The sequence below is a fragment of the Streptomyces sp. NRRL F-525 genome, from assembly GCF_000716605.1.
GTDB lineage: Bacteria > Actinomycetota > Actinomycetes > Streptomycetales > Streptomycetaceae > Streptomyces.
This window is the reverse complement of record NZ_JNXE01000047.1, coordinates 1-57,671: the sequence shown is the minus strand read 5'-3', so window position 1 is coordinate 57,671 and position 57,671 is coordinate 1. Positions and strand designations below refer to the sequence as shown.

Here is a 57,671-nt window from a genome sequence, read left to right as displayed (position 1 = left end):
CGGAAAAGCGGCCGGCCAGTGCGTGGGATTCACCGTGACCCGGGTGATCCGCCCCCACAACGGATCGAGTGCGGCGACCAGTTGGGGAAGTTCCGCCCCCAGGTCACGGGAGCGCGGCCACCAGGCCCCGTCCAGCAGAGCGGGCGCGGAACCGAGCGGAGCGAGCGACATACGGAGTGCGGGGGCGGACGGAACGGGGGCAACAGGTGCAACGGGCGCAGTCATGACGCGAACCCTGCTCTGGGCCGGTCACGACCGGCCCGGCGTAATCGATCACCGAAAACGACACGGGCATGGAGGCCGGTGCGCGGAATACCCTCGGTGACTTCGAGCGTACTCCTCAAGTACTCACCAGCTGTTTTCCCGTACTCGCCAGCTGGTTTCCCGCCGCCTTCCCTCGCGTACGACCGTCGGCCCGCCGAACGGCCCTCGTACTTCCGGCCGAGGTCCGGCTCCGGAACCGGCCGCCCGGCCGAGGTGGCGGGTACCCGTGCGGGAGGAAGCTCTGGGGACAGCAGCCGGTGAGGACCGGCCGCACCGCGAACCGAGGAGCTCCGCATGAAGCGCATCGTCATCGCCCTGGCCGCGGCCGCCGTACTGGCCGGCGGCGTCGTGGTGGCATGGAACGTGTTCGACAACTCGTCGGTCGCCACCGCGAGCGGCCCGGACCACACGGTGCCGCGCGCCGAGGTCGAGAAGCAGGCCAAGGAGAACTACGCCATCCCCTTCGTCCAGGACGGCCCGCAGTCCGTGAGCTGCCCGGGCGGGCTGCGCGCGAAGATGGACTACACCGTGGCGTGCACCGCCGTCTTCAAGGGCGAGACCAAGAAGATGCTGATCTCCGTCACCGGAGTGCACGGCGACCGCGTGAGCTTCGACTACGGCCTGACGAAGTAGGCGGTGCGGCACGGCAGTTGGTGCGGGCCACGGCGACCGGCCGGATCAGCGGTCGCCGACCACACCGCTCCGCCACGCCCAGGCGGCTATCTCCACCCGGTTCCGCAGCTTCAACTTGCCCTGGACACTGGCCATGTGCGTCTTGACGGTGGAGAGCGACACGAACAGCTCGGCGCAGATCTCCTGATTGGTCCGCCCTTCGGCGACCAGCCGCACCACGTCAAGTTCCCTTCCTGTCAGGGGACTTGAGGACACCTCGGCCCGCCGGGCGGTCTCCGCCGCGGGCCGCTGCTCACCGATCCGCTCCAACAGCCGTACGGTCACGGCGGGCGACACCAGCGCGTCGCCGCGCGAGGCCGCGCGCACGGCCTCCACCAGCAGCCCGGGTCCCGCGTCCTTCAGCAGGAACCCGCAGGCGCCGCCGTGCAACGCCCCGTAGACGTAGTCGTCCTGGTCGAAGGTCGTCACGACCACGACCCGCAGCGGATCGACGGCCTTCGGCCCCGCGAGCAGCCGGGTCACCTCCAGCCCGTCGAGCTTGGGCATCCGGATGTCGACGAGACACACGTCGGGCCGCAGCTTCCTGGCCAGCTCCACGCACTCCGCGCCGTCGGCCGCCTCGCCCACCACCTCGATGTCGGGCTGGAGTTGGAGGATGAGCCGGAATCCGGTGCGCACCATTTCCTGATCGTCGGCGATCAGAACGGTGATACGTCTTCCCGAACCACTCGTGCCGGCACCGGCATTGGCCTCGGTCATGCGGGCGATCCTGCCACAGCCCCGCGCAACGGAAACTCCGCCGTCAGCCGCCACCCCCCGTCCTCCGCCCGGCTCGCGTGCAGCGTGCCCCCGACGGCCTCGGCGCGCTCGGCCAGCCCGACGAGGCCCAACCCGCCCCGCCCGCCGAGCGGTTCGGCGTTCGGCGCGGCCCGCCGCGAGGACGGCGCGTTGTGCACCTCGACCCGAAGCCGCCGCCCGTCCCCGTCGCCCTCCCCCGCCAGCGCGACCCGCACGGACACGGACGGCGATCCCGAGGCATGCCGTCGTACGTTCGTCAGCCCCTCCCGCACCACGTTCCGCACGGACGTCTCCACCTCGGGATCGGGCCGCGCCTGCCGCACCTCGGCCGCGACCTGGAGGGTGGCGGGGGCGTCACGCTCGGCGAATGCGGCGACCAGTTCCCCGAGTTCGGCGAAGAGGTCTCCCGGCCGCACCGCCCGCCCGTCGTCCTCGCGCAGCACCCGCACCAACTTCCGCATGGACTGCAGGGTTTCGGACCCGGCCCGCTCGATGTGCCCCAGCAGCACGTCCACCTGCTCGGGCGCGCTCTCCCGGATCGCCCGCGCGGCCTGCGCCTGCACGACGATCCCGGTGACGTGGTGAGCGACGAAGTCATGCAGTTCCCGGGCGAGTTCGAGCCGCTCGCTCTGCCGCACATCGGCGACGGCACGCCTTCTGCGGTCGTCGAGGCTCCGCAGATAGCAGCCGAGCCCGACGGCGGCACCCGTGGGGAAGGTCAGCAAGAAGGAGAAGACGACCCCGTTCGCGTCCAGGCGCATCGGCGCCGCGATCACGGCAACACCCAGCGCGGTGCCCAGAGTTGCGGCCGCCCAGGGCGACGACACGTCCTTCGCCGTACGCACCAGCAGGAGCAGCAGACACAGCGTCTCCAGCAGCCCCCATCCGGCGAAGGACGGCGTCACCGACGTCAGCAACCCCAGGGTGACCGCCCAGGAGACGACCACGGCGACCCACGCGCCCCAGGTAAGCGAGGGCGCCCTGCCGGGCAGCAGCAGGGCCGCCGCGGCCACGACACCGGGCACCACCCGCCACCAGACCCCGTTCCCTTCGAGCCCGGCGGTGGGGACGACGGAGGCCACGTCGAGCACCCACAACAACGCCATGACCAGGGCCAGCGCGGTGAGCGCGGTACGGCGGGACAGCCGGGAGAGGGCCGTCTGGTCGTCGCCCAGATTCTGATCGTCCAGTTCTCGCACAACTCGCAGCGTAGGGGCGCCCGTTGTCACCCGGCCTCGGCCGAAAGGACGATGCGAGGAGCGCGAACCGGTCGCCCGGCCGAGGCGAAGTGCCGTGGCGGCCCGGCATGTTGGGCGCATGAATCCCACCTCACCTCCTGTTCCTCCGCCGGTGTTGCAGGGCATCGCACTGTCCAAGTCCTTCGGGTCGACGCAGGCGCTCGACGCGGTGGACATCGCGGTGCGCGCCGGTGAGTCCGTGGCCGTGATGGGCCCTTCGGGTTCGGGCAAGTCGACGCTGCTGCACTGCCTGGCGAACATCGAACGCCCGGACAGCGGACAGGTGTTGCTGGACGGCGAACGCATCGACCAGCTGCGCGAGCCGCACCGCAGCGAGTTGCGCCGGGTCCGCTTCGGATTCGTCTTCCAGTTCGGCCAGTTGCTGCCCGAACTCCCGGCCGTGGAGAACGTGGCCCTCCCTCTGATGCTCGGCGGCACACCCCGCCGCGAGGCGGAACGCCAGGCCCGCACCTGGTTCGCACCCCTGGGCCTGGACGGCAAGGAGGACAGCCGCCCCGGCCAGCTCTCCGGCGGCCAGGCCCAACGGGTCGCCCTGGCAAGGGCGTTGGTCGCCGGCGCCCAGGTCGTCTTCGCCGACGAACCGACCGGCGCCCTCGACCAGACGACGGGCCAGGAGGTGATCAGCCTGCTGGTGCGGGTCACCAGGGAGCAGAACGCGGCACTGGTGGTGGTCACCCACGACGAGTCGGTCGCCCGCTGGTGCGACCGTACGGTGCGGGTGCGGGACGGACGGATCGTAGGAGAGACGGCGGCCTCGCGGGGCGCCGTAGCGAACACAGGAGCGGGCCGATGAAGGCCAACCACACCACCTGGACGCTGACTTGGCGCCTGTTGCGCGGCGGCGGCCGCCACGGCAACCTCGGCGTGGCCCTCTCCGTGGCCGCCTCCGCCCTCTGCACCGCGCTCCTGTTCCTGTGCGTGGCCGCCAACCTGGGCTTCGGCGCCCGCGCCGCCCACACGGACTGGCGCACCCCCGCGAAGTCCAACTCCGCGCGGGCGGTGGCGATCCAGGCCGTGGCGACCACGTTCGTCGACGGCAACCCGGTGACGGTCGTAGACGTAGCGGCGCTCCCGGGCGGCCGGACGAGTCCCCCCGCACCACCGGGCATGCCCCGCTTTCCCGAGCCGGGCGAGGTATGGACTTCACCGGCTCTGGCGGAACTCCCGGGTGTACGAGGGCTGTTGGGACTCTCGGGGTCGCCGGGGTCGCCGTCCGAACCCCCCACAGGCATCCTGGGCCGAGCCGCGCTAGCGAGGCCGGGCGAGCTGGTGGCGGTGGTCGGCTACGAGGCCAACTCCCCCACGATGACGACGAAACGCGGCACGGACCCGCGCCGCCCCGGCGACATAGTGACCCCCACTCCCATAGCGAACTTCGAGGGAGCACGCCCGGCGGACGGCATGACCGCCCAGTACCAGGACCTGACGAAGCTCGCGACAGCCCTGGTGATCATCCCCCTCCTGCTCCTCGGCGCCTCCTCCGCCCGCCTGTCCGTCTCCCGCCGGGACAGCCGACTGGCCCTGCTACGCCTGCTCGGCGCGGCACCGAGCCGCATAGCGGGAATGGCGGCGGCGGAGGCGGCACTGACGGCCACGGCGGGAGCGGTGACGGGCGCGCTGGGCTACGCGGCACTGCTCCCCCTGGCGTCCAACGTCCCGGTGGCGGGCGGTAGTTGGTACGTCGCCGACCTCTGGGTGGGCGTGCCGGTCCTCCTCGCCGTCCTCACCGGCGTGGTCCTGATGGTGACGGTCAGCGCGTTGGCGGGGCTGCGCCAGGTGGTCGTAGGCCCGTTGGGAGTCGTACGGCGTTCCCGCACCCCCCGCCTGAACGCCGTGCGCGCCCTGCTGTTCGTCGCCGTACTCGTCGGCTACTGGCAGCTCTCCAAGGGCAGGCCGATGGACATCAACGCGGTGGTGTACTGCTGCGCGGCCGTCTTCGCCGCGCTGTCGGTCATCGGCCCTTGGGTGGTAGGCACGTTGGGCTCCCTGGTGACGGACCTGGCCCGCCGCCCAACGACCCTCCTGGCCGGCCGCCGCCTGCTGGACGACCCCAAGTCGGTCTGGCGCGCGGTCTCGGGCCTCACCCTGGCAGGCTTCGTAGCCGGCTTCTTCGCCCTGTTCAGCATCGCGGCGGGCTCCCCGTGGGACACCCCCGGCCAACTGTCCCTCGCCGTACCGAGCGGGCGGGTCGCGGCGGTGCGGGAGTCGGCGGAGGGGCGGTTGAGGGAGGCGGGGATCAGGGCGACGGTTGGTGTGACGACGACTTGGGTGGCTACGGGCACTGGGGCAAGTGGCGCTGGTGGCAGGGGGGTTGAGGGTGACGGTGGGGCAGGCAACGCCGGTGGCGAACGGCAGCTCACGGCGACCATCACCGACCCGAGCCGCATGGACGCGGCACGCGCCGCGCTGACCGGTCTCATCCCCGGCCAGTACCCCCTCACCGGCACGGACATCGACTGGCAGTCACGGGAGTTCGACCACGACTTCCACCTCTCGACCCTGACCGTCCTGGCCGCGAGTTTCACCATCGCCATCGCCTCGACCGGCATCACGGCGGCCTCCTCGGTCCTGGACCGCCGCCGCACCTACGGCCTGCTCCACCTCGCCGGCACGCCCCTCCGCGTCCTGGACACGGCGAGGCGCACGGAGTCGGTACTGCCGGGCGCGGTACTGACGACCGGCGCGGTTCTGACGGGCCTGTTCTGCGCGGCCCCGCTGACCTTCGGCGGCGGCACACCACACCTGGACGCCGGGGGTCTCACCCTCCTGGCCGGCTGCCTGGCGCTGGGCTTCGCGGGGTTGGCGGGGGCGAGCGCGGCGAGCCGGCCGTTGCTGCGGGAGGTGGCGCGGGGGGCGGGGCCGCGCCCGGACTGATCGATGCGGTGACTGACGCCCGATCCACCGATCTCCGGCGACCCACGCCTCCGCCGAACGCCGAACGCCGAGTCCACCATGTCCCGTTGACCGACTCGCCAGGGCACCTGCTTCTCTGCCTCTACGGCGTGCGGGCTACTCCGCCCCGGCTGCTGCGAGGTGGCTGCGCATCATGGCCTCGATCGCGGCGGCGTCGCCTGTCGCCGGCAAGGGCCACGGGACCTCGTCGCCGTTCTCCATGACGAAGCTGCTCAGGAAACGCACGCTGGTGGGAGAGGGGACGTACGCGTCGCGGAGCCACTGGGCGAACAGGGCCGCCGCGTCCACCGTCACGTCGATGATGCTGACGTGGGCGTAGTCCGGAGCGGGCATGGCGGCCGTGCCCGCCACCCACACCTCCGGCGCCACCTCGATCTCGAAGTCCAGGACGGGAACGTCCCGCAGAGAGGACGTGTTCGTCTCCAGGAACGCGTCGGGAAACGCTCGTTCCAACGCGTCCCTGAACGTCTCCAGACTCGCCTGCCAAGCGCCCCCGTTGTCCTCAGGCGGAGCGAAGACGAAGTTCGATCGCGGGTTGTACTCGGCTGCCACAGAATTCCCTCAATCTCAGGGCACGTACCGTGCGGAGCCGGTGACACCGTTCATGGCCATCATCGACTCCCAGTAGGGTGCGCTGTCCTTGCCGTTGGTCACGATCTCAAGCCCTCGGACCTCGGAGTTCGCCGGGTTGGCCATCGCGCTCTTGTACCGCCTGAGTTCTGATTCGTCACTGCGGTACATGCCGTCGACGAGCGGATCCCACTTCGGACTGCCGTTGGCGTCCACCTTCACCGGCTTGGCGAGCGTCTCGTTGACCCGCTCGATACTGCGGAAGCTCCGCTTGGCGCAGTCCGGGTCGCGGACATGCTTCGCCTCGACCAGGTAGCCGTCGGTGGGGCGTATCCCGTCCACCATGAGTCCCTGCCTACGGCCGACCAGGGGTACCTCGCGCTCCGGATAGCCGGCCATCCGGAGCTGGTAGGCGTTGTCTGGGTTGCCCGGGCCACCGCCTCCGGCGAAACCGCCCGTGTTGAGCGAGTCCATGTCACGCACCAGCGTCGATTCCCTTGCCAACTCCGCTAGTTGACCGATGCTTTGCATGTTGTTGATCCGGCGGACATTGCCTGCATCAGTCCGCGCATGTGAACATGACAATTTTTTCACTGGGCGAAAGCATCCGGAGTCGCACAAGACATCTCCGGCGAGGGGAAGACGCTGTGGGCGGCGGGGAGCCGACGGAATCGGCAGGAACGACGGACGAAACCGAGCCCCATCCGCCCAGGTCGGCGCTAGCGGACATCGCGGAACAGACCCTTTTGCGCGCGGCCCACGCGTCGACGCCTCCCGACGAAGCCTTCTCTGCACCGCAACCGACCTCGAACACCGGCAGGTTTGCCACCGCGAAGTCGACCGTAGCGGCAACAGTCACGACCGTAACGACGACCGGCCCTGCACCAGCCGCTCCGGAATCCGCAGACGCAGGTGCACAGCCGGCTGCCAGGGCAGAGGTGCCGCCCTCTCCGGAACAGGCCACTCAACTCCGCGCACACCAACGCGAAGTCATGGCGAGAATCGGCGAGTTCCGTCGCCGCCGCGTCCTCGTTCCGTATGGAGAGAACGGCGCCGCCCTGACGGTGGAGATGCACGGGGCGCGGTGGCTGCTCGCGTTCAGCGACGAGGCCGCACTCGCACGGTATGCGAGGGCGCGCGGGGAGAGCGACCGGTCCTGGCGGTACCGGGCGGTGTGGGGCGCCGCGGTGCTGGACGCCGGTGTTCCGGCGATGGCCGCGGAGGCCGGGTTGCCGTGCGGGGTGCTGGTGGATGCCGGCGACGGCGAGCGGGGACTGGTGCTGCCGCCGGTGGTGGGGATCGTGCCGGAGGCGGTCGCCGTGGACCGGCCGGACATCGACGGTGCAGCGCCGGAAGCGGAACCGGAACGCGTGTGAGCAGCGTGTGGGACACGGACTCGGGTGCCGAGGCCGGACGACCGACGGAGAGACGGTAGTGACGACGCCGGATGGGGGCGAACAGCCGGATCTGCGGGTGCAGGGGCTGGAGTTGATCGCGGAGGGCATCACAACAAGGCGCTGAGCGAGCTGGATTCGCTGGGGACGATGAAGGGGTGGGCCGGTGCGGGCCGCGGCTTCACCAGCCTGGAGATGGACGGCAAGGACGCCGGCGACGACCAACTGGGCGCGATGCTGCACACCTTCTGCGAGCGGTGGCAGTGGGGAGTTCGCGGGCTGATGGACGAGGGCAACGCCTTCGCGGAGGCGATGGGGCTCTCGGCCGGCACCTTCCACCAGACGGACGAGTATGTGAAGGGATCACTGAAGGTCGCCTACAACTCCGTCGCCGGAGATCCCTTTGCCGCCAACGACAAGGTGGCGCAGGAAAGCCTGGACCAGATCAACCATTCCGTGCTGACGACTGGTTACGGCGAGAAGGACCGCGACAACACACGACGCCGCCGGCCGGGAACTCGCCCGCGTCTTCGGCGACGCGATCGCCATGACCTCGGCCTGGGACGAAGCCGGACGGCTCGCCACGCAGCAGATCACCGCCGGGGGCCGCGACGTCAACAGCCGCGCCTACTCCTACCGCGCCGACGGCCACTTGACCTCTGTCGTGGACCGGTTGTCGGGCTCCCGCACCTTCGATCTCGACCGCGTGGGCCGGGTCACCGCAGTCCACGCCCAGGGCTGGACGGAGCGGTACGCCTACGACGACGCCGGCAACCAGACCTCGGCGTCCTGGCCCTCCGGCCACCCCGGCCGCGAGGCCACCGGAGCGCGTGCCTACACCGGCACCACTCTCACCCGCGCCGGAGACGTCCGCTTCGAGCACGACGCCCTCGGCCGGGTCGTCCTGCGGCAGAGGACCCGGCTCTCCCGCAAGCCGGACACCTGGCGCTACACATGGGACGCGGAGAACCGCCTCACCTCCGTGACCACCCCCGACGGGACCAGGTGGAGGTACCGCTACGACCCGCTCGGCCGCCGCACCGCGAAACAGCGCCTGGCGGCCGGCAGCGAGGACGTGGTCGAGGAGGTCCGGTTCGCCTGGGACGGCCTGACCCTCTGTGAACAGACCAGCCACCAGCCGGATGTCCCGCACACGGTCGCCCTGACCTGGGACCACCGTGACGTCGTCCCCCTGGCCCAGACCGAACGCATCCTCACGGCCGACGACCGCCAGGAGGAGATCGACCGGCGGTTCTTCGCCATCGCCACGGACCTCGTCGGCACCCCGACCGAACTCATCGACGAGACGGGCGACATCGCCTGGCGCACCCGGAGCACACTCTGGGGCACCACGGCCTGGTCCCGTGACGCCGGGGCGTACACCCCACTGCGTTTCCCCGGCCAGTACTACGACCCCGAGACCGGCCTCCACTACAACTGCTTCCGCCACTACGACCCCGAGACCGGCCGCTACATCTCGCCGGATCCTCTCGGCCTGGCTCCCGCCCCGAATCCCCTCGCGTACGTGGACAACCCGCACAGCGGGTGCGACCCGCTGGGGCTCATGCCCAAATACACGAGGGAGGAGCGGGCCCAGAAGCGGATCGACAAGATCGTGGACGGCATCATCGACAGGGCGAACAACGGGGAGTTCAAGAAGCGTTTCGACTACCACGGGGACACCCGACACGCCTTCACTGACGATCGGGTCATCGAGATCCTGAAAAACCCGGACGCCGTCTACCACTCGACGGGCATGGCCGGGACATTCACCTTCAGACAGGGCGACGACATCGTGGTGATCGACGGCCCCGGCAACACCCAGGGCCAGGCCATCACGGCGTACGGACCATCGGGCGTCAAGGGCCACTCCGGGGCCAACGTGCTCGGCGGCAAGCCCACGGACCCCGGTGCGCCGGTGACTGACGAGGCCATCGTGAAGGGCACGATTCCCGCCAAGGACGGCGGCTTCCAGCCTCCGGCAGTGCGGATCAGATGAGGCAGTGATGACGACGAAACTGAAGTTCGACGGCGGCTGGTGGGCGACCGTGACGGACGAACCACTCCACCTCGTTCCCCGACTCTTGGGTACTTTCATGATCGTTTCCCCTTATGGGGACAGGGTCGAACGAGAGAAGTTCCTCGCGGACACGTTCGGCAGCCAGGACTTGCTCTGGGACCTCCCTGACGTTTTCCGCTTCGATCCGAGCGGCCGACAGCTGGTCGGGGCCGAATTCCGGATGCCGGAAGAGTCCGCCTCGGCCGAGGACTCCGCCCGCCTTCCCGCCATGCCCGCGGTACGCCCGGGCGGGCTCCGTGCGGACGAGGTCAAGAACTTCCGGCATGAGATGTGCACGGTTCTGTGCCGTGCCCCCGGCGACGCCGTGCTGACCTGTCTGCGCGACCTCGACGTCCTCGACGAGCCGCTGGAGGCCCGCATCGGCATCGCCCCAGACGTAGCGCTCCTTGTCCAGCAGGGCGCAGTCGTCGGCTGGAGCCTGACCGACCCCGCCCGGTACTTGACCCCCGGGCTAGCCGACCCCGATCCCCACCTGCCGTCCGACACCACCCGTCGGCTGCTCACCGAGTGCCTGGACCTGGTCACCACGCCGTTGGTCGATGACCTGGTGGACGGCGAACCGGCAGCCCTGGCCCGGCTCCGCGCCGCCGACGAGTCCCTGCGCAACCAGCGCGAGGACCGCCACCGGGCCGACGCGCTGCTCGCGCTGATCACCCAACTGGTCGAGGACTACGGAAACTGGTGACGGCCGGGTGCGCATCGCGAAGTACGCGACCGTGGAGGAACGCCGGCGGCGGTTCCTGCGGGACACCTTCGGCAGCGAGCCGTGGCTGTGGGACACCCCTGACGAGCTCAGTTCGACCAGCGCAGTCGTGAACTGAGCTGCGCCGAGCTCCAGTTGCCCGACGAAGCCGCCGATCCGGAGGGTTCCGCCCGCGCTCTCACCACACCCGCTGCTTCTCTTCGCTGCGGCGCCGAGGCCGAGATCCTCGCTGGCTGTTTCTGGCCTTAGCCCGGTCGACCTGACACAGCAGCAGGTCAGCGAACTGGATGATCTCGGCCGCCTCGATCGGGTCGTCGAAGTTGACGGTGCGGTGACGGGAGGGGTTCTTGTAGCGACCCATGGCTCCGGCGACGAGCGCGGACCCGGCTTCCTGCTCGCCCCTTCGGCGCCTACGTCGGCCGGCGGACCGCCGGGCTTGCCGTTCTGGTGCGGCTGGAACGCCTTGCGCATCAGCGCGACGCCGACGAGAGAATTGTCGAGCCCGCAGGCATCGCGGACGGCGACCTCAACCGCCTTCATGGCGGCGAAACACGCGGTCTCGTAGTCTCCGAGGTCGAAGTTGGTACGTACCGTCTTCTCCAAGTCCGGGTGGAGCGGGCCGGCGAGCCGCGTGCGGGCTTCGAACCGTGCCGCGCCCTCAGGATCTGCGGCCAAGTCCCGTCCGTCGCGGGAGAGCTGCCGGAAGTCCTCGGACTGCCCAGGGACACCGGACAACAGCGCATGTGCCTCCAACCAGCTCCAAGCGTCGGACAGCCGGTCCACCAGCCTCTCACCGTCCGGCTCTTCCCGGAGCGCCTCACGGGCGCTGCCCATTGTTCCTCGGTACTCCAGGTAGCCGTCGCCACGAGCAAGCCTCTGCAGCAGGAGGAGCGCGACGTCGCGGGTGGGCAGTTGCCGGAGCTGGTCCGCCGGGACCGGCGACTCGAACGTGTACACCCGGCTCTTCAACGCGTCGAAGCGGGCGAACCGTTTGGCGTGGTCGGGGTGCCAGTCCACCGGGAACCGGTACATGTATCGGCGCCGTGCGGCCATCCAGCAGGCGGGCCGAGTCCGCCACCAGATCCTCGATCACATGCTCGGACGTCGGCGTCCGCCCTCCGGTGCGGTCATCGGCCTGCCTGCATCCGACGAGCCCTCACCGACACGACGGCCCCGGCCAGGCCTCCATCCCACGCATACGTAGCCAGTTACGCCACGCCACTCACCGCCCCGGCTCCCTCAGGGAACGTTGAGCGCTTCCGTCCGACTGCCGAGAGATCTCGCACAGGTAGAGGCCGGCCGAGCCGCCGAGGACGACACGGTCGTCGTGCGGGTGGAACGCGCAGGAGGACAGGTGGTTGTCCACGCGCAGCCGACAGGGCTCGGCCTCCGACGCCGTATCCCACAGAAGCGCCGAGCCCTCCATCGTGACCGCGACCAGATGGCTCCCATCCCGCGAGAGGGCGACGGACCACACCGCCGAGCCGTCGCCTTCCAGCATGCGGCGAGGCTGTCCCGTCGCCGGATCCCACAGCACCGTGTGGCCGTCGTACCCACCGGTGGCCAGCTGCCGGCCGTCGGGCGACCAGGACACGCCACTGATCGAACTGACATGGCCCTCCCACTCGTCGACCGTCCCGGTGGGTCGGCCGGCCAGGTCGAGTCGGACGACGCGCAGTTCCCGGGAGGTGGTGGCCACGGTCAGCAGCGACCCGTCGGGGGCGAACGCCAAGGCGTTGGCACCGGCGCCCACCGGCACCGTCTCTGCCGGCTGCCACGAGGCGGTCCGCCACAGCAGCACATCGGTGCCGTCTCCGGCGGCCACCCAGTGGCCGTCGGCGCTCCAGGCGACCGCGCCCGGGTAGGCCAGCTTCCGGGCCGGCACCCGGACCACCTCGTGCCGTTCGGTGTCCCACAGCAGCAACCGGCCGTCGTCGCCCGCGCTGAGCAGTTGCCGCCCGTCCGGCGACCAGGCGACGGTTCGCAGGTCGCCTTCGTGCGCGGACACGGCGTACTCCGACCAGACCGGCAGGCCGGCGACACCCGCCGGAGCCGACATCAGCTGACCTCCCGTGTTTCCTGCGGCGAGGGCACCCCGGGACGACCAGGCCACGGTGTTCACGCGGTCGTCGAGTCCGGCGTCGGGGTGGTCCCGGCGCTCGGGGGTCCACAGGCGCACCACGGGCTGACGAGTGGCGACGGCGAAGCGGTCCTCCCTGGGATGCGGAGCAATCGCCTTCGCCTGGACACCACGGGCGGAGAAACTGTCGGTGAGTTCCAGGCGCGGTGTGTTCGCCCACCAGGAGATCTTTCGGACGACGACGGTCCCGTCGTTGTCGCCCGTGAGGAGGGTGTCGCCCGACCCCGTCCACGCAAGCGACCGCAGCCAGGTCGTCCGGCCGAGGTCCTCTCCGAAGACCCGGGCCACGGCGTCGGCCCCGGCACAGTCGATGAGGGTCACCGTCGCCGAGTTCCCGGCGACGGCCAGCAGGTTCCCGTCCGGGTGCCAGTCCAGGGCCTGGACCACGGACTGCCCGGTGTCGAGCGCCACCGGTTCGGTCTCCTCGGCGTCCCGCCACAGCCGGACCCGGCCGTCGCCGAGACCGACGGCCAACCCGCCGCGCGCATGCCAACCGAGCACCGTGCAGGTGGCGTCACTCCGACCGGGCAGGGGCGGCCCGAGGCTCTCCGCGGTGAACGGCGCGTGCCAGAGCCGCACGTCCCTGCCGCAGGCTACGGCGACCGCCCGGGAGTCGGGGGCGAAGGCCACCTGGACCTGGGGACGGTCGTCGTCGCCGATGGTCAGCCGCCGTACGACGCGCCCTTGCGACGGGTCCACCAGCAGTACGTCGCCCCGATCGGTGCCCACGGCCAGGAACACCACGTCCGGGCTCCACGACAGCGCGACGACCGCGGGAGGGCCGGCCGCCGCGTCCACACCGGGGCTCTGGCCCTTGCCGGCCGTTTCCACCACGAGGTCCGGTATGCCGTCCTCGTCGATCCACCGGATGCGTACGGTGCCGTCGTCGCCGCCGGTGGCCAGCAGCCGGCCGTCCGGTCTCCAGCACAGGGCGTGCACGACGCCCGTGTGACCGGTCAGCACCCGCCACAACCGTCCGTCTGGGCCGTCGGGAAAGGGCGCCTTCGCGATCAGCCCGCCGACCAGCACGTCGTGCGTGTGATGCAGCCGCCGCATCAGCTTCTCGGAGGCCACGCAGCGGCTGTACAGGGTCACGGCGAGATCGACGCGCCGCGCGTGCCCCGTCAGCAGATGGGCCTCCCCGTAGACCAGCGAAGCGAGTTCCGTCGCAAAGCCGTCCATGCCCAGGGGCAGGAGGACCCGGCGGCGGCGTGCCGCTTCCGCCTCCAGGGCCGTGGGGCCGCTGCGCCAGAGCCGTTCCACCAGGAAGCGGAGGTCGGTGGTGGTGCGGTCCAGGCCGACACCGTCTTCGGCTTCCGCGAGGTGGTAGGTGACCTGGTCCAGGAACTCCGGGTCCGCGTCGGGCCCGGCCAGGGCGTGCCAGCCCGCACCGCCGCACAGCGGAGCGTGTACGTCCAGCAGGGTGCGATGGGCCTGCCGTACCGTGCGCGGTTCGCGGCGGCGGAGGATGGCACGGATGACGTCGTGGAGCCGTATGCCCTCGGCGTCGAGCTGGGCCAGCAGGGAGTGGTCGTCCAGGCGCAGGCACTCCTGTCGCGCCGTCAGCTCGGACACTCCCCAGAGCCGGGCGAGCCAGCGGTAGGGGATGTGCTGGTCCTCGGGGAAACAGGCCGTTGCCAGCAGCCGGGCCACGGAGTCGACGCCGGTGTCCGGGATGCGGGCGAGCTCGACGAGGCTGAGGTCGACGGTGACCCCCATCGTGCGGGTGTGGGGGTCGGGGTCGGTGTGGATCGGATCCAGCAGCCCTCGGCGGTCCAGCTCCCCGGCCATGGTGGACACGACCTCCGCGAGGCCCATCCCGCTGCGCTGCACCATGCTCCGCAGGACGCCGTTGAACAGGCGCAGGGCCAGCGGCCAGTTGCCGGAACGCTCGGCCAACGGCAGCACGGTCGTGTTGTCGGCCCCGACGATTCCCGCCGTCAGCAGGCTCAGCGACTGGGCGAAGGACATCCGGTCGACGTGGACCAGCGGCGCGGACCGGTCGAGGAGACCCCGACTGCGGGTGGTGACCAGACGGACGCAGCCGCTGCCGCCCCGCAGGAACGGCTCCAGGTCCTCCCGCCGCCACACGTCGTCGACGACCAGCAGGACATGCCGTCCGTCGAGCGCCGCTCCCAGGGCCACACCCGCCGCCTCCGCGGTCGCGTAGCCAGGGGGTTCAGCGCCGGTGAGGAGTCTGACCAAGTCGCGCGCCACGGTGCTGATGCCCTGCTGCGACGCGTCCTGGCCGAGCTGCACCCACAGCACACCGTCGGGGAAGGCCGCCAGTACGTCCGGGTGACGACAGGCCCACGCGGCCAGCGTGGTCTTGCCGAACCCGCCGGTGCCGTGGACGCCGGTCACGGTGGAGGTCAGGCCCACGGCGGCGGGAGCGCCTGCGTTCCCGGCCGCCGCCTCCGCGGCCGCCAGCAGCGACCTGACCACGCGGTCGCCCTGCTCGGGCCGTTCGACGAAGTCCGAGGGGACGGGAGGTGCCATGTGCGGCGGCTGGCCCGTCGCGACAGGCCCGCACGGAGGCCGGTCGGCCACAGCCCCCGTCGAAGTCAGCCGCACGATCCCCGGCCCGGACGGCGGCGGTGTCACCCCGTGCCGGGCCAGCAACTCGCCGCCCGCGTGGGCCGCGAGCCGGAAGTACCGCCATCTGTGGGCGTCGCTCAGGTTCGTGTACGTGGTGAAGCGCAGCGCCGTCGCCTGGACGGACAGGAGCAGCTGATCCGACCACAGGTCCGCCCAGCCGTCCGGGACGACGTCGGCGCAGGCGGCGTGCACACCGTCCACGAGTTCCCGCACCCACGGGACGAGATGACGGACATGGACGTCCCGCGGGTTCACCACATGGGAGAGCAGCGCGAGTTCCTGCGGCGCGTCGAGGTCGGCGGGTACGCCGGCCAGCACCGACAGCATCAGCATGGCGACGTCCCGCGTCAGCGGAGCCGTCTCGGCGAAGTCGGCCAGGTCGATGAACCGGTAGGCGTCCGGGCGGAGCGTCCCTCGGGGAGAGGGCACCATGACGTTCTGCAGATGCAGGTCCGAATGGGCCACACCGTGCACCACCTGGAACAGAGGGTCGACCAGCCGCCGGTCACCCAGGGCCATGAGCAACGGATTCGGGAGAACGACGCCGTCGATCTCCATCCACCCCGGCCGCGCCGGGTCCAGCGGGAACGCGCCGACCTGGACGGCGTACGCCCTTACCTCACCGTCCGCCTCTACCGACCCGCCGAGTTCATCGCGCAGGAACCGAGAGACGGGGACCTCTTGGGCCTCCCTGTTCTCGACTCCCGCGTTCCAGTCGGTCACCAGCCCCGTGACCACGACACGGAAGACGGACAGCAGGTCCTCCCCGCCGAGGTGGGCCATCGTCACCACATCGCGCAGGCTGCCGCCGGCGGGGCGCTGGAAGGTGAGCAGCCGACCGTCGCCCACGGGGTACGGAGGAAAGGCCGGTTCGGTCAGATGCCGGGTGGCGAAGTCCCCCCGGAGCCGGGAGGCGCGCAACGCCCGCTCGTGGGCCGCGGGTTCCGCGCGCTGGTCGGCGGGACACAGTTTGACCACGACGGTGCCTGCCCCGGTGACCGTCACGGCCGTGAGCGTCGCGCCCGTGTAGCCCTTCCCCGAGGGCTTCCAACGGGGTCTGAGCGGCGCGACCTTCTTCCCCGTTTCGTCGGCCCAGCGCAGCAGAGCTTGTGCCGCGGTCTCGTCCCCCAGGCACTCGGTCAGCTCGGCAAGTTCGGTCATCGTCCTCCAGCCCGAAGACGCCGGCACACCGCTCATGGCTCGCCACCCGACGATCGGAGCCATTGTGACACCGCTGGGAGCGGTGTCCGGCGTGATGCCGTATATACACCGCGTGGGCCCGCGGGCAGAGTGGAGGGGAGTGTGCCGAGGACGAGGGGGACGTCATGGGCAGCGAGCCGGTCGGGGGCTCTCGCATCCTGTCGGAACAGAACGGGGAGGCGGCCCAGCAGCGGTTGCGGGCGATGGAGGTGTCCCATCTCCGGGCCCAGCGGCTGGCCAACGCCCGGATGGGGGTGTCGGTGCTGCTGGCGGCCACCGGACTCGTCACGGTCTTCCTTCCCGACCTCACCGCGCCGGTGACCGTGCTGGGCGGGGTCTGGGCCGTGGCGCACTCGGTGGGCCTCACCTCGTGGGAGAGCAGCGAGTCGCGCCGCGCGGCGCTGCTGCAGGAATCGTTCGACGTACGGCTGTTCCAGCTGGAGTGGAACGGCCCGATGGCGGGATCCCCGCCCTCCCCACAGCTGATCAGCAGCCTCAGTCGGCGGTTCGCGGGCGACGAGGCGGAACTACGGGACTACTACGAGATTCCCGAACTGCCGCACCCCTACGCCGTGCTCGCCTGTCAGCAGCAGAACCTCGGGTGGGGCGCCCGGGTCCGCCGCCGCTATGCCCGGACCGTGCTCACATCCCTGCTGATCTGGCTGGGACTGGGACTCGTCATCGGTCTTTCGGCCCGCATGAGCGTGCTCGATCTGCTGCTGCTGTGGTATGTGCCCTCGCTCGGCGCGGTGCTGATGGGCGTGGAGGTGTGCCGTACGCAGTGGCGGGTGATCACCGACCGGGAGCGCGTGATGGAACTGCTGGAGGCCAGGGTCGCCGCCGGCGGGGACACGGCCGCCCTGCTGGTCTTCGCCCGGCAGATCCAGGATGTGATCTTCCAGTCCCGGCAACGGCACACCCGGGTGCCTGGCTGGTTCTTCCGCCGCTTCAAGAGCGCGGACCGGGCCGACTTCCAGGCCGCGATGCACGACCTGCAGAACGTCGTCGCCCGCGCCACTCCCCAACCCGGCTGACAGCGAGCCGATTTGGAGCCTCGGCAGGACCGTGCAGACCTCTTGCTTCCCGGGCCGGCGGTCCCGCGGGGTGAGGTACCGTCGGCGTCTGCTCACGTGGACGCGACGTCCGGACACCCGCGAAGCCGATGCCGAGCGCGGCGACGGGCGAAGGCCGTCCCTCGACCGGGGAAGGCACGGTGGAGTACGAGGACAACCTCGGGGATCCGAGGGGCCTGAGGGGCCCGTTCGACGACGAGTCGGCCAACGCCGCCCTGATCCAGTGGGCCCACAACGGAGGGCACGGCGGCACCGTCCAACCCCTCGTGCCGCGCTGGCGGCCGTCCGGGGTGAGTGCCAGCGGGGCCCTGCTGGCGGCGGTGCTGGTCACCCCGCGCCCCGGTGCCGTGGTGGTCAAGGTGTCCACCGCCGACCAGGCCAGGGAAGGGCACACCCACGCGCGCGCCCAGCTGACGGCACCGAACCGCGTGGCTCCGCTGCTGTCGACCTGGCCGGTGGGGGACGGGCGCACGCTGACCTTCCAGTCACCGGTCGGCGAGAGCCTGTACGACGTGGACACGATGACGTACCTGAGCAGCCGTGAACTGCCGGACGCCTGCGCCTTCGTGATCCGGTGGCTGCTGACCGAGTGGAACAACGGACTCCAGGTCCAGCAGACCCCTCCGACGAACCTCTCGGCACTCCTGCGTGCCGAACTCGGCGCGCTCGTCTCGAACGGCGGCTCGGCGCTCGCGTACGGTTCACGGATCGAGGGCCTGGAGCCGGACACGCCCCGCGTCCAGCTCGACGGCGAGGACCTGCCGAACCCCCTCGCCCTGGCCACCGGCCACCCCCGGCTGCCCGACCCGGCCCTCTACCTGGCGCGTGGACGGGCCCACGGTGACCTCCACCTGGACAACATCATGGTGCCGCACCGGGAAGGCCGCCCCCGGTACGAGGACTTCCAGCTCATCGACCTGGCGACCTTCGCGGAGGACGCCCCGCTCTCCCGTGACATCGCGACGTTGCTCCTGTCGGCCCTGGCCCCGGAGGTCCGGGCGGAGGCGGCCGGGGACGGCGACACTCTGCTCCGGTATCTCGTCCGCCCGCACGAGGATCTCTCCGACCGGATCCCGCCCGCGACGAGTCGTCTGGTGCGTGCGGTGCGCGAAGTCTGCGCGCAGGCTGCCAAGGGGGGCCTGGGCGACGTGTGGAACGCCCAGTCGCTGCTCTCCCTCGTCGCCACGGGACTGCGCTTCAGCACGTACACGAACATGGGGGACGCCAGACGCTGGTGGTACTTCCGGCTCGCCGCCCACGCCGGCGGTGAACTGCTCAGGCGGTACGAGGAAGGCCCGAGCCCCGCGGGACTCCCGGTCGAGGCCCCGCCACCGGCTGACGCCTCACCGGCCGACCCCGCCTCCTGCGAACCGCAAGGCGAACAGCCTTCGCAGCCCACCCCGCTCCCGGTCGCCGCCACAACCCCGCCCGGAGTTCTCCCCGCTGCCCCCACCGCCTCCATGGCCCCGTCCGCCGCACTCCTTCGTCTGCAGGCCTACAGCCGTACCGCCGTCGTCGCCGCCGGACATCAGGGAGCTTCCGGTGCCGGGGCGCAGCCCTTGGATCTGGCCGCGCTGGCCGTTCCCAGGGATCTGGAACGGTCGGTGCTGGGGCTGCTGGGCGAGGGCCGTTCGGTGTGTGTGACCGGTAACCCCGGCACCGGCAAGACCACCCTGTTGTGGAGGATCCACGGCGAACTGTCCGGGGATCCCGGCGGACCGAGGCCGTACTTCCTGCGTTCCGGCGACCTCTGGAATGCCTCGCCCGGCGCCGGACTCACCCTGGAGACCGTCCGCGCGGCGTGCGGTGATCTGCCGGGCCCGGCGGTTTTCCTGCTCGACACCGCCGACCTGCTGGTCTCCGACACCTCGGGCCTCATCCTGCTGCACGAACTGCTCACCGTCGCCGCCGAGCACTCCGTACCCGTCCTGATGACGTGCCGCAGGGAGGAGGCCCGCGCCCTGCGGCCGCACATCGGCGACTTCGCCCTCGAAGGAAAGGTGCTCGGCCCGTACAGCGCCCGCGAGCAGGAGGCGGCCATCCGCTCCCACGCACGGTACTTCTACGAGGGCCTGGCCGAGGTCTCCGTGGACGAGGTGTGCCGTACGGTCTCCCAAGCGGCGGTGCGAGGCCTGCCGATGCGGGAGGTTTGCCGGGCCCCGCTCACCCTGCGCATGCTCTTCGAGACGTTCGCGCCCAAGGTGCCGCTCGTGGAGGAGATCGACGCCACCACGCTCTACGACCTCTACTGGGAGCACCGCATCGGCCGGGACCAGCGGGCCGGAGACTCCCCCACGCCCGGCACAGCGCCACCGGCCGACCTCTCCGACGCCGGCGAGGAGGTGGCACGGCTGATGCTGGAGGAAGGTCGGCTGGACCTGACGGCCGCAGAGGTGGGAGCGGACCGCCGGGACGGCTCCCGGAGCATCGGCCTGCTGGACGACCTCCAGGGTCTCGTGGCACGCGGGGTGGTCGAACGCCAGGGCGTGAACGCCACGGAGCGGTACTCCTACTTCCACCAGACCCTGTTCGAATACGCCGCCGGCCGCCGGCTCGCGCGAACGGCCTCGCCCGGGAAACCGTCCCATCTGGGTCTGCTGCTCGACTGGCTGAAGGAGCAGCCCGACGACCAGTTCCGGCTGGCCGTCGCCGAGCAGGCGCTCGTCCAGGCCGGCCGGGCCGGCGGCCGGGCGGCCGAGGCGGGCACCACTCTGCTGACCGGTCTCCTCGCCGACACCCGGAACGGGCCGCCCGAACTGCACGGCCTGCGGGCCATGCAGATGCGCGTCTACGCACGACTGCCCGCCCCCGACCCCGAACTGCGCCAGCACTTCGGTCCCGCCGTGGCCGCGCTGCCGCCGGTCCTGGGCCGGATCTATCTGGAGGCGCTGCCGACGACCTGTCATCAGGACCGGGACCGGATCGTCGAGGAACTGCTCGGCATCTGGCGGGGCGGACACGAGGAACTGAGACAACCTCTGATCGTCGCCCTGAGCTGGCTGGCGGAGACCTTGCCCGAGAGCGTGATCGCGGTCATCGACGAGGCCTGCCCGTCCCACAGCCGCGGCAACGGCGGCTGCCGCGGCATCGAGTGTGTGCCCCGGGAGTGCCTGTGGGCCTGGTTGCTGACCAGGGAGAAGTCCGAGGTCTTCAAGTTCCTTGCCGTACTGGAGGCGTTGGCACCCAAGCGGCCCGACTGGGTGTGGCCCCGGCTGCGTACGCTGATGACGGATCCGCACAGCGACCTCGTCCCGATGGCCCGTTGTCTGCGGCTCGCGGCACGGCGGCAGGACTGGCCGGAGCGCCCCTACCCGACGGTCCGGCCCATCGTCCGGCACCGCTGGGGCAGGGAACGCCCCCGCAACAAAGAGGGCTTCGAACTCCAGGTCGCGCTCGGCCGGTTGACGGCTGCTGCCTGGGCGACCCGCGAGGAACAGCCCTCGCTGGAGGCCGTCCTGACGGCGGCGGTCCGGCGTCCGGAGGGGCCGTTGTCGTACCCACAGGTGCGGGCAGTCTGCGAGGTCGCGGTCCGGGCCTCGTCGGACGAGGTACGCCACCTGCTCGACACCGCGGCGCGCACCGCGGGCCCCTCCGCGATGACCCTGCTCACCGACCAGTTGCTGCTGCCCCTGCTCACCGCCACGCGGAGCACCGTCGACACGATCGGCGGCGACACACCGTCGAGCCGGACCCCCGGCGTGGAACCCGTGGCCACCGGCACGGTCCGCACCTGGCTGGCCCGCAGCCTGCGCGCGCTGGACCGTCCGGCCTCCGCCGACTTCGCCCACGTCCTGGCGGAGCACACCTGGAGCCGTAGCCTCGACGTGGCCACCACGGCCCGGTTGGTCGACGAGGCGTGGCCACGCGACGACAGCGGACCGGGCCACGGAGGCGCCGAGCCGCAGGACGAGGGGCGGCTCCGCCGGATCTGGCTCTCCGAACAGAGCGCCGTCCAGCTGCTGGTGGCCGCCGCAGCGGGCGGACACCCGCACGCCCTGCAGGCCCTGCGGCTGTGGCGCGCCGACCGGGTGGCGAAGGGGCATGCCACAGGCCACACCCGGAATCAGGGGGTGACGCAGGAGGACCAGAAGATCGGGATCAATCTGCAGCGGTTGATGCCCGAACACCCCGATTTGCTCGACGAGTTGCTCGCGGGAGGCACCCTCGACCCGCGGCTGGACCCCGGCTGGCTGAACGAGGCCCTGCGGTACTCCGGAGCGAACGTGGACCGGCAACTGACCGCCGCGCTGCTCCGGCACGCTGACACGCTTGAACGGCTGTGCGATCTCACCTGGACCGGCGACTACGGCTCCACGAACGCCAAGAGCTCCCTCCATCTGCGGGCCAAACTCGTCGCCCGGGGTGTCCTGCCTCCCCCGGCCGCGGCGCGGCTCGGTGAGATCCTCGCCCGGGGCGGCCATCCGCACTACGTCAAAGCGGCGCTGTTCCTGATCGCGACCGTCATCGACCACAGCCCGAGCGGCTCGCTCGACACGGCGGACTGGCGGCGGCTGGAAGACTCCCTGCGCCACTTCGCCCGTTCCGCCCCGAACGGGCGGGGCGGAACGGGCCAGCACGAGGACACGCGGTCGGTGGCCCGTCGATGCCTCACGGGCCTGGTGTGTCGTCACCACCCCCTGGACACACCTCGGCGGGTCGCCACGGCGTGTGCGAGCGCGCGGACGCACTTGGCGGGGACCACCGAGGTGGACGAGGTGACGGTACTCGGGTGGTTCGTCGAGCGCCTCGCCGAAGTCTCGCCCCAGGACGCCGTCGACCTGGTCGGCAAGGCCTGCGGCACCCTGCGCGCTCTGCCCAGGGGAAAGGTGATGTCCCTGGCCCAGCGCTGGTACCGCCCACTGTCCCGGCTGGCCGAACGTGCCACGCCCCAGCAGTGGGAGGAACTCCTCAAGGTGTCCTGGGAAGGCCCCGAGGAGATCCTGCGTGTGCTGATCCGGGCCGGTATCCGCAAACGCCCCGACGACCCAGGGGCACATCTGTCGGCGATCGCCCACACCAGTCCCTGGCCCGACATGATCCGGGAAACGGTCCGCGTGGGCACCCTTCTGCACACCGAACGCAGTCGCCGGCGCTGGCTCCCGCTCCTCGATCCCGCCGAGAACACCCGCTGACCGGACCGTCTCACCGCGCCCCAGGCCGTCTGACCATTCGCCGTCAGCAGCGCGGCGGCGATGCGTATCAGCGCCTTCGCCTCGTTCGCACTGCACTTGAACGCCGAGGTGACAGCATCCACGTACACCGATCCGCTCGCGTGAACCCCATCACGGCATACTCACATCTTGAGGGATACCCAAGTACCCGTTATCCCCGCCCCCGCGGCGCCACGCAGGTGCGTCCGGTGAAGAACCAGACCCCTTTGGAACAGGTGGCGCCCAGAACCCTGCCCTTCTCCCGAAGCCACGGATAACGGCCTTGCAGCTCCGCGAAGTTGTCGTTCGTCACGACCATCGCACCGGAGTCGTCCGCGATAACCGCCACGAGGGCGTCGCCCTTGCCCTCCGTACCGGCCGGCGGCTGGATGATGTCCCCCTTGCTGAGGGCAGCCGCCACGGCTTCACGTTCCGCGTCCGCGACCTTGTGCCGGAAGCTGGCGTCGACCACAACATGAATGTCGGCCTCGGGGTACTTCTTGGCCAGCGCCGCCCGCGCGGCCTGGAGCTGAGAGAAACTCGGGTGATCATCGTCTTCGTAGACCCCCGGGCGAACCGGTGAATGACCGATCCAGGCGAGGTTGGAGCCATCGACGACCAGAGTGTGCGGACCGCCGTCGATCCTCACCGGCCGCGCCTTCGGAGGCGCGGGAACGGGGTGGGCGCCTGCGGCCGAGGCGGTCGACCTGAGAGGGTCCGGATTCGAGTTGCCCTTCAGCAAGCGGTCCAGCTCCTCTCGGACCTCGGGCGTGGGGCCACCTGAACCGAAGCTCTCGACCTCTTGGTCGACCACAACCTCGCCTGTGTGCTCCAGGGTGGCCTTGACGTGGAGCAGGCCGTTGGAGTCGTACGTGTACTCCAGGTCGAAGCGGGACTCGTCGCGGACCCGCGGCGTGGGGTATTTGAGGGTGAGCTCGGTGAGCTGCACGTTGTCGCGGTGGGCGAGCTCCTTGTCCGGGTCGCCCTCCCAGATCTCCACGGACAGTTTCCGCGCGAAGTCCTTCTGCGGCGTGTAGCTCTTGCGTTCCTTCCAGGGCAGCGGCGAGTTCCTGGGGATGATCTGGCTGAACCGCTTGCGCCCCGAAGACTCCTTGACCATCGTGCCGAGCGCATGGCTGGTGGCAACCTGGATGACTCCCTCGGTCTCACCAGCGAGCACCGCCGCCGCGATCGACGCGCCGCGCGCGACCGCTGTCATCGGGTCGCACAGTTCGGTGGGCACGGGCTCCATCTGGAGTGCTTCGGCGACGGCGGCCCGCACGCTGGGGATCTGGCTCGTACCGCCGATCATGAGGATCTCGTCCACATCGAGGGGGGCCATGTGCAGATCCTTCAGGCATTGCTCCACAGGTCCAAGGGCGCGGTCGACGAGGTCGCCGATTGCCTCCTCCAGCTCGCTCTGGTGGATCTCGACGCCGACACCGTCAGGGGTGATCACCGTGACGGACGGCTGGGAGGAGAGCAGGATCTTGCTCCGCTCCACGTCCAGGCGGAACTGCCGCTCCTGTGCCGGAGTCCAAGCCCTGCGCGCAGGTGCTCGTTCGAGGACGAGTTCACGCAGCCGCCGGTCGATCTCCAGACCGCCGAGCTCTGTCACTCCACGTGACGCGCGCTCCTCGAAGAAGCCGTCTGAGTAGTCGAGCACGGTCACGTCGATGGTGCCGCCGCCCCAGTCGAAGACCAGGATCTGGGAGTCTTCACGGAAGTCGTGGACGTACGAGATGGCTGCCGCTGTCGGCTCGTTGAGCAGAGCCTGGACCTCGATGCCGGCGAACCGTGCCGCTGCCCTGGTCCGGTACCGGGCGGCGCCCGTCGCGTTGGCAGGCACTGTGATGACGGCGCGATCGATGTCGGTGAGGTTGTGCTGGGCGCCGTCACGCATGGCAGTGAAGACACCCGCCGCGACGGTTGTCGCCGCGAAGCGTCTGCCCTGGATGGTCACGTACTCGTCGCTCTTGAGGAGCCGCTTGCAGGCTTCGGCCGCCTCCTCGGAGCGGAGCTTGGCCTCCCAGCCGAACAGAGGGCCGCGCCGAAGCGAGCTGACCCCCACGACCGAGGGGAAGAGTCGCTCGAACCCGTCGCGTCGCCAGTCGGCGTCGATGTGGTGGGCATCGAGCGGCAACACCTCCGCGTCGTCGCCCTGCCACTGGGCCACGACGGAGTTGGTCGTACCGAAGTCGATTCCTGTCGAGGTCACTTGGCATCGTCTCCCCGCGCGTCCATCGCGCTGGTCCCGTCCTGCTCCGGCACGGGCCTCGGTGCTGGGACGCGGCGCAGTTGGCCGGCGAGCAGCAGCTTGTCCGTTGCCTGGTCCACGTAGGCTGGCCGGACCAGCTCGAAGCCCTCGCCTTCACCCTCGACGACGACGAAAAGTTCCTGCTCGTCGGCCTCCTCGACCACACGGACCCCCATGTCGACGAGGGAGGCGCGCACCGCCCGGCGGATGGCCTTCGCTCCCTGCTCGGGCGTGCTCGCGAGGAGGTCGGTCTCGACCAGCCGCGCGATGTGCTCGTCCCGTGTCCGGAATGCCTCGAGCACGCCCTGTCGCAGCGCCGCGTTGACCGTGGCGGGGGTGGGGCGGGCTTCCTCCGGAAGCTGCGAGATCAGCTCCGTGGCCCTTTCGGTGAACCGGGCGAGGAGCTGCGCCGGATGGAGGAGTTCCTCCGGCCTGAGGGTGCGCAGTTTCATGTCCGCCACGAACTCCTGGTTCTCCTTGCGGCGGATCCGCCCCGTGGGCTTCTTGGCCTGTCCGACCACGTTCGGGGTGTTCTTGCGGGGTGCGGACTTGCTGCTCATGAAGTCGTCCTGTGATCGTGATCGGGGCGCCTGGGCGCGGTCAGCAGAGTAGGGAGAAGGTCGGCGATCGCGCGGTCGCGTACCGTCGCGAGGTCCGCGGCAGCCCGGTGGGTGGTCCGGCGCGGCATCGCGGCGGGCCGCGGCGTCAGGGACCTCGGTCTCACCGTGGGCAGTCGCAGGACCGCGAGATCCAACGGCAGTACGAAGAAGTCGGACCAGTCCTCGGTCCGCTCGGCCTGCTCGATCCGGCGCTTCGCCCAGTTGGCCTGCGCCGCCAGATCGAGGTCGTCCCGGTCTGCCCGCCTGCGCTCGCGCCACTGATGCTTCCACTGCTCACTCTTGTGCGGCAGCCCCAGCTCCAGATACGGATTGGCGGGCTGATCCCGATCGTTGCGTCTGGTCCCCCGCCGACGCTCCAGCAGCGCCAGGTTTCCCTCGACCCGCCGGTCGGTTCGGGCGACGCGCGCCAGGGAGACGTAGGCGAGGTCGAGATCGTCATCGAGCAGGGCGAGGTAGGCGAACATGTTCCATGCCTCGGCCATGTGCTCGGCGAGCGCGTTGTCGTGATCGACGAGCTTGTCCACCTGCGCCTGGGCTTTCTTCCTCTCGCCCTGGCAGATGAGGTCGTAGGCGTGCCGCAGCGCCACAAGGGCGTAGAACGGCCCACGCGCCGGATTTACCGCAGCCCTCGGCTCCCACAGTGCACACATCAGCCGCCACAGCCCGCGGTCGGCGGGGATGTCCGGGTCCCAAGAGCCCGTCCTGGCGCCATCCCTCACCTTGCGCAGGCGAAGCACCAGCTCGCGAGGCAGCAGGTCCTCGAGTTCCTTGAGGACGTCCGTCTCACCATCCGTGACGCGCAGGAGCAGGTCGTAGAGGCTGCCTGGTACGGGTTGGACCGGCTCGTCCGCGAGGAACGCCTCCCGTTCGGCGGGCTCGTCCCAACCGAGCGAGCGGGCGAGGGCGACATCCGTCTTCTCTGGTGCGAGTCTGGCGAGCAGGTAGTTCTGTTCGTCGATGTCCGCCCGCAGGGTCCACGGCTTGTGACCGCGGTCCAGTACGCCTGCCTCGATGAGGTCGTCGATGACGCCAAGGGGTGCCCAGGGGACGATTGCCCCTATGTGGTGCGCGGTCAGCTCGTCCAGGTTCCTCCGAGCGAGGGCCTGCAGAAGCGCGAAGGCCCCCGTGGGATCCTCGTCGACCCCGCGAGGGAGGTCGTCCGAGCCAAGGTCGGCCTCAGGGTCCGTGCTCGCGATGACCGCGAGGCGGCGCTCACCGGCCAGGGAGAGCCAGGGCAGGCCGACCTCGTGGATCGAGGAGAGCACGGTGGCCGTCTGCGCGACGGCCCGATCCGGTTCGGCAGCTTCGAGCAGTGCCTTGACGGCTGGAAGAAGGTGAGGTGTCGGCTGTCCGTCCAGACACGCACGAATGGTATCGGCGCCCCACTTCAGGGTTTCGTCCTCTGCGTCCATGGACTCCAACAGCCCCCGCAGCACGTCCTCGACACGCGCCACCGCCTCCGCGCCGAAGACCCCGGCCCTGCGCCACTTGCGCAACGCAAATCCGTCGACCACGCCCCCGGTTCCGGTGTTCGCGACGGAGCGGCGGGCGGACCGCCGCGCTCGCCAGGCCTCGACCATCTCGGCACGCGTCATCGACTCCGCAATCGGCGGTTCCCCCACGCCGAATCCGCCTCCGAGCCGATCGGCCGAAGCGTCCTCGTTCCCCATCCGCCCCCGCTTGTCTGCCGCGTTGGAAACCTGCGTCGTATTTTGACAGGTCTTATCGCGATGGAGGGAGGGTCCCGCTAGGACACGATGTGCCGCGCGCCCGGCCCCGTCCAGGTCCCGTCGACGCGCCAGGCGAGGAGCACGCTGAAGGCACCATCGACCGCGTCGGCCACCCATGGCTCCGCCGGTTCGCCGCCCAACACGACGACCAGGAATTCCGCCTGGCCCTCCGTACGCAGATGGGACACCTCCATGAGGTGGATCACCGACTCTCGGATGGACGGGTACGTGCATTCCTCACTGCCCAGTACGTCGAAGAGCACGGTGCCGTCGGCCCGCGTACACCAGGCGTCCACGAAGGTGCTCTCCCCGACCTCCGGCGCACTGTCGTAGAGGTCGGCGAGCAGACGGTGCCGGAGCGCTTCGTGGGACCGGTCCGCCCGCGAGGCCGCTGTGCGCGCAGCCACCAGGCGTTCCAGCCCGCGGCTCGCCTCGGCCGGCCGCGCCTCCTCCGACCGCTCCTCTTCAACGAGTTGGGGTGCCGGGTCGGTGGTGAACATGATCGCCCTTCGGGGCTGGGGGAGGGAGTCGGAGAGGGCTGACGCTCTGCGGTAGTCCGTACCGGGCTCACGCACGGTGAACAGGGTGCGGCCGTCAGGCGAGAGCCTCCACTGAAAGCGGCTGCCTTCGACGATGACACAGGTCTCGAGCAACTCGATGTCCGCGGTCCGCAGGTCATCGGCAAGCGCTCCACGCATCGCACGTACGAAGGCTTCATCGGCCATCCCGCGGGTCTGTCCCACCCGCTCGTATCCGGCGCAGGCCGAGGCGGTGGCGTGCAGCGCTCCTACGTCGAGCAGGCGGACCAGTTCCTCGGCGCCGAGCAGCGGTCCGCCCTCCCGCGCCGACGTGGTCAGTACCGATCTCCGTGCGGCCCGGGCGTCCTTGCCCACCCGGGACGCGACGCCCGCCTCGAACTGTGCGAAGCTCCGCTCCGCGTGCACCGCTTCGTAGCCCGTGATCGTGTCTGCCTCGGGACTGAGGACTATGCGGAATCCCGCGAGGTCCAACACCCAGGTGCCGTCTGCGGCGCGCAGGTGCCGGGCCCGCTCTACGAACGGGACCAACATGGCGTGCAATTCCACCGCCGCCTCGCGCAGCCCGCCCCGGTGCCGTGCGACGAAGGCTCCGCACGCCCCCGAGCTGACCCGCACGACGGCACGCTGCCGCGCGCCGAGGTCGAGACGGCCCTGGTCCCGCGCACCGACGAGTGGGGCAAGGCGCCGGGGCTGGGCCACGACCACCGGCTCGGCGGTACGGAAGCCCCCGCAGGGGGCCATCCTGCACCATTTGTCTGCGTGGTGAGTGGAATGGGTGCACGGAGTCCCGTCAGCGAAGTACCGACTGCACAGGCTCGCCACGGGATCTGCTGCAGAGCCCTCCGCGTCACGCGGCCAGGGAGCAGATGCGGCAGCGGGCGCGGGAAGCGGGTCCGGGCCTCCGATCTGCGGGGGCAAGGGAAGGGCGTGGACGATGGTCAGCGACTGGGTACACCGCGTCAGCGCGACATACAAATGCCTCAGGCCCACGGACTCGTCTGCGACGATCTCGGCAGGCTCCACCACGACGACGTGGTCGAATTCGAGGCCCTTCGCCTCAGCCGGGGTGAGGACGGCAAGGTTCCCGAGACTCTCCGGACCGAGCGCGCGCACCATGTCGCTGCTCCAATTACCGCCTGACGGCACGATCACTCCGATCGAGCGCCCGTCCGCTCCGTCAGACGCGCTCACCCGTAGCCGTGCCACAGCCGCGGCAGCCAGAGTGCACACCTCCGCCCCCTGGACCACGGCGACGTCCGTACCCGTGTCGCGCACCGAGTCGGGCACTGCCACACCTGGCGCGCAGTGCTCCCCCAGCCGGGCCGAGAAGGCCATGACCTCGCCCGGTACGCGGAACCCCGTGAGCAGCTGGGTCACCCGCCATCCGTCCCGGCCTGCGAGCACCTTCCCGAGCCCGTCCCAGTCCTGGTGGAGGTAAGGCCCCGTCGACTGCGCGAGGTCGCCGAGCACCGTCATCGAACCACTGGGGCAGCGACGTGCCAGGGCCCTGGCCTCCATCGGCGTGACGTCCTGCGCTTCATCGACGACCAGGTGCCCGTACACCTTCCGGGGGCGTCCGCCCAGCACGTACTCCAACTCATCGAGAAGGACCAGGTCTTCGCGGCTCGGCTCGGTCCGCGACCCCGCCGTACGGCTACCTGGACCGGCCCCCGGGCGGGGTGCGGCGAGCAGGTCCTGTTCGGTGGCCGACAGAATGCCCTCGGCAGCACGGCCGAGAGCGGCCCCGCCGGAGAACAGACCCCGCAGCACATCCTGGGCCGCAAGGCTGGGGCAGATCCGCTTGAGGAGGCGTACGACGGGGCGGGCCCTGGCCGTCTCGGCCAGGTAGTCGATGTCGGCGGGGCCGGGCAGCAGCCCGACGTAGACATCGGTCAGGTGCTGCGTGATCCGCTGTACGCACCGCTCCCGACGCACCTGGTACGGACTGTCGCCGGCCAGCGCCGCACCAGCGATCACCGCTAACTCCTCCACAGGGACAACGACTTCGCGGCGGTTCAGCTCGAAGGTGAAGACCGGCCCGCCCACGAGTGCGGTCAACCGTTCCGCCGAGCTCGTCGTCTCGCAGTCGACTGCCCTCCGCAGCACCTCAGCCATCCTCGGATCGGCCTTCAACGCGGCGACCTGGCGGGGATCTCGGGGCGACGCTGCCGCCGACCAGAGGGCGGGCAGTTCAAGCATCGACACGTCATCGCTGCCAAGTTCGGACAGAGTGACGCCCACGTAGTCGAGGAATCCCCGATTGGGACCGATAACAAGGATTTCCTTGGCTGTCCGGTGCTTGTTGTCCAGCAGCCAGGTCACGCGGTGCAGGCCGACCGCCGTCTTACCCGTGCCCGGACCGCCCTGGATCACAAGAGCGCCCGCAGGCTCCGCCGCCACGAGCCGAAGCTGTTCCCGCTGGATGGTCTCAACGATGTCGTGCATCGAACCGTCGCGCGCGCGGTCCATCTCCTCGATAAGCGGATCACGCCACGCGGGTTCCTCGGTGGCCGTGTCCGGCGCGGCTACGGCGACCGGTATCACTGGTACCACCGGTGGTTCCGCCTCCGATCCGTGGAGATCGAGATAGCGCTTGACCACTTGCTGATCACAGATGATCTGACGCAACAGCAGCACCTGTCCCGGATCCTGCTCGCTGGTCAGCCGCCAGTTCACCGCGGCCTGCGAACTCCAGGAGACCACAACGGGATTCAGCTGCTCGTCGCGCACCACGCGGCGCCCCACGTAGAACGTCTCGCGGCCCTCGCCCTCGTCGATATCGGCCCTCATGAAGACGAGAGACTTGCCTCCGATGTCGAGAGACGCCAGCTCTCGCTCCCAGGTCCGCCGAGCATCGATGGAGTCCTTGCCACTGGCTGCCACGTCAAGGCCGCTCAGCTCCGATGCCTCCTGCCGGGCCCGCTCCAGACAGGAATACGCGTGGTCGACCACGCGCTGTTCAGCGGCGAGTACGGCTGCGCGTCGAGTGCCCTTCGACATCCTCGCTCTTCCCCCTCCGTCCGCATGCAACGCAACGGGTCGGCGAGCACGACGGATGTTCCTACTGTAAGTGCGCGTTGATCGAGGCTCCGGACTTCTGCAGGAGCACTCGCCCTCCAACTGGCTCCCCAAGACCGCCGGCTTCACAGCACTGTCGTGGTCGGCTTGAGACACAAGGAACCTGCCGGCCCCCTGGGCGGGCGGGACCTTGGCGAAGCCGCCAGATCGCGCCTACGCCCTTGAGAAGCTGGAGGCTCTCCTCCTGGACGTCAGGGGTGAAGTCGCCGACGCCGACACGAAAACGCAAAAGGTTCACGACCGGTTCCTCCGCGGCAATGCGGTTCTTCGCAGTTGAGGATGCAGCGGGCTGCGCAAGTGGCTCACGTTCGGCGCTCACTCAGCCTTTCTCCTCGCGTTCCTCCTCGTCCCCGCGCCCACGGCGTGTCCGCTCGGCGACCCCACTGGAGAGCTTGCCCTTGATCGAGCTGGCCCGATCGACGGTCTCGTTGCCGAGGCTTCTGGCGGCACCGACGCCCTTCGCTCCTGTCTCAAGCGCTTTGTCCCTCACCTCAGCGGCCGCAGCCGCCCACCGTCTCGTCTCCGACGGCTGGCGACCGGACTCGATCCCGAGCCGCCCATGGAAGTCATGGACACCACCCACGACATGGTTGCTCGACTGGACCACGGCCGGGGACTTGGCCGGGTGCAGCAGCACCTTCGCGTTGGCCGCCCCGGCAGCCTCATTCATCCGGGCCACCAGACGCTCGGTGCTCCGCGAAATGAGATCCAGCCGATTCTGCCGGGCAATCCGAATCCCGAGGCGGTGCCGGTCCAGCTCCTCCGCAGCCGTGTCCAGCACCCGGTCGAGTTCGAGCACGGCGATCGCGTCCTGCAGTTGGAAGCAACGAGCCAGCACAGCTAGCCACTCCTGAGCCTTGCACTCGGCTTCCCTGGCCGCCTCGGCGAGATCACCGATCTTGGCCTTGCGCTCCATCTTCTCCGCGAGTGCGTCGAGTCGACGCAACGCGTACACCTGGGTCGTCGCAATCGTCCCCGGCGTGGCCTGCACCTTCGACCACGTGATCTCGGAAACCCGGCCCACCTGCTCCCGGATGGTCATGGCCTCCTCGATCACGAGCTCCGCTCCGATCATGTCCGCCACCGCAGCGTCCTTCTGGGCACGGAGTACATCGTCGACCTTCTCGTCGATCGTGGCGAGATAGTCGGTGATCTGGTCCATGGTCTGCTGCATCGCGAGCTGCGCCATGATCCCCGCAGCATGAGCGAGAACCGCCGGGTTGCCCAGAAGCGATCGGGGCCCGGTCGCGAACTCGGCGAATCCCCTGATCTGGCCCTTGGGCCCCTTCACCACACCTGTGCTGAGACCCGTCTTCGAGCTTTCCCTAAGCCCGTACTTCTTGACGACCTGTGCCGACTCCCGGGTCAGCTTCACCCAGCAAGCGGATTCGGCGGCAATGTCCGAACCTGCCTGCGCGACCACGCCCCCGGTACCAGCGACGGATTTGAGCCGTCGCGATCCGTGTTGCTTCGACGTCAACCCCTCCGAGACGAGGAAGCGTTCGACATCCGCCTCACTCCCGATGACCGTCAGTCCGTCACCGCCGCTGATCAGCTGAATCTCGTTGCCCATCCGGCTGATTCTTCACCAGTCGCCATCTCGGCCGGCCTGTTTTATGGAAACCCTCCAACAGCGTCGCCGCCGACGGCCCGAGAGGCACAGGCCCGCAGCCCCTTCGACTCCGGCGCGACAACCCGGTTCTCGTGAGCGCGCTCGCACACCGCTCCGCACGCCCACTGGACGCGTGTCCACCGGCGGCCTTCAGCAACGGTTCTCGGGCTGGGCCGCCACTGCGACACAAGGTAACGGAAAAGCAAAAGCCCCAGGTCACGGCGAGTGAGTCCTGAGGCTTCCACAGAGCCGCCTTCGGGATTCGAACCCGAGACCTACGCATTACGAGTGCGTTGCTCTGGCCATCTGAGCTAAGGCGGCGCGCTGTCCACACCATGGTGCGATCAGCAACGTCGGAAAGTCTACACAGTTTCTGGGGGTGCTCCGTACACCCCCCAGAAGCACCCCGACCGCACCCCGGGGGCTACCCCGCCCACACCCCAGGACGACCCCAGACACACCCCGCCCACACCACCCCGCACCCCACCAACGCTATGAACACCGCTTCCCCTCCCCCGGCACCCGCCCCCGCAGCAAATACGCATCGACCGCCGAGTCGACGCACGCACTACCCCGCCCATACGCGGTGTGCCCATCCCCCACATACGTCAGCAGCCGCCCCGAAGAGAGCTGGTGAGCCAGAGCCTGGGCCCACCGGTACGGCGTCGCCGGATCACGCGTCGTGCCGACGACCACGATCGGGGCGGCGCCCTTCGCCTCGATGCGGTGGGGTTCGCCCGTGGCCTTGACCGGCCAGTACGCGCAGTTCAGGGAGGCCCAGGCGAGGCCGTCGCCGAAGACCGGGGACGCCTTCTCGAAGGCGGGGAGGGCCTTCTCGACCTGGTCGGTGGTCGAGAACGCGGCCGGGAGATCGAGGCAGTTCACGGCGGCGTTGGCGAACATCAGGTTCGAGTAGCGGCCGTCGGCGTCACGCTCGTAGTAGCTGTCGGAGAGGACGAGCAGCCCGGCGCCGTCGTTCTCCTTCATCGCCGACGTGAGCGCCTCGCGCAACTGCGGCCAGGCCGCCTCGTCGTACATCGCCGCGATCACGCCGGTGGTCGCGAGCGCCTCGCCGAGCTTGCGGCCGTCCGCGTCACCGGTGGGGATCGGGTGCGCGTCGAGCTTCTTGAAGAACGCCTTCAGGTGGTCGCCGACCTTGGCGGGCGTCGTGCCCTTGCCGCCGAGCGGGCAGTCCGTCTGCCGTACGCAGTCCTTCGCGAAGGACTGGAACGCCGTCTCGAACCCCGCCGTCTGGTCGAGGTTCATGCGGCGCGCGGGCAGGGACGGGTCCATCGCGCCGTCGAGGACGACGCGGCCGACCCGGTCGGGGAAGAGGCCCGCGTACGTCGCTCCGAGGAACGTCCCGTACGACGCCCCGACGTACGTCAGTTTCCGGTCCCCCAGCACCGCCCGCAGGATGTCCATGTCCCGCGCCGCCTCGATCGTCGAGACATGGCGCAAGACGTCGGGCGAGTGTGCGCCGCAGCCTTCCGCGAACTTCTTGTATTCGGCGACGAGTTCGGTGGTCTCGCGCTGGTCGTCGGGGGTCGTGTCGGTCTGCGTGAACGTGTCCATGGCCCGCCCGCCGAGGCACTCGACCGGCTCGCTGCGGGCGACGCCACGGGGGTCCATCGCGACCATGTCGTAGCGGGCGCGGACCTCGGCCGGGTAGCCGATCCCGGCGTACTGCTGGAGATAGCCGACCGCCGAACCGCCCGGCCCGCCCGGGTTCACCATCAGCGAACCGAGCGGCTTGCCCTTGCCGGTGGCCTTCTTGCGGGCGACCGCGAGCCGGATGTCGCCGGCGCCGGGCTTCGCGTAGTCCAGCGGCGCCTTCATCGTGGCGCACTCGAAACCGGGGACACCGCACGTGTGCCAACTGAGCTTCTGCCCGTAGTACGACGTCAGCGTGGACGGCGTCGCCCGCGGCAGCGGGGCCAGCGCCACGTCCGCGGCCGGACTCGTCGCCGGTGTCGAACTCCCCGAGGAACACGCGGTGGACACGAGCAGCGCGGCTACGGCGAGCAGCGTGCCGCCGGTCCGACGGGTGCGGTGGCTTCCGTGGCTTCGACGGTCCTGGCTGGGCTGACTCGGCTGGCTGCGCTCGCTGGGCCGGCGGAGGGGGCGCCTGATGTGCATCGACCGAGCGTAACCCTGCGCGATCACGTGAATGCTCTGCGCGCATGATCCGCCCCGGACGAGTTACACCGTCAACCTCACGCCCGAAAGATCAGCCCACCGCTCGGCCCACAGCTCAGCACACCGCTCGGCCCGCGATCCGACCCGCCCTCACCCCGCTCTGAGCGCCAACGTCATCGCCTCCACCGCGAGCAGCGGCGCCACGTTCCGGTCGAGCGCCACGCGACACGCGCCGATCGCCTCGATACGGCGCAGCGTGGACTCCGGGGAACCGGCGCGCGCGAGCCGCTCCAGCGCGTCCTCCGCGTCCGCGTTGGCGATCGCCACCCGGGAACCGAGCTGGAGGGCGAGCACATCCCGGTAGAACGCGGTGAGGTCGGTGAGCGCGAGGTCGAGACTGTCCCGCTGTGTACGCGTCCTGCGGCGCTTCTGCTTGTCCTCCAGGTCCTTCATCACCCCGGCCGTGCCCCGCGGCATCCGGCTGCCCTGGCCGCCGCCCATCGCGGCCTTCATCTCCTCGGTCTCCTTGTCGTCCACCTCCTCGGCCAGCTGCTTCGCGTCCTCGGCCGCCGCGTCCACCAGCTCCTGGGCGGCCTTGAGGCACCCGCCGACGTCCTCGACGCGCAACGGCAGCTTCAGCACGGCGGCCCGGCGCTCGCGCGCGGCCGGGTCCGTGGCCAGTCGGCGGGCCCGGTCGACGTGCCCCTGCGTGGCACGCGCGGCGGCCATCGCCACGGCCGGTTCGACGCCCTCCCGCCGTACGAGCAGGTCGGCGACGGCGTCCACCGAGGGCGTCGTCAGGTTCAGGTGGCGGCAGCGGGAGCGGATCGTGGGGAGGACGTCCTCGATCGAGGGGGCGCAGAGGAGCCACACCGTGCGGGGGGCGGGTTCCTCCACGGCCTTGAGGACGGCGTTGGCCGACTTCTCGTTCAGCCGCTCGGCGTCCTCGACGAGGATGATCTGCCAGCGGCCGGTCGCCGGTGAGGTGAAGGACTTGCGGACCGTGTCCCGCATGTCGTCGGCGAGGATCTGCGTGCCGACCGCGGCGACCGTGGTGACATCGGCGTGGGTGCCGATCAACGCCGTATGACAGCCGTCGCAGAAGCCGCAGCCGGGGCTGCCGCCGAGCGCGCGGTCGGGGCTCACGCACTGCAGGGCGGCGGCGAAGGCCCGCGCCGCCTGGTTGCGTCCCGCGCCGGGCGGCCCCGTGAACAGCCAGGCGTGCGTCATCTTCGACGCCTCCGGCGGGGCCGTGCCGGTGGTCGCCGCGGTGACGAAGGCGTCGGCGTCCCGAGCGGCGGCATCGAGCTGCTCGCTCACCTTCTCCTGGCCCACCAGGTCATCCCACACCGTCATGGGTCACCGGCCCTTTCGTCACGTTTCGAGTTACGCGATCCATTGTGCGGGCCACCACTGACAACGGGGGTCGGGGAGCGGCTCGGGGGGGCGAAGTACAGGTCAACGCCCCCACTGGCGGTCAGCCCCTGCGCCCCCGGCCACGTCCCCGGCCACGCCCGGTGTCGTCGTCGCTGCCGAAGTCGCCGTCCTCGCGCGGGCCGAGCAGTTCGTCGGCCAGCGAGGGCAGGTCGTCCAGAGGAGTCTCCTCGGCCCAGTCGGGACGCGGCCGGCGCCGGGGCGCACCCTGCTCGTCGACCTGGGGCAGCTCGCGGGTGCGGTCCTCGCCGTCGCCCTGACCGGCCGGACGCTCGTCCCGGAAGAAGCCCGCGGGCACCCGGTCCGACGACTCCTGGTCACGCACCGGCGGCAGCACCGCGGTCTCCTCCGCGGCACCGACCGGCGGCAGCACGGCCGTCTCCTCGGCGGCGGACACCGGCGGCAGTACGGCGGTCTCGTCCGCGGCCCCCGCGGGAGCGGGCGGCTGCGGCAGCTCGGCCGTCCTCTCGGAGTCGCGCGCCTCGGAACCGGACGCCCCGGAATCCCCGGACACCGACCGCAGTACGGCCGTCTCGTCCCCGGAACCGGAACCGGAACCAGAACTCACCGGCCGCAGCACAGCCGTGTCCTCCGCCGACCGCCCACGCGCACCGGCACCCGCGCCCGAACCCGGCTTCACCACCGGCGTCGGCACGGTCGACGCCTCAGGCCTGGGCTCCGGAGCCGCGGGAGTCACAGGAGCCGTCGGCTGTCGAGCCGCCCGCTCCGCCGCGGCCGCCGCCTCCGCCGCCAGGCGGCGGGCCTCCTCGGCCGCGAGCAGGGCCGCCTCGGCCTTGCGCTGCTTCTCCAGCCGCCGTGCCTCCGCCTCGGCGCGCAGCCGGGCCTCGTCCTCGGCCTGCTGGCGCAACCGGTCGGCCTCCGCCCTGCGGCGGGCCTCCTCGGCGGCGCGGGCCTCTTCCTCGGCGAGGAGGCGGGCCTTCTCCTCCTCGGCACGCCTGCGTGCGTCCTCGGCGCGCTGCCGGGCCTCCTCGGCCTGGCGTTCGGCCTCGCGGCGCTGGGCCTCCTCCAGCTCGCGCCGCTTGCGCTCCTCCTCCTCGGCGCGCAGCTGGGCGAGCTGCTCCTGGCGCTCGCGCTCCAGGCGCTCCTCCTCGGCCTTCCGCGCGGCCTCTTCCTCGGCCTTGCGGCGGGCCTCCTCCTCGGCGGCCTTGCGCGCCTCCTCCTGGGCCTTGATCTCGGCCTCGGAGAGCGGCAGGACGGTGTCGAGGCGGTGCCTGATCACCGTGGTGACGGCTTCGGGCTCCTGGCCCGCGTCGACCACCAGGTAGCGGCTCGGGTCGGCGGCGGCCAGCGTGAGGAAACCGGACCGTACGCGCGCGTGGAACTCGGCGGGCTCCGACTCGAGTCGGTCCGGCGCCTCGGTGAACCGCTCGCGGGCGGTCTCCGGGTCCACGTCCAGCAGGACGGTCATGTGCGGGACGAGTCCGTCCGTGGCCCACCGGTTGATGCGGGCGATCTCGGTCGGGGACAGGTCGCGGCCCGCGCCCTGGTAGGCGACGGAGGAGTCGATGTAGCGGTCGGAGACGACGACCGCGCCGCGCTCCAGAGCCGGACGTACGACGGTGTCGACGTGCTCCGCGCGGTCGGCGGCGTAGAGCAGCGCCTCCGCGCGGTGGGACAGTCCCGCCGACGACACGTCGAGCAGGATCGACCGCAGCCGCTTGCCGACCGGGGTCGCGCCGGGCTCGCGGGTCAGCACGACCTCGTGTCCCTTGCCCCTGATCCACTCGGCGAGGGCCTCGGCCTGGGTGGACTTCCCGGCGCCGTCGCCGCCCTCCAGGGCGATGAAGAAGCCGGTGCTCGCGGGCACCGTGTCGGGGTCGTCGCCGCCGAGCAGCGCGTCCCGCAGATCGTGCCGCAGCGGCACTCCCGCGCGGTCGTCGACCTTGGCCAGCACCAGCGCGGCGACCGGCAGCAGCAGGGCGCCGACCAGCATCAGCGTGAACGCGGCACCGCCGTGCGCGAACACGAACTTGCCGTTCTCCAGGCGGTGCGGGCCGATCAGCGCAGCCACCAGGGGGGCGATCAGCGCGCCGAGCGCCACCGCGACCCGGACGACCGCGTGCAGGTGCTCGGTCGTACGAGCCCGGCGGTAGTCCTCGGCCTCCTGGTCGAGCAGGGTGTGCCCCGTGTTGGCGGCCACGCCCGCGCCGATGCCGGCGAGCGCGACGATCAGCAGCACGGTGGTGAGGTCCGGGACCAGGCCCGCGGCGAGCAGCGCGATGCCGGTGAAGGCGATCGCCAGGGTCAGCAGGCGGCGGCGCGACAACGTCGGCAGCAGCGCGGGCGCCGTACGGATGCCGACCACGACCCCGCCGGTCAGCCCGAGGACCAGCAGCCCGAAGGTCACCGGGCCGCCGTGCAGATCCTGGGCCTGCAGCACGGACACCGCGACGGCGGCGGAGATCGCCCCGGCGACGGCCGCACAGGCGACCACGAGCAGCGCGATCGCGCCCGTACGGCCCTTGTCGACGCCGGTGCCCGTCCTGGGGCGGCGCAGCCCCTCGAGCGGCGACCGCGCGCGCGGGGTGCGGATTCCGGGCAGTTCCAGGGCGGTCAGCACGGAGAGGGACGCGGCGAACAGCCCGGCGGCGACGTACGAACCGAGCGCGGCCTGGTGCTGGTCGAACCAGGCGACGCCCGTGCCCAGCAGGTTGTTGAGCAGGGCCGCCACGACGAGGGCGGCGGCCGCGAGGGGGATCGCCACGAAGCTGGTGCGCAGCGACAGCCGGCGCAGCGCGTCCATATGGTCGGGCAGCGGCCGGACCGTGGCGCCCTCCAGCGGCGGGGCGGGCAGCAGGGCGGGCCCGGCGCTCTCGCGGCACACCGTCCAGAAGCGCTCGGCGACCCCGGTCACGAAAGCGGTCACCAGGAGCACCGCCAGAGCGTTGTCCGGAGTCCAGTCGATCCACAGGGGGGCGACGATCAGCAGCGCGGCCCGCAGACCGTCCGCGCCGACCATGGTCCAGCGCCGGTCGAGCGGCCCCTCCTGGGAGGTGAGCGAGGTGAGCGGGCCGAGCAGCACCGCCCCGAAGAGCAGCGTCGCCAGGATGCGCGCCCCGAAGACGGTCGCCACCGCGAACGCCACACCCCGATAGCCACCGCCGAACGAGCCCTGGGCGATGGCCGCCTGGAAGGCGAGCACGACCAGGACCAGCAGGGCGAGGGTGTCACCGACACCCGTCACGAGCTGTGCGCTCCACAACCGCTTGAGCTGCGGCTGGCGCAGCAGGGCGCGGACGGCACGCTCGCGGGAGTCCGCGACAAGGGCGTCGTCGGGGGCCGGCTGGTGGGCCGTTGGCTGCTCGGCTGGCGTCATGCTTTCAGCCTATCGGCAGCCACCGACAACAAGCCGCGCCCGCCCGGACCTGCGCACGCCCCGACACCAAAGTGATGCCGGGGCGTTCGTTTCGCGACCCTCCGGTGCAGGAAGCGTGCGCTCCCCAACCGTCCGATCAGTCCTCGGACGTCACCTTGGAGGTGGCCGTCTTCTTGGCCGTCGCGGTCTTGGCGGCGGTGGTCGTCTTCTTGGCGGCCGTCGTCGTCTTCGCCACGGCCTTCTTGGCCGTCGTCGTCTTCTTGGCGGGCGCCTTCTTTGCCGCCGTCTTCTTCGCCGGGGCCTTCTTCGCCGTCTTCTTTGCGGGCGACTTGGCCCGCTTCTCGGCGAGCAGCTCGTAGCCGCGCTCCGGGGTGATCTCCTCGACGCTGTCGCCGGAGCGCAGGGTCGCGTTGGTCTCGCCGTCGGTGACGTACGGCCCGAAGCGGCCGTCCTTGACGACGACGGGCTTCTCGCTGACCGGGTCGGTGCCCAGTTCCTTCAGCGGCGGCTTGGCGGCGGCCCGGCCGCGCTGCTTGGGCTGGGAGTAGATCTCCAGCGCCTCTTCGAGGGTGATCGTGAAGAGCTGGTCCTCGGCCGTCAGCGAGCGGGAGTCCGTGCCCTTCTTCAGGTACGGCCCGTAGCGTCCGTTCTGCGCGGTGATCTCCACGCCCTCGGCGTCCTTGCCGACGACGCGCGGCAGCGACATCAGCTTGAGGGCATCGGCGAGCGTCACCGTGTCGAGGGACATCGACTTGAACAGCGAGGCCGTACGCGGCTTGACGGCGTTCTTCCCGGTCTTCGGGGTGCCCTCGGGGAGCACCTCGGTGACGTACGGGCCGTAGCGGCCGTCGCGGGCGATGATCTGGTGGCCCGACTCGGGGTCGGCGCCCAGCTCGAAGTCGCCGCTCGGCTTGGCGAGCAGTTCCTCCGCGTGCTCGACGCTGAGCTCGTCCGGCGCCAGGTCCTCGGGGACGTCGGCGCGCTGGTGGTTCTCGGAGTCCTTCTCGCCGCGCTCCACGTAGGGGCCGTAGCGGCCGACGCGCAGCATGATGTCGTTGCCGACCGGGAAGGACGACACCTCGCGGGCGTCGATCGCGCCCAGGTCGGTGACGAGCTCCTTGAGGCCGCCCAGGTGGTCACCGTCGCCGTTGCCGGCCTCGGCGGCGCCCGTCGCCTCGCCCTCACCGAAGTAGAAGCGCCGCAGCCACGGCACGGCCTGCGCCTCGCCGCTGGCGATGCGGTCGAGGTCGTCCTCCATCTTGGCGGTGAAGCTGTAGTCGACGAGCCTCCCGAAGTGCTTCTCCAGGAGGTTGACCACGGCGAAGGACAGGAAGGACGGCACCAGGGCCGTGCCCTTCTTGAAGACGTAGCCGCGGTCGAGGATCGTGCCGATGATCGACGCGTACGTCGACGGGCGGCCGATCTCGCGCTCTTCGAGCTCCTTGACGAGGCTGGCCTCGGTGTAGCGGGCCGGGGGCTTGGTGGCGTGCCCGTCGACCGTGATCTCCTCGGCGCTGAGCGCGTCGCCCTCGGCGACCTGCGGCAGCCTGCGCTCGCGGTCGTCCAGCTCGGCGTTCGGGTCGTCGGCGCCCTCTACGTAGGCCTTCAAAAACCCGTGGAAGGTGATCGTCTTCCCGGAGGCGCTGAATTCGACATCCCGGCCGTCGGACGAGGTGCCCGCGATCTTCACGGTGACGGAGTTGCCGACCGCGTCCTTCATCTGGGAGGCGACGGTCCGCTTCCAGATCAGCTCGTAGAGCCTGAACTGGTCGCCTGCCAGGCCGGTTTCGGCGGGGGTGCGGAAACGATCACCCGAGGGGCGGATCGCCTCGTGCGCCTCCTGGGCGTTCTTGACCTTCCCGGCGTACACGCGCGGCTGGGCCGGCAGGTAGTCGGCGCCGTACAGCTGCGTCACCTGGGCGCGGGCGGCGGTGACGGCCGTCTCGCTCAGGGTCGTGGAGTCCGTACGCATGTAGGTGATGTAGCCGTTCTCGTACAGCTTCTGCGCGACCTGCATCGTGGCCTTCGCACCGAAGCCGAGCTTGCGGCTGGCCTCCTGCTGCAGCGTCGTCGTACGGAACGGGGCGTACGGCGAACGTCGATACGGCTTCGACTCGACGGACCGGACGGCGAACCGCGTGTCCTCCAGGGCGGCGGCCAGCGCGCGGGCGTTGGCCTCGTCCAGGTGGAGGGTGTTCGCGCCCTTGATCTGGCCGAGGGAGTCGAAATCGCGTCCCTGGGCGACGCGCTTGCCGTCGACGGCCTGGAGGCGGGCGACGAGGGTCGACGGGTCGCTCGCGTCACCGGTCCGGCCGGTGCCGAAGGTGCCGGTCAGGTCCCAGTACTCGGCGGAACGGAACGCGATGCGCTCGCGCTCCCGCTCGACGACGAGCCGGGTGGCGACGGACTGGACACGGCCGGCCGACAGGCGCGGCATGACCTTCTTCCAGAGGACCGGCGAGACCTCGTAGCCGTAGAGGCGGTCGAGGATACGGCGGGTCTCCTGGGCGTCGACCAGGGGCTGGTTCAGGTCGCGCGGGTTGGCCACGGCGGCGCGGATCGCGTCCTTGGTGATCTCGTGGAACACCATGCGCTTGACCGGGACCTTGGGCTTCAGGACCTCCAGGAGGTGCCACGCGATGGCCTCGCCCTCGCGGTCCTCATCGGTGGCCAGGAAGAGTTCGTCGGAGTCCTTGAGGAGATCCTTGAGCTTCTTGACCTGCGCCCGCTTGTCGGCGTTGACCACATAGATCGGCTCGAAGTCGTGGTCGACGTCCACACCGAGGCGGCGGACCTCGCCGGTGTACTTCTCGGGCACCTCCGCGGCGCCGTTGGGAAGGTCGCGGATGTGCCCGACGCTCGCCTCGACGACATATCCGGGGCCGAGGTAGCCCTTGATCGTCTTCGCCTTGGCAGGGGACTCGACGATGACGAGTCGGCGGCCGCCGTGTGCGGTCTCGCTGGTCGGGGACAACTTCGCTCTTCTCTCCGGTCGACGCTGGGGCCTCCCCCGGGGCATGCGGCTCCGGGGAGGAGCAGGTACGTCTCCGCGTCGTTCGGTCCGTGCTCTCGGTGGCCGGCGGGAGGTCCTCGTAGCGGAGCTACCAGGGCCTTCGACCGATGCGGCGAGAGTGCGTGCCGGGCGGCGCGGGGACGTGCCTGCATCTCCCCGGGATCGCTTGGTCCCGAGGTCGGGTCATGGTGACGCTGCGGAGTGTGACGGTACATCCCGCCCCCGTGTCAAACGGGAAAAGCCCGCAACGGCCACTCGAACGGTAACCCGACTACCGCCATTCCTGCCGCCCGGAGTCCCCACGGGCCTTTTCGGGGCCATCCGGAGGGTGATCTCCTGGTTGCCCGCCGACCGTCCGCGCCGCGGCTCCGGCGCGCTGCTCAGACGTGCAGGAAGCACCAGGTTCCGAGGAGCAGGGCGGCGATCGCGGCGAGGCTCGCGAGGGTCGCCGATGCGACCGGGTTCACACCCTGGGCGACGGGTTCGCGGTGCCGGACCCTGACCACGGTCCACAGCAGCAGCGCGCCTCCGAACAGGGCGAACACCAACCCCGCGAAGATCGCAGGCCCGCTCTCCATGCGTGTCCCCTCCCGACCGGATGTCCCGGTCCGGGAGGCTGGCACCCGGAGGCGACGATCAGGCCAACCCCGGGTGAACTCGCGGCGGACAGCGCTCAGGCGGTCGAGCCGGAGGACGATATCGCCCCGCTCGTCCGGGACCGGTCGGCCCGGCCCACGGTGCACACGACCGAGTCGAAACCGGCCTTCCAGTTGCTCTCGTCGGACAGATACCCGAAGACGGAACGGCCCGCACCGGGCGCCCAAGTCGACTCGAACCTGTCGCCGCACAGCTTGTTCCCCTGCTTCAGCGCCTCCTCGAACGCCATCGTTTTCGGGGCGGTCGCGAAACCGATCACCTGGTCGGTGTGCGGATCGGCGCAGTCGGTCAGGTTCGCGGTGAAGTACGTCTTGTGGTCGACGTACAACCAGCAGTCGCCGAGGCTCATCTCGGTGGTCCACACGTTCGACCCGATGCTCCGGAAGCGCCCTATCGCCCCGCCGACCGGCACATGCCGACCGAGCACGAGACACGCGGTACCGCCCCCCGCGGCCTTGAAGCCGGCCTCGGTGGGAGTGAGACCGTAGACGCCGGCGTCGGCCAGGGAGCCGGCCGTCTTTCCCACCTTCCCGGCGCACCGCTCGCCCCCGTGGTCCCGCGCGTCGGCGAAGTCCCTCGCCGCGTCGACGGCCATCACCTGCCCGTCCGGAACGCCGTGCGCACAGCTCACGACCCTCAGACCGGGCCGCGACGCGAACGCCGCCCCGGTCCACACCGCGTGCACACAATCCCCGGTCCGCAACGCCTTCTTGAGCTCTACGTCCTCGCCGTACGGATAGGCGGAACCGGTCGACGACGACGCGGACGGGGGTGCCTTCTTCGTCGCCGCGGTGTCCTTGCCACCACCGCTCGACGAGGTCAGCGCCCAGACCCCACCGGCGACCACCAGCACGACGGCGACAACAAGGGCGAGGACCCCTCCGACGGGCCTCCGCCGTCGGCCGCCGCCAACCGGCCCCGGGTCGCGGGTGTACGTCGGGCCCTGGCCGCCCGCGTAGGGGCGCGTCGGCGCGCCGCCCTGGTAGGACGCCGTGGGGCTGTTCGCGTACGGGTTCCATCGACCGTACGACCCGCCGCCGGGCGAACCGGCCTGCGCCTGTGGGGAGTACGGCGACTCGGCGCCCGCCGGGGTGTTCGGTGTGTTGGGGACCGGTGGGGTGTCCGGTGTGTTGGGGGTCGGTGGGGTGCCGGGTGTGTTCGGGGCGATCGGAGCCTCCGGCGACCCGAAGGCCTCCGGTGTCCCCGGAGTGGGCCGGCCTCCCGGCGTGAAGCCCCCGAGGGCAGCCGCGGCCCGGTCGCTGTAGGACGCCGGGTCCTGACGGGTGGCCCCGAGCCCTCCCGGAGTCTGCGGGGCGTAGGGACCGCCCACGTAGGGGCCGCCCACGGCGTATCCGGGCTGCCCGCCCGGGACTTGACCCCGAGGTCTGCTCGCGAGGTGTCCGGGCGGATCACCTTCTGCGTGTCCGGGCGGACCGCTCCCGACGTAGCCGGGTGGGCCACTCCCGACGTAGCCGGGCGGGCCACTCCCGACACTGCCGTGCGGACCGTCGGCGACAGCCCCCGGCAACTGCTCAGCCGTGGGCCGACCGCCCGGGGCCGGTCCGAGTCCGTCCGGTGCCGAGCCGAACCCGTCGGGTGCCGGTTCAAAGCCGACCGGTGCCAAACCGAACCCGTCCGGTGCCTGTCCGAACCCATCCGATGCCGGTCCAAAGCCTTCCGGCGGCGGTCCGAAACCGCCCGGCATCCGGCCCAAGTCACCCCGCCCCCGCCCGACCCCGTCCGGCACCGACACGCCCCCCGGCGCCGCACCGACCCGCCGCCCCACCCGCTCCAGCCCCCGCGCCGCAGCCTCCGGCGTCGACCTCAACGCCGGGTTCTTGACCAGTAACCCCTGGAGTACCGGCGCCAGTTCACCCGCACGGACAGCCGGCGTCGGCTCCTCGCCCAGCAGAGCCGTGAGGGTCGCGAAGTCGTCGTGGCGGTCGAAGGGGCCGTGACCCTCGACGGCGGCGTACAGCGTGGCGCCCAGGGAGAACAAGTCCGCGGCCGGGGTGGGCGGTTCGCCGCGGGCCCGCTCCGGGGCGAGGTAACCGGTGGCGGTGAGCCGGGGTTCGTGGGTCTCGGGCTGGAAGGCGATGCCGTAGCCGGTGAGCAGCACGCGCGCGTACGGATCGCCCGAAGCGTCCGGCGCCAGAAGGATGTTGGCCGGTTTCACATCCCGGTGCAGGATGCCGATGCGGTGCCCGGCGGTGAGCGCGTCGAGGACGGCGAGCCCGATGCGGGCCACCCGGGCGGGTGGAAGGGGGCCCGAACGCCCCAGGACCGCCTGGAGGTCGACGCCGTCAGGGACGTACTCCATGACCACCCAGGGCAGCCCCCCGTACATCACCACGTCGTGCACGGTCACCACATGTGGATGGCCGCGTAACCGGGCCGCGTGTCGCACCTCGCCGCGCACCCACGCGATGCGCTGCGCACGCTCCCCGCCATCCCCTGACGCATCCGGCAGCGAGATCTCCTTGACGGCGACCTCGCGGGCCAACTCCTCGTCGTACGCGAGCCATACGCGCCCCAGGCCGCGCGCGTCGAGCATGCGCAGCAGCCGGTAGCGCCCGTCGACGACGCTGCCCTCGCCCTGTTCCGGCGTATCCCCGGCCATCACGCCTCCCCCGAGACGGCGCGCCTCCCCCGAGGACGCGTAGAACCTGTCTCTGAAACTAGCCTCGCACCCGCCACTGACAAGAGGGCTTTTCCGCACCGATCCGAACGATCTCGCCGGATACGGACACACGCGGCTCAGCGGTACGGGGAGGCCTCAGGCGTGACAGGGGCGGCGAGGGGCTGGGGCGCCGTACGGCAGGGCGGTCGACGGATACGGCGTCGTCGGCAGACGCGGCGGCCACTCGGCGGCGCGCTGGTCGGTCCGGCCGTAGGAAACGGCCGACGGCGCGAGAGACCGGCGGCCGAGTCGCGATCGGCCGCCGCGCGCAGCCGGTCGGCGGACGAAGGCGCCGACCGGGAGCAACCGCCCGACCAAGGCCGACCCTCACTCGAAAAGAACCGGCCGACCGAGGCCAACCCCCGCCCGAGAACAACCGCCCAACCACGGCTAACTCCCGCCCAGGAACGGCCAGTCGGCCGAGGGCAAAAGACCCGCTCCGGCCCCGGAAAACGGCCAGCCACCCCCAACCGCCCACCACCCCGCGCGAGTCAGCCGCCCACAACCGATCGTCGCCCGCGCCAGTCACCCGCCCGCAACCAATCGTCACCCGCACCGATCAGCCGCCGGCACCCATCACCCCACCGGCTCCAAGAACCCCTGCTCCACCAGCAACCGGATCTGCGCCGGCGTCCGGTCACGCAGCAGAACCGGGTCCTCGCCCACGAGTTGGGCGATGGCGTCCAGGATGCGCCCCGCGCTCAACGTGCCGTCGCAGACGCCCGCGAAGCCCGCGCCGACCGTGTCGACCTTGGTCGCGCGGCGCATGCCGCGGTGCTGGCGCAGTACGACGTGCTCGGGATCCTCGGCGCCGGGCAGCCCGACCTGTTCCTGGATGATCTCGGGGGCGAGCCTGAAGCGGGCGGCGAGCAGGGCCGCGTCGTCGTGGGCGCGCAGATAGTCGACGCGGTCGAAGTGCTCCCGCACGGCGTCCCCGAGCGGCTGCTCGACCGGGTGCGGCCACTCCTCGACGGTGATCGAGGGCGTGTCGGACCCCGTCCGGCGGAGGGTGATCCAGCCGAAGCCCACGGCCTTGACCTTGCGCGCCTCGAACTCGTCGAGCCACGCGTCGTAGAGCGCCTCGTACGCGGCCGTGTCGCCCTGGTGGTCGCCCGCGTCCCTGAGCCACAACTCGGCGTACTGCGTGACGTCCTGGACCTCGCGCTGCACGATCCAGGCGTCGCACCCGCGCGGCACCCAGGAGCGCAGCCGGTCCTGCCAGTCCTCCCCCTCCACGTGCTGCCAGTTGGCGAGGAACTGCGCGAATCCGCCCTCGCGCAGCCGATCCCCCGCCTGCTGAACGAGCGACCGGCACAGATCGTCCCCGCCCATGCCACCGTCGCGGTACGTCAGCCGGGCGCCCGGCGAGATCACGAACGGCGGGTTGGACACGATGAGTTCGTACGTCTCGTCGTCCCGGACCGGCTCGAAGAGCGAGCCCTCGCGGAGGTCGGCGGCCGGTGCTCCGGACAGCGCGAGGGTGAGCGCGGTGATGTGCAGGGCACGGGGGTTGAGGTCGGTGGCCGTCACGCGCGTGGCGTGCCGGGCCGCGTGCAGCGCCTGGATGCCGGACCCGGTGCCGAGGTCGAGCGCGGCGGAGACCGGCGTCCGTACGGTGATCCCCGCGAGCGTGGTGGACGCGCCGCCCACCCCGAGGACGACGCCTTCCTCCCGGCTGCCGATCCCTCCGGCCCCGCCGACCGCGCACCCCAGGTCGGACACGATGAACCAGTCCTCGCCGTCGGGCCCCCCGTACGGCCGTACGTCCACGGTCGCGGCGACCTCATCGGTGCCCACGGACACCAGCCAGCCGCTCTCGACGCACGCGGCGACGGGCAGGACGTCCGCCACGCGTGCGTGCGGCACGGGCTGCTGGAGCAGGAACAGCCGGACCAACGTCTCCAGCGGGGTGTCGCCTCTGGTCGCCCGGAGGGCCGGCACGGTCTCGCTGCGGGCCAGCGCCGCGTACGCGGGGGCGCCGAGCAGTTCGAGCAGTCCGTCGGCGGTGAAGGCGGCGCCGAGCAGGGCGTCCCGGAGCCGGGCGGCGACCTCCGGGCGGTCGGATGCGGGCAGGGTGGACAGGGTGGAGTTACTCACACCCCCATTGTGGCCGCTCCCACCGACACCGCGCCCGGCGCCGACCTACGCGGCCTCCCGCACAGGCGAAGGCCCCGGCACGCACGCGTACCGGGGCATCTTTCAGCAACTGAAAGATCGCTGCCTACAGGGGACGTAATTCCCCGGACGGGATCAGGCCGCCGACGACGAAGCCACCGGAGTCGCCGTCTTGCACGCCTCCTGCTTGGTCATCGCCTTGCCGACATCGCCCTCTTCGAGGGTCTTCAGGGCGTCGTTCCCGCTCGTACTGAGCTTGTCCAGCGAGGTCGCGATGCCCTTGAGGCCGTCGGCGAACTTCGCCTGGTCCTTGGTGTTGAGAGCGTCCACCTGCCCCTTCAGGGTGGCGTACGACGTGGAGATGCCGTTGAGCTCCTTGACCGCGTCCTGCTGCTTCTTCGCGCCGTTGTCGACGTCCGGTGCCCCGGCGGTGTTCACGGCGGCACCGATCGCCTTGTAGGCGTCGGACATGTCCTGGAAGGCCTGCGAGTCGGTCTTCTGGACCTCTTCCGGGGTGCTGTTGTCCGAGGTCTCCTTCTGGATCGCCGTGTTGGCGTCCGCGATCTTCTTCGCCTGCGGCTGCACCGCGACGCAGACCTGCTTGGCCCAGGCGTCCAGCTTGGCGTCGCTGTCGTCGCCACCGCCGCCGCATCCCGACAGCGCCAGTACCAGTACCGCACCGCCGGACAGTGCGGCCGCGAGCTTCTTGTTCACCGGATTGGTCCCTTCCATGGCTCTCGGCCCCGGAACATACACGGCGGACGGGTCACACCTCCGGGCCTAAGGTCCGATAGGAGAACTTTTGAAGCCATTTGCACCAAGCGAGAGAAGGCTCACGGCGGAGGTCTGAACACAGACAGAACGGGCGGGCGGCGCCTCCAACTCGCGCCACCCGCCCGCCCGTTGAGCAGGACGTCGTAGAACCGGCTACGAAACGACCGCCGGATCCGCCGACTTGGCCGACCGGTCGGCGTCGTCACCGTCGTCCCCCACGGCGATCCCGCGCCGCTTGGAGATGTACACCGAGACGGCGATCACGAGGAACGCGAGGACCGCGATCGCGATCCGCACCCCGGTGTTCTTGTCGTCGCCGTAGCTGAACTTGATGACCGCGGGCGCGATGAGCAGCGCGACGAGGTTCATCACCTTCAGCAGCGGGTTGATGGCCGGGCCGGCGGTGTCCTTGAACGGGTCGCCGACCGTGTCGCCGATCACCGTGGCGGCATGGGCCTCGCTGCCCTTGCCGCCGTGGTTGCCGTCCTCGACGAGTTTCTTCGCGTTGTCCCAGGCACCGCCCGAGTTCGCGAGGAAGACCGCCATCAGCGTGCCGGTGCCGATCGCACCCGCGAGGAACGAGCCGAGCGCGCCGACGCCGAGCGTGAACCCGACGGCGATCGGCGTGAGCACGGCGAGCAGACCGGGCGTGGCCAGCTCCCGCAGCGCGTCCTTGGTGCAGATGTCGACGACGCGGCCGTACTCCGGTGTCTCGGTGTAGTCCATGATCCCGGGGTGCTCGCGGAACTGCCGCCGCACCTCGTAGACCACGGCCCCCGCGGACCGCGAGACGGCGTTGATCGCCAGCCCCGAGAAGAGGAAGACGACCGCGGCGCCGACGATGAGCCCGACCAGGTTGTTGGGCTGGGAGATGTCCATCATCAGGTTGAGTGGCGCGCCCGGTCCCGAGACCTTCTCGCCGACGTCGTTGGCGGCGGTCAGGATCGCGTCCCGGTACGACCCGAAGAGCGCCGACGCCGCCAGGACGGCGGTGGCGATGGCGATGCCCTTCGTGATTGCCTTGGTGGTGTTGCCCACCGCGTCCAGGTTGGTGAGCACCTGCGCGCCCGCGCCCTCGACGTCGCCGGACATCTCGGCGATGCCCTGCGCGTTGTCGGAGACCGGCCCGAAGGTGTCCATGGCGACGATCACGCCGACCGTGGTGAGCAGACCGGTACCGGCCAGCGCCACCGCGAACAGCGCCAGCATGATCGAGGCGCCGCCGAGCAAGAACGCGCCGTAGACCGCGAGACCGATCAACAGGGCGGTGTAGACGGCCGATTCGAGGCCCAGCGAGATCCCGGCGAGGATGACGGTGGCCGGGCCGGTGAGCGAGGTCTTGCCGATGTCCATCACGGGACGGCGGTTGGTCTCCGTGAAGTAGCCGGTCAGCTGCTGGATCAGCGCGGCGAGCACGATGCCGATGGCCACGGCGACGAGCGCGAGGATCCGCGGATCGCCGTCCTTGGCCTTGATCGCCGCGTCGGTGACGCCGTCGAGGTCGGAGTACTTCGACGGCAGGTACACGAAGACCGCGACCGCCACCAGCACGAGCGAGATCACCGCGGAGATGAAGAACCCCCGGTTGATCGCGGACATGCCGCTGCGGTCGGTCCGGCGTGGCGCCACCGCGAAGATGCCGATCATGGCGGTGATCACACCGATCGCCGGCACGAGCAGCGGGAAGGCGAGCCCGGAGTCGCCGAAGGCCGCCTTGCCGAGGATCAGCGCGGCGACCAGTGTCACGGCGTACGACTCGAAGAGGTCGGCCGCCATGCCCGCGCAGTCGCCGACGTTGTCGCCCACGTTGTCGGCGATGGTCGCGGCGTTGCGCGGGTCGTCCTCCGGGATGCCCTTCTCGACCTTGCCGACCAGGTCGGCGCCGACGTCGGCGGCCTTGGTGAAGATGCCGCCGCCGACACGCATGAACATGGCGATGAGGGCGGCACCGAGGCCGAATCCCTCCAGCACCTTGGGCGCGTCGGCCGCGTACACCAGCACCACGCACGAGGCGCCCAGCAGACCGAGCCCCACCGTGAACATGCCGACGACGCCGCCCGTGCGGAAAGCGATCTTCATTGCTTTGTGCGAGACGGCGGTGAGATCCTTTTCCGGCTCACCCTCCGCCGGGGTCGCTTCCCGGGCCGCCGCGGCGACACGGACATTACTGCGTACGGCGAGCCACATGCCGATATAGCCGGTGGTGGCCGAGAACACCGCACCGATCAGGAAGAAGATCGACCGTCCGGCGCGCTGATTCCAGTCGTCCGCGGGTAGCAGCAGAAGCAGGAAGAAAACGATCACGGCGAATACGCCGACCGTGCGCAACTGCCGTCCCAGATAGGCGTTCGCGCCCTCCTGGACCGCTGCCGCGATCTTCTTCATGCTGTCGGTGCCCTCGCCGGCCGCGAGGACCTCGCGGACCAGAATGCCCGCGACCACCAGCGCCGCCAGCGCCACGAGGCCGATCACCATCACGAGGATGCGGTTGTCGTCGGTCAGAACCGCGGCTGCGAGGGTTGTGGGGTGGTCAAACTGCTGAGGGGTAGAAAGCCCCGCCATTCGTCCTCCTTGACGCCTGTGCTGAGCTCAAGATGTGGACGGATTGTAGGTACCGGAACCTGATCAAAACAGAGCGCGGCAAACGGAATTGGCCTTCGCATAGTAATGCCTTAAAAGCATTGGCGCTTGATCAAATCATCGGGGCGCCGATCAGAGCATTGATCGGGCACTGATCGTGAATTGATTCACGAATTCCACCGCGCGGAGAAATCACGCTCGCGGTACTCTCCCGGAAATGCCGAAGGGCCCTGCTCAGCAGGGCCCTTCGGCTGTGGTGTGCGGCGTTCTTTCAGGAAAGCGTCGTGGCCGGCGGGGTCGTCGGCCAGGTCATACGGATCGATCCGCCGTGCTCTCCCGCGGTGACCTCGACGTCGTCGACGAGCCCGCTGATGACAGCGAGACCCATCTCGTCCTCCTCGGTCTCCGCGTCCGGATCGTCGCCCAGGGACCCGGGCGCCTTGTCGCCGGGAGCCGAGCGTGGTGCCTCGTCGCCGACCTCGATGGAGAACTGCTTCTCCTCCTCGATCAGCAGCACCTTCACCGGGGCGGTGATCCCACTGCTCTGGTGCAGCCCGACGGCACGGGTGCAGGCCTCACCTACGGCGAGTCTGACCTCGTCGAGTACGGCCTCGTCCACTCCGGCCCTGCGCGCCACCGCTGCCGCCACCAGTCGGGCGGTCCTGACGTGCTCGGGCAGCGCGCTGAAGCGGAGTTCAACGGTGGCCATGCATCCCCCTCGGGACTACGGGCGTGCTGTCGGAGGGCCGGGCCGCCGAAAGCCCGGTCCACCGGTCGTCTATACGGCCGATCGGGGAGCGGTCACACGCCGCTCCCGGAACGGTCGGTCAGTCGGTGGCCGCCACCGCTTCCTCGACCGAGGTGTGAATCGGGAACACCTTGGTGAGGCCGGTGATACGGAAGATCTTCAGAATGCGCTCCTGGTTGCAGACCAGGCGCAGCGAGCCCTCGTGGGCACGCACCCGCTTCAGGCCGCCGACCAGCACACCGAGCCCGGTGGAGTCGAGGAAGTCGACTCCCTCCATGTCCACGACGAGGTGGAAACTCCCGTCGTTCACCAGCTCGACCAGCTGTTCGCGCAACTTGGGCGCGGTATATACGTCGATTTCGCCACCGACCTCGACGACCGTACGATCGCCGACGGTACGGGTCGACAGGGACAGGTCCACGGATCCTCCAGCACCTTGCTATCGAGCGGTCATCCCATGGGACACCTCGGCAGAGCCCCCAGGACGGTTCGCCAGCCGCGATGGCATTCAATCACTTACCGCAGGGCGTGCACGACGCCTTGGCTCCATTGTCCGTCACGCCAGTGACACACTCGGTGCCGATGGCCAAGAATCAGCGATCCGATCGACCCTCGGCGAACCCGGTGTCCGGGCTCTCGCCGGGCACGGTTCTGGACCGGCTCGCGTCCGGACCGAGCCGGGCTTCGCGCATCACTCATACGGAGCACTTGCCCCCACGTGCGGGCCGCCATGCCGTCTGGCCTGACCGGATTCGCTCCGAGGTGATCGCCACCGTCCAGGAAGCCGGTATCGAACACCCCTGGGCCCACCAGGCACAGGCCGCCGAGCACGCCCTCGACGGCGAGTCAGTGATCGTTGCCACAGGCACCGCCTCGGGCAAGTCGCTGGCTTATCTGGTACCGGTCCTCTCCGCGCTCCTCGACGGCTCCGAGGCGCCGAACGGCCGCGGCACCACCGCGCTCTATCTGGCGCCCACAAAAGCCCTGGCAGCGGACCAACTCCGCTCCGTGAAGGAACTTTCACAACCGCTGGGCAATGCCGTTCGCCCGGCCGTGTACGACGGCGACACTCCGTTCGAAGAGCGCGAGTGGGTACGCCAGTACGCCAACTACGTCCTGACCAACCCCGACATGCTCCACCGCGGCATATTGCCCTCGCACCCGCGCTGGTCCTCCTTCCTGAAATCCCTGAAGTACGTCGTCATCGACGAGTGCCACACCTACCGGGGCGTCTTCGGCTCCCACGTCGCCCAGGTCCTGCGCCGTCTGCGCCGCCTCTGCGCCCGCTACGGCTCCTCCCCCGTCTTCCTCCTCGCCTCCGCCACCGCCGCCGAGCCGTCGGTCGCCGCCCGCCGCCTCACCGGCCTCCCGGTGGTCGAGGTCGCCGACGACGCCTCCCCTCGCGGTGAACTGGTGTTCGCCCTCTGGGAACCCCCACTCACCGAACTCCACGGCGAGAAGGGCGCACCCGTTCGCCGCACGGCCACCGCCGAGACCGCCGACCTCCTCACCGACCTCGCCGTCCAGGGCGTCCGCTCGGTGGCCTTCGTACGGTCCCGGCGCGGCGCCGAACTGATCGCGCTGATCGCCCAGGAGCGCCTCGCCGAGGTCGACCGCTCGCTGTCCCGCCGGGTCGCCGCCTACCGCGGCGGCTACCTCCCCGAGGAACGCCGCGCCCTCGAACGCGCCCTCCACTCCGGCGAGTTGCTCGGCCTCGCCGCCACCACCGCCCTCGAACTCGGCATCGACGTCTCCGGGTTGGACGCCGTCCTGATCGCCGGCTACCCCGGCACCCGCGCCTCCCTCTGGCAACAGGCGGGCCGCGCCGGACGCTCCGGCCGGGGAGCGCTCGCCATCCTGGTGGCCCGCGACGACCCCCTGGACACGTTCCTCGTCCACCACCCGGAGGCCCTCTTCGACCAGCCGGTCGAGTCCACGGTCCTGGACCCGGACAACCCGTACGTCCTGGCCCCCCACTTGTGCGCGGCAGCGGCCGAACTCCCGCTCACCGAAGAGGACTTGACCCTCTTCGGCCCGGCGACAGCGGACCTGCTCCCGCAGCTGGAGTCGGCGAAACTACTCCGCCGCCGGGCGAAAGCCTGGCACTGGACGCGCCGCGAACGGGCCGCCGACCTCACCGACATCCGCGGCGGAGGCGGACGGCCGGTCCAGGTCGTCGAGAACGGCACCGGCCGCCTCCTGGGCACGGTCGACGAGGCCGCCTCCCACGCGTCCGTCCACGAGGGCGCGGTCCACCTCCACCAGGGCCGCACATACCTGGTCCGCACCCTGGACCTGGAGGACTCGGTGGCCCTGGTCGAGGAAGCAAGTCCCCCCTACTCGACGGTCGCCCGCGACACCACGGCGATCTCCGTCCTGGAGACGGACATCGAAGTCCCTTGGGGCCAGGGCCGGTTGTGCTACGGCTCCGTCGAAGTCACCAACCAGGTCGTCTCCTTCCTCCGTCGACGTGTCATCACCGGCGAGGTCCTGGGCGAATCAAAACTCGACCTCCCTCCTCGCACCCTCCGCACCCGCGCCGTCTGGTGGACGGTCACGGAGGACCAACTCGACGCCGCCCGCATCAACCCCGAGATCCTCGGCGGCGCCCTCCACGCCGCCGAACACGCCTCGATCGGCATGCTCCCCCTCTTCGCCACCTGCGACCGCTGGGACATCGGCGGCGTCTCCGTCCCCCTGCACCCCGACACCCTGCTCCCCACGGTCTTCGTCTACGACGGCCACCCGGGCGGCGCGGGCTTCGCGGAACGCGCCTTCCACACCGCCCGCGCCTGGCTCACCGCCACCCTCCAGGCCATCGCCTCCTGCGAATGCGACGCCGGCTGCCCGTCCTGCATCCAGTCCCCCAAGTGCGGCAACGGCAACGAGCCGTTGCACAAGCGGGGAGCTGTGCGGTTGCTGACGGAACTGCTGCGGGGAGCTCCGGAGGATGTGCGAGAGGTGCCGGGGGGTGTGGGAGGGGTACCGGGGGATGTCGGAGGGGTGGCCGGGGAGAAGGTGGGCGGGGTTTAACGGGCGGGCCCTGCATCGGTGAGATGCGGCGCGGCTACGACATTGGCGGGCAGCCAGGTCTACGGCTACGGGTCCCGGCGAGGGGACCGGTGGAGGGGCGGAGTACCGGTGCCGCAGGGGGCGACACGGCACCGGTGCTCCAAGGAACCGTGCGGGCTCCGGTCGGCGGCTCAGGGTGCCGGTGGCGGGGCCGGCACTGGGGCCTCGGGAGGCGGCGCGGACGGCGGTGTTCCAGGGCGCGGCGCGGACGCCGGTGGCGGTACCGGTCCCGCAGGTCCCGCCCGTGACCTGACCGCCGCCGCGAACGGCCCCCGGCCCGCCGACGCCGTCACGTCCGACGTCTCGCCCACGACCGCGCACCGCACGAGCCGCGTCCCCTGCGCCCGAGCCACCCGCTCCGCCCGGGCACAGGCCCCCGTACCGCCCTCCGCCCAGTGATCGGCCGCCGCGAGTGCCGCGAGATCCGCACCGCCGGCCGCACGGTGCCGGGCCACCACGGCCTGCCCCAGGGCCAGCACGACCCCGAACACGACACACATCACGGCCATCGCCCCGAGGCTCCACACGGTGGCGGACCCACGGTCCGAGTGACGGGATCCCATACGCCGCCCCAGAGCCGGAATCACGCGCCCCAGGTCCGGGATCACATCCCACAGGGCCCGCATACGACACCTCACGGCCCCGCCCTCCCCTCGCCCACCGTCTCCTCCGCCAACGCCACGGCCTCCTCCCGCACTTCGAAGGGCAGCCCGCTCAACACCGGCGGTTTCGCGACCACGACGACGTGGACCTGGTCGCCCTCCCGGGCAACGCTGACCTTCGCGCCGCGCGGTGCCGTGTCCCGGACCACCTGGACGACCGCGTCGGCCGGGTCCTGCCGAGCCGCGGCCCGGGCGCCCGAGCGGGCCGCGTCCACGCACTGGATCTGCGCGGCCACCACCAACAGCCCCCACACCAGCGCCATCGCGAACATCACCAGCACGGGCAGGACCACGGCCGCCTCCGCCGTCACGAACCCCCGGTCCCCGCCCCGCCGTTCACACCTGCGCATCGAGGGCCCGCTTCACGATGCTCTGCAACTCCGCGCTGACCGCCCCGCTGGTCACCACCTTGTAGAGCACCACCGCGAACGCCACCGCCGCGACCAGCCCCATCGCGTACTCGGCGGTGGCCATCCCGGCATCCCCGCGCGCCGAGGCCCCCATCCATGCCCGTACCCGCACCGCTCGCACAGCACGTACCGCTACCACCTGCATCGCCTGCATCGCCTTGTACATCTCAACCCCCGTGAGGTTCCTGTCAGTTCACTTGCCTGCTGAGCCGTCGTTCGTCATACGTCCGTCACCACTGCGCTCCTCCCGTCAGCCACCACCCCCTCCCGCCGCCCCGCCCGCGAGCCCGATCACCACGGGCAGTACGCCCACCGCGATGAACGCGGGCAGGAAACACAGCCCCACCGGCGCGGTGATCAGAACGGCCGCCCGCCGGGCCCGTGCCGTCGTGGTGCGGGTCCAGTCGGCGCGGGCCCCCGCCGCGAGCCGTGCGACCGGCCCGGCGGCGGGGAGCCCCGACTCATCGGCCCGTTCGAGCAACCGGGCCAGCGGGCCGGCGCCCGGAAGCGCGGCCAACCTCCGCCAGGCATCGGCCGGTTCACCACCGAGCCGCACCTCCGCCGCCGCACGCGCCAGCCGTTCCCCCAAGGGCCCCGAGAGGGCCTCTCCCACGGCCTGGGAGGCGATCACCGGCGAGGCCCCGGCGGCGATGCAGGCGGCCAGCAGATCGGCGGCGAGGGGGAGCTGGCGGGCCGCGGTGGCGGCATCGCGCTCGGCGACGGTGTCGCCGGCCACCTGCCGACGCCGCCACTGCCACAGCCCGACGGCGACGACAGCACCCACAACAACCCCGACGACCCCACCGACCAACACCCACCCGGCGCCCACCACACCGACCGCGGGCAACCACCTCCGCGCAAGGTCCCGAACCTCGAACCACCGCCCGGCAGAAGCCACGTCGCGAGCGTCCCGAACTCCCCGGACTTCCCGAAGCAGCAGCCCGGCCAACCGTCGCCGCGCCCTCCGCTCACACCGCACCCCGTCCAGCCACCCCACGACCAACACCGCCCCCAAAACAACCCCCAGCCTGTGGACAACTTCCACACTCACGCCGCCTCCTCCCACCGACTCCGACTCCGACTCCGACCAACTCCCACTTCCACGCCCACACTGCCCCCTTCAAGCCCCGCAACGACCAGGCGATCCCCGGCACTTCGCCCGCCTTGATGCCCTTGGGGGCGCACGGCTGTATCGATATGCGACCCCGCCACGCGGACGCGCCCAGCCCCCGCACACCCGCACTCCGATGCCCGAGGGGCCCGCGGCTGTATCGACATGCGGCTCCACCGCGAGGGCACGCCCCACACACCCGCCCCCTCTCACCCCACCCACCCCGACCCCCTAGGGGCGCGGGGAACTGCGCGACCAGCCACAACGCACCCGCACCCCGCACACAATCGAAGCCACCCACCCCCAACCCGGCCCCACCCCTGTCTCT

At 70.8% G+C, this 57,671-nt stretch carries 34 protein-coding genes, 1 tRNA gene and 3 pseudogenes (1 of these 38 running past the window's edge); 10 read left to right on the top strand and 28 right to left on the bottom strand.

All coding sequences use genetic code 11. The annotated features are described in order from the left end of the window. Positions 1–225, bottom strand: a pseudogene (locus OO69_RS42655) (DUF5994 family protein) (its annotated part extends 216 nt beyond the left edge of the window); the annotation flags it as partial. 333 nt (positions 226–558) lie between these two features. Here OO69_RS42655 and OO69_RS42650 point away from each other — a divergent pair. Beyond that, entirely contained in the window at positions 559–897 is a 339-nt protein-coding gene (locus OO69_RS42650; protein ID WP_033286352.1) for a DUF4333 domain-containing protein, read from the top strand. Positions 898–942: 45 nt separating this feature from the next. Here the strand turns inward: OO69_RS42650 and OO69_RS42645 are convergent, their stop codons facing one another. After that, on the bottom strand, positions 943–1,656 hold the full coding sequence (locus OO69_RS42645) for a response regulator (RefSeq protein WP_051801641.1): 714 nt from the start codon (positions 1,654–1,656) through the stop codon (positions 943–945). Beyond that, complete coding sequence (locus OO69_RS42640) at positions 1,653–2,894, bottom strand: sensor histidine kinase (RefSeq protein ID WP_234444676.1); 1,242 nt, start codon at positions 2,892–2,894, stop codon at positions 1,653–1,655. Before OO69_RS42640 ends, OO69_RS42645 begins: the two co-directional genes overlap by 4 nt. Before the next feature lie 118 nt (positions 2,895–3,012). Here OO69_RS42640 and OO69_RS42635 point away from each other — a divergent pair, with 118 nt between their 5' ends. Both OO69_RS42635 and OO69_RS42630 read left to right on the top strand, forming a co-directional pair. Further along, a complete protein-coding gene (locus OO69_RS42635; protein ID WP_033286351.1) occupies positions 3,013–3,747 on the top strand; it encodes an ABC transporter ATP-binding protein in 735 nt (244 codons plus the stop codon). Beyond that, a complete protein-coding gene (locus OO69_RS42630; RefSeq protein WP_033286350.1) occupies positions 3,744–5,828 on the top strand; it encodes an FtsX-like permease family protein in 2,085 nt (694 codons plus the stop codon). The genes OO69_RS42635 and OO69_RS42630 overlap by 4 nt, the downstream gene beginning before the upstream one ends. Positions 5,829–5,963: 135 nt before the next feature. Here the strand turns inward: OO69_RS42630 and OO69_RS42625 are convergent, their stop codons facing one another. Next, positions 5,964–6,419, bottom strand: a complete 456-nt coding sequence (locus OO69_RS42625) for a hypothetical protein (protein ID WP_033286349.1) — start codon at positions 6,417–6,419, stop codon at positions 5,964–5,966. A gap of 15 nt (positions 6,420–6,434) precedes the next feature. Beyond that, positions 6,435–6,968: a restriction endonuclease fold toxin-2 domain-containing protein gene (locus tag OO69_RS42620; protein ID WP_078652822.1), complete on the bottom strand. Its 534-nt coding sequence runs from the start codon at positions 6,966–6,968 to the stop codon at positions 6,435–6,437. Positions 6,969–7,429: 461 nt separating this feature from the next. Here OO69_RS42620 and OO69_RS42615 point away from each other — a divergent pair, with 461 nt between their 5' ends. The 4 genes and pseudogenes from OO69_RS42615 to OO69_RS53650 all read left to right on the top strand — a co-directional run bounded on the left by OO69_RS42615 (position 7,430) and on the right by OO69_RS53650 (position 10,732). Continuing rightward, the gene (locus OO69_RS42615) at positions 7,430–7,813 is read left to right on the top strand and encodes a hypothetical protein (RefSeq protein ID WP_033286348.1); all 384 of its coding nucleotides are present in this window, start codon (positions 7,430–7,432) and stop codon (positions 7,811–7,813) included. A gap of 505 nt (positions 7,814–8,318) precedes the next feature. After that, positions 8,319–9,830: pseudogene (locus tag OO69_RS42610) on the top strand (RHS repeat-associated core domain-containing protein); the annotation flags it as partial. 7 nt (positions 9,831–9,837) lie between these two features. Beyond that, positions 9,838–10,596 carry a hypothetical protein gene (locus tag OO69_RS42605; protein WP_051801637.1) on the top strand — a complete coding sequence of 253 codons (759 nt, stop codon included), beginning with the start codon at positions 9,838–9,840 and terminating at the stop codon, positions 10,594–10,596. 7 nt (positions 10,597–10,603) lie between these two features. Next, the gene (locus tag OO69_RS53650; protein WP_267885243.1) at positions 10,604–10,732 is read left to right on the top strand and encodes a hypothetical protein; all 129 of its coding nucleotides are present in this window, start codon (positions 10,604–10,606) and stop codon (positions 10,730–10,732) included. A 60-nt stretch (positions 10,733–10,792) separates the two neighbouring features. Here OO69_RS53650 and OO69_RS50900 read toward each other — a convergent pair. Both OO69_RS50900 and OO69_RS42595 read right to left on the bottom strand, forming a co-directional pair. After that, positions 10,793–11,448 (bottom strand): annotated as a pseudogene (locus OO69_RS50900) (TIGR02391 family protein). 388 nt (positions 11,449–11,836) lie between these two features. Next, positions 11,837–16,513: an NB-ARC domain-containing protein gene (locus OO69_RS42595; protein ID WP_033286346.1), complete on the bottom strand. Its 4,677-nt coding sequence runs from the start codon at positions 16,511–16,513 to the stop codon at positions 11,837–11,839. Between the two features lie 164 nt (positions 16,514–16,677). Here OO69_RS42595 and OO69_RS42590 point away from each other — a divergent pair, with 164 nt between their 5' ends. Both OO69_RS42590 and OO69_RS42585 read left to right on the top strand, forming a co-directional pair. After that, complete coding sequence (locus OO69_RS42590; protein ID WP_033286345.1) at positions 16,678–17,586, top strand: S-4TM family putative pore-forming effector; 909 nt, start codon at positions 16,678–16,680, stop codon at positions 17,584–17,586. Positions 17,587–17,765: 179 nt separating this feature from the next. Then, the gene (locus OO69_RS42585; protein ID WP_033286344.1) at positions 17,766–22,757 is read left to right on the top strand and encodes a hypothetical protein; all 4,992 of its coding nucleotides are present in this window, start codon (positions 17,766–17,768) and stop codon (positions 22,755–22,757) included. Positions 22,758–22,947: 190 nt separating this feature from the next. Here OO69_RS42585 and OO69_RS42580 read toward each other — a convergent pair whose 3' ends face one another. The 17 genes from OO69_RS42580 to bldG form a co-directional block, all read right to left on the bottom strand. Further along, positions 22,948–24,993, bottom strand: coding sequence for an Hsp70 family protein (locus OO69_RS42580; protein ID WP_033286343.1), 2,046 nt, complete (start codon positions 24,991–24,993; stop codon positions 22,948–22,950). Beyond that, positions 24,990–25,592 (bottom strand): hypothetical protein, encoded by a 603-nt coding sequence (locus OO69_RS49615; RefSeq protein WP_051801635.1) that lies wholly within the window; start codon positions 25,590–25,592, stop codon positions 24,990–24,992. Before OO69_RS49615 ends, OO69_RS42580 begins: the two co-directional genes overlap by 4 nt. Next, the gene (locus tag OO69_RS42570) at positions 25,589–27,247 is read right to left on the bottom strand and encodes a hypothetical protein (RefSeq protein WP_158713487.1); all 1,659 of its coding nucleotides are present in this window, start codon (positions 27,245–27,247) and stop codon (positions 25,589–25,591) included. Before OO69_RS42570 ends, OO69_RS49615 begins: the two co-directional genes overlap by 4 nt. 152 nt (positions 27,248–27,399) lie before the next feature. Beyond that, positions 27,400–30,921, bottom strand: coding sequence for a UvrD-helicase domain-containing protein (locus OO69_RS49610; protein WP_106971208.1), 3,522 nt, complete (start codon positions 30,919–30,921; stop codon positions 27,400–27,402). A 397-nt stretch (positions 30,922–31,318) separates the two neighbouring features. Then, positions 31,319–32,572 carry a hypothetical protein gene (locus OO69_RS42560; protein WP_033286341.1) on the bottom strand — a complete coding sequence of 418 codons (1,254 nt, stop codon included), beginning with the start codon at positions 32,570–32,572 and terminating at the stop codon, positions 31,319–31,321. Between the two features lie 286 nt (positions 32,573–32,858). Further along, positions 32,859–32,932 (bottom strand) — tRNA-Thr (locus OO69_RS42555). A gap of 171 nt (positions 32,933–33,103) precedes the next feature. Next, positions 33,104–34,750 carry an alpha/beta hydrolase gene (locus tag OO69_RS42550; RefSeq protein WP_051801644.1) on the bottom strand — a complete coding sequence of 549 codons (1,647 nt, stop codon included), beginning with the start codon at positions 34,748–34,750 and terminating at the stop codon, positions 33,104–33,106. Between the two features lie 150 nt (positions 34,751–34,900). Next, positions 34,901–36,106, bottom strand: a complete 1,206-nt coding sequence (locus tag OO69_RS42545) for a DNA polymerase III subunit delta' (protein ID WP_033286340.1) — start codon at positions 36,104–36,106, stop codon at positions 34,901–34,903. Positions 36,107–36,227: 121 nt separating this feature from the next. Beyond that, positions 36,228–39,521: a dTMP kinase gene (gene tmk / locus OO69_RS42540; RefSeq protein ID WP_033286339.1), complete on the bottom strand. Its 3,294-nt coding sequence runs from the start codon at positions 39,519–39,521 to the stop codon at positions 36,228–36,230. Between the two features lie 136 nt (positions 39,522–39,657). After that, on the bottom strand, positions 39,658–42,495 hold the full coding sequence (topA, locus tag OO69_RS42535; RefSeq protein ID WP_033286338.1) for a type I DNA topoisomerase: 2,838 nt from the start codon (positions 42,493–42,495) through the stop codon (positions 39,658–39,660). A 419-nt stretch (positions 42,496–42,914) separates the two neighbouring features. Beyond that, entirely contained in the window at positions 42,915–43,112 is a 198-nt protein-coding gene (locus tag OO69_RS42530) for a hypothetical protein (RefSeq protein ID WP_033286337.1), read from the bottom strand. Positions 43,113–43,207: 95 nt separating this feature from the next. Next, positions 43,208–45,811 (bottom strand): serine/threonine-protein kinase, encoded by a 2,604-nt coding sequence (locus tag OO69_RS42525; RefSeq protein WP_033286336.1) that lies wholly within the window; start codon positions 45,809–45,811, stop codon positions 43,208–43,210. Positions 45,812–46,447: 636 nt separating this feature from the next. Beyond that, on the bottom strand, positions 46,448–47,968 hold the full coding sequence (locus tag OO69_RS42520) for a N5-glutamine methyltransferase family protein (protein ID WP_033286335.1): 1,521 nt from the start codon (positions 47,966–47,968) through the stop codon (positions 46,448–46,450). A 153-nt stretch (positions 47,969–48,121) separates the two neighbouring features. Beyond that, entirely contained in the window at positions 48,122–48,718 is a 597-nt protein-coding gene (locus tag OO69_RS42515; RefSeq protein WP_078652818.1) for a small secreted protein, read from the bottom strand. 195 nt (positions 48,719–48,913) lie between these two features. Beyond that, a complete protein-coding gene (locus OO69_RS42510) occupies positions 48,914–51,322 on the bottom strand; it encodes a sodium-translocating pyrophosphatase (RefSeq protein ID WP_033286333.1) in 2,409 nt (802 codons plus the stop codon). Between the two features lie 289 nt (positions 51,323–51,611). Further along, a complete protein-coding gene (locus OO69_RS42505; protein WP_033286332.1) occupies positions 51,612–52,049 on the bottom strand; it encodes an ATP-binding protein in 438 nt (145 codons plus the stop codon). Between the two features lie 118 nt (positions 52,050–52,167). After that, a complete protein-coding gene (gene bldG, locus OO69_RS42500) occupies positions 52,168–52,509 on the bottom strand; it encodes an anti-sigma factor antagonist BldG (RefSeq protein ID WP_003975386.1) in 342 nt (113 codons plus the stop codon). 80 nt (positions 52,510–52,589) lie between these two features. Between bldG and OO69_RS42495 the strand changes: the two genes are divergently transcribed. After that, positions 52,590–55,121, top strand: a complete 2,532-nt coding sequence (locus OO69_RS42495; protein WP_234444675.1) for a DEAD/DEAH box helicase — start codon at positions 52,590–52,592, stop codon at positions 55,119–55,121. A gap of 170 nt (positions 55,122–55,291) precedes the next feature. Here OO69_RS42495 and OO69_RS50895 read toward each other — a convergent pair whose 3' ends face one another. From OO69_RS50895 to OO69_RS42480, 4 genes are all read right to left on the bottom strand, one after another. Further along, positions 55,292–55,723, bottom strand: coding sequence for an Rv3654c family TadE-like protein (locus OO69_RS50895; RefSeq protein WP_078652824.1), 432 nt, complete (start codon positions 55,721–55,723; stop codon positions 55,292–55,294). Positions 55,724–55,794: 71 nt separating this feature from the next. Next, positions 55,795–56,172, bottom strand: coding sequence for a TadE family type IV pilus minor pilin (locus OO69_RS42490; protein ID WP_199811140.1), 378 nt, complete (start codon positions 56,170–56,172; stop codon positions 55,795–55,797). After that, entirely contained in the window at positions 56,159–56,398 is a 240-nt protein-coding gene (locus tag OO69_RS42485; RefSeq protein ID WP_033286331.1) for a DUF4244 domain-containing protein, read from the bottom strand. Before OO69_RS42485 ends, OO69_RS42490 begins: the two co-directional genes overlap by 14 nt. Before the next feature lie 84 nt (positions 56,399–56,482). After that, positions 56,483–57,283, bottom strand: a complete 801-nt coding sequence (locus OO69_RS42480; RefSeq protein WP_033286330.1) for a type II secretion system F family protein — start codon at positions 57,281–57,283, stop codon at positions 56,483–56,485. Positions 57,284–57,671: the final 388 nt, after the last annotated feature.

Bases quoted from the DNA above. Each gene is read 5' to 3' on its own strand.
- OO69_RS42515 (WP_078652818.1), bottom strand. From the start codon at position 48,718: ATGGAAGGGACCAATCCGGTGAACAAGAAGCTCGCGGCCGCACTGTCC.
- OO69_RS42590 (WP_033286345.1), top strand. From the start codon at position 16,678: ATGGGCAGCGAGCCGGTCGGGGGCTCTCGCATCCTGTCGGAACAGAAC.
- OO69_RS42485 (WP_033286331.1), bottom strand. From the start codon at position 56,398: ATGTACAAGGCGATGCAGGCGATGCAGGTGGTAGCGGTACGTGCTGTG.
- OO69_RS50895 (WP_078652824.1), bottom strand. From the start codon at position 55,723: ATGGGATCCCGTCACTCGGACCGTGGGTCCGCCACCGTGTGGAGCCTC.
- OO69_RS42545 (WP_033286340.1), bottom strand. From the start codon at position 36,106: ATGACGGTGTGGGATGACCTGGTGGGCCAGGAGAAGGTGAGCGAGCAG.
- OO69_RS42505 (WP_033286332.1), bottom strand. From the start codon at position 52,049: ATGGCCACCGTTGAACTCCGCTTCAGCGCGCTGCCCGAGCACGTCAGG.
- OO69_RS42650 (WP_033286352.1), top strand. From the start codon at position 559: ATGAAGCGCATCGTCATCGCCCTGGCCGCGGCCGCCGTACTGGCCGGC.
- OO69_RS49610 (WP_106971208.1), bottom strand. From the start codon at position 30,921: ATGTCGAAGGGCACTCGACGCGCAGCCGTACTCGCCGCTGAACAGCGC.
- OO69_RS42530 (WP_033286337.1), bottom strand. From the start codon at position 43,112: ATGGAGAGCGGGCCTGCGATCTTCGCGGGGTTGGTGTTCGCCCTGTTC.
- OO69_RS42605 (WP_051801637.1), top strand. From the start codon at position 9,838: ATGACGACGAAACTGAAGTTCGACGGCGGCTGGTGGGCGACCGTGACG.
- OO69_RS42635 (WP_033286351.1), top strand. From the start codon at position 3,013: ATGAATCCCACCTCACCTCCTGTTCCTCCGCCGGTGTTGCAGGGCATC.
- OO69_RS42615 (WP_033286348.1), top strand. From the start codon at position 7,430: ATGGCGAGAATCGGCGAGTTCCGTCGCCGCCGCGTCCTCGTTCCGTAT.
- OO69_RS49615 (WP_051801635.1), bottom strand. From the start codon at position 25,592: ATGAGCAGCAAGTCCGCACCCCGCAAGAACACCCCGAACGTGGTCGGA.
- OO69_RS42510 (WP_033286333.1), bottom strand. From the start codon at position 51,322: ATGGCGGGGCTTTCTACCCCTCAGCAGTTTGACCACCCCACAACCCTC.
- OO69_RS42550 (WP_051801644.1), bottom strand. From the start codon at position 34,750: ATGCACATCAGGCGCCCCCTCCGCCGGCCCAGCGAGCGCAGCCAGCCG.
- OO69_RS42560 (WP_033286341.1), bottom strand. From the start codon at position 32,572: ATGGGCAACGAGATTCAGCTGATCAGCGGCGGTGACGGACTGACGGTC.
- OO69_RS42495 (WP_234444675.1), top strand. From the start codon at position 52,590: ATGGCATTCAATCACTTACCGCAGGGCGTGCACGACGCCTTGGCTCCA.
- OO69_RS42525 (WP_033286336.1), bottom strand. From the start codon at position 45,811: ATGGCCGGGGATACGCCGGAACAGGGCGAGGGCAGCGTCGTCGACGGG.
- OO69_RS42645 (WP_051801641.1), bottom strand. From the start codon at position 1,656: ATGACCGAGGCCAATGCCGGTGCCGGCACGAGTGGTTCGGGAAGACGT.
- OO69_RS42570 (WP_158713487.1), bottom strand. From the start codon at position 27,247: ATGACGCGTGCCGAGATGGTCGAGGCCTGGCGAGCGCGGCGGTCCGCC.
- OO69_RS42490 (WP_199811140.1), bottom strand. From the start codon at position 56,172: ATGCGCAGGTGTGAACGGCGGGGCGGGGACCGGGGGTTCGTGACGGCG.
- OO69_RS42630 (WP_033286350.1), top strand. From the start codon at position 3,744: ATGAAGGCCAACCACACCACCTGGACGCTGACTTGGCGCCTGTTGCGC.
- OO69_RS42595 (WP_033286346.1), bottom strand. From the start codon at position 16,513: ATGACCGAACTTGCCGAGCTGACCGAGTGCCTGGGGGACGAGACCGCG.
- tmk (WP_033286339.1), bottom strand. From the start codon at position 39,521: ATGACGCCAGCCGAGCAGCCAACGGCCCACCAGCCGGCCCCCGACGAC.
- OO69_RS42620 (WP_078652822.1), bottom strand. From the start codon at position 6,968: ATGCAAAGCATCGGTCAACTAGCGGAGTTGGCAAGGGAATCGACGCTG.